The 57,671-nt window shown below is 51.2% G+C and carries 52 protein-coding genes, 1 other RNA gene and 1 riboswitch (1 of these 54 running past the window's edge); of the genes, 12 read left to right on the top strand and 41 right to left on the bottom strand.

The window, feature by feature from the left end; genetic code table 11:
- Window positions 1-172 precede the first annotated feature (172 nt).
- Window positions 173-445: an acylphosphatase gene (locus tag EVJ24_RS11715; RefSeq protein WP_071397910.1), complete on the bottom strand. Its 273-nt coding sequence runs from the start codon at window positions 443-445 to the stop codon at window positions 173-175.
- Window positions 446-538: 93 nt separating this feature from the next.
- Here EVJ24_RS11715 and EVJ24_RS11710 point away from each other — a divergent pair, with 93 nt between their 5' ends.
- Window positions 539-1,921, top strand: a complete 1,383-nt coding sequence (locus EVJ24_RS11710; RefSeq protein WP_071397911.1) for an alanine/glycine:cation symporter family protein — start codon at window positions 539-541, stop codon at window positions 1,919-1,921.
- A gap of 35 nt (window positions 1,922-1,956) precedes the next feature.
- On the opposite strand, the gene EVJ24_RS11705 is transcribed toward EVJ24_RS11710, so the two are convergent.
- From EVJ24_RS11705 to EVJ24_RS11645, 14 genes are all read right to left on the bottom strand, one after another.
- A complete protein-coding gene (locus EVJ24_RS11705) occupies window positions 1,957-2,922 on the bottom strand; it encodes an L-lactate dehydrogenase (protein WP_131441431.1) in 966 nt (321 codons plus the stop codon).
- A gap of 108 nt (window positions 2,923-3,030) precedes the next feature.
- A complete protein-coding gene (locus EVJ24_RS11700; RefSeq protein WP_131441430.1) occupies window positions 3,031-3,456 on the bottom strand; it encodes a DUF6678 family protein in 426 nt (141 codons plus the stop codon).
- A 6-nt stretch (window positions 3,457-3,462) separates the two neighbouring features.
- Window positions 3,463-3,615: a hypothetical protein gene (locus tag EVJ24_RS15375; RefSeq protein WP_161566946.1), complete on the bottom strand. Its 153-nt coding sequence runs from the start codon at window positions 3,613-3,615 to the stop codon at window positions 3,463-3,465.
- A gap of 384 nt (window positions 3,616-3,999) precedes the next feature.
- On the bottom strand, window positions 4,000-4,374 hold the full coding sequence (locus EVJ24_RS11695) for a YciI family protein (RefSeq protein ID WP_131441429.1): 375 nt from the start codon (window positions 4,372-4,374) through the stop codon (window positions 4,000-4,002).
- Window positions 4,375-4,523: 149 nt separating this feature from the next.
- Window positions 4,524-5,921 carry a Fe-S cluster assembly protein SufB gene (gene sufB / locus EVJ24_RS11690; protein ID WP_070328746.1) on the bottom strand — a complete coding sequence of 466 codons (1,398 nt, stop codon included), beginning with the start codon at window positions 5,919-5,921 and terminating at the stop codon, window positions 4,524-4,526.
- A 19-nt stretch (window positions 5,922-5,940) separates the two neighbouring features.
- Entirely contained in the window at window positions 5,941-6,375 is a 435-nt protein-coding gene (gene sufU, locus EVJ24_RS11685) for a Fe-S cluster assembly sulfur transfer protein SufU (RefSeq protein WP_070328745.1), read from the bottom strand.
- Window positions 6,365-7,585, bottom strand: coding sequence for a cysteine desulfurase (locus EVJ24_RS11680; RefSeq protein ID WP_131441428.1), 1,221 nt, complete (start codon window positions 7,583-7,585; stop codon window positions 6,365-6,367). The genes sufU and EVJ24_RS11680 overlap by 11 nt, the downstream gene beginning before the upstream one ends.
- A gap of 1 nt (window position 7,586) precedes the next feature.
- Entirely contained in the window at window positions 7,587-8,855 is a 1,269-nt protein-coding gene (gene sufD / locus EVJ24_RS11675; RefSeq protein WP_071397919.1) for a Fe-S cluster assembly protein SufD, read from the bottom strand.
- A 12-nt stretch (window positions 8,856-8,867) separates the two neighbouring features.
- Entirely contained in the window at window positions 8,868-9,629 is a 762-nt protein-coding gene (sufC, locus tag EVJ24_RS11670; protein WP_131441427.1) for a Fe-S cluster assembly ATPase SufC, read from the bottom strand.
- Between the two features lie 172 nt (window positions 9,630-9,801).
- Complete coding sequence (locus EVJ24_RS11665; RefSeq protein ID WP_131441426.1) at window positions 9,802-11,016, bottom strand: MDR family MFS transporter; 1,215 nt, start codon at window positions 11,014-11,016, stop codon at window positions 9,802-9,804.
- 104 nt (window positions 11,017-11,120) lie between these two features.
- Entirely contained in the window at window positions 11,121-11,951 is an 831-nt protein-coding gene (locus tag EVJ24_RS11660) for a MetQ/NlpA family ABC transporter substrate-binding protein (protein ID WP_070328740.1), read from the bottom strand.
- Between the two features lie 29 nt (window positions 11,952-11,980).
- A complete protein-coding gene (locus EVJ24_RS11655; protein ID WP_071397922.1) occupies window positions 11,981-12,643 on the bottom strand; it encodes a methionine ABC transporter permease in 663 nt (220 codons plus the stop codon).
- Window positions 12,633-13,661, bottom strand: coding sequence for a methionine ABC transporter ATP-binding protein (locus tag EVJ24_RS11650; RefSeq protein ID WP_071397923.1), 1,029 nt, complete (start codon window positions 13,659-13,661; stop codon window positions 12,633-12,635). The genes EVJ24_RS11655 and EVJ24_RS11650 overlap by 11 nt, the downstream gene beginning before the upstream one ends.
- A gap of 78 nt (window positions 13,662-13,739) precedes the next feature.
- Window positions 13,740-13,845: riboswitch (SAM riboswitch) on the bottom strand.
- A gap of 452 nt (window positions 13,846-14,297) precedes the next feature.
- A complete protein-coding gene (locus EVJ24_RS11645) occupies window positions 14,298-14,555 on the bottom strand; it encodes a thioredoxin family protein (RefSeq protein ID WP_131441425.1) in 258 nt (85 codons plus the stop codon).
- Between the two features lie 190 nt (window positions 14,556-14,745).
- On the opposite strand from EVJ24_RS11645, the gene EVJ24_RS11640 reads away from it, so the two are divergent.
- A complete protein-coding gene (locus EVJ24_RS11640; RefSeq protein ID WP_071397924.1) occupies window positions 14,746-15,801 on the top strand; it encodes a PTS transporter subunit IIC in 1,056 nt (351 codons plus the stop codon).
- A gap of 43 nt (window positions 15,802-15,844) precedes the next feature.
- Here EVJ24_RS11640 and gcvH read toward each other — a convergent pair whose 3' ends face one another.
- Genes gcvH through EVJ24_RS11625 form a run of 3 tightly spaced genes read right to left on the bottom strand, consistent with a single transcriptional unit; the run spans window position 15,845 to window position 17,404 of the window.
- Entirely contained in the window at window positions 15,845-16,228 is a 384-nt protein-coding gene (gene gcvH / locus EVJ24_RS11635) for a glycine cleavage system protein GcvH (protein ID WP_071397925.1), read from the bottom strand.
- Between the two features lie 48 nt (window positions 16,229-16,276).
- Window positions 16,277-16,630 carry an arsenate reductase family protein gene (locus EVJ24_RS11630; protein WP_070328735.1) on the bottom strand — a complete coding sequence of 118 codons (354 nt, stop codon included), beginning with the start codon at window positions 16,628-16,630 and terminating at the stop codon, window positions 16,277-16,279.
- Between the two features lie 45 nt (window positions 16,631-16,675).
- A complete protein-coding gene (locus EVJ24_RS11625; RefSeq protein WP_236637644.1) occupies window positions 16,676-17,404 on the bottom strand; it encodes a hypothetical protein in 729 nt (242 codons plus the stop codon).
- A gap of 253 nt (window positions 17,405-17,657) precedes the next feature.
- Between EVJ24_RS11625 and tnpA the strand changes: the two genes are divergently transcribed.
- Window positions 17,658-18,056, top strand: coding sequence for an IS200/IS605 family transposase (gene tnpA, locus EVJ24_RS11620; protein WP_084812923.1), 399 nt, complete (start codon window positions 17,658-17,660; stop codon window positions 18,054-18,056).
- A 4-nt stretch (window positions 18,057-18,060) separates the two neighbouring features.
- Window positions 18,061-19,137, top strand: coding sequence for an RNA-guided endonuclease InsQ/TnpB family protein (locus EVJ24_RS11615; protein WP_131441423.1), 1,077 nt, complete (start codon window positions 18,061-18,063; stop codon window positions 19,135-19,137).
- Window positions 19,138-19,283: 146 nt separating this feature from the next.
- Here EVJ24_RS11615 and EVJ24_RS11610 read toward each other — a convergent pair whose 3' ends face one another.
- From EVJ24_RS11610 to EVJ24_RS11600, 3 genes are read right to left on the bottom strand one after another with little or no spacing between them, the layout of a single operon-like run.
- Window positions 19,284-21,068: an acyl-CoA dehydrogenase family protein gene (locus EVJ24_RS11610; protein WP_070328732.1), complete on the bottom strand. Its 1,785-nt coding sequence runs from the start codon at window positions 21,066-21,068 to the stop codon at window positions 19,284-19,286.
- A 13-nt stretch (window positions 21,069-21,081) separates the two neighbouring features.
- Complete coding sequence (locus tag EVJ24_RS11605; RefSeq protein WP_016510281.1) at window positions 21,082-22,254, bottom strand: acetyl-CoA C-acetyltransferase; 1,173 nt, start codon at window positions 22,252-22,254, stop codon at window positions 21,082-21,084.
- A 19-nt stretch (window positions 22,255-22,273) separates the two neighbouring features.
- The gene (locus EVJ24_RS11600) at window positions 22,274-24,685 is read right to left on the bottom strand and encodes a 3-hydroxyacyl-CoA dehydrogenase/enoyl-CoA hydratase family protein (RefSeq protein ID WP_131441422.1); all 2,412 of its coding nucleotides are present in this window, start codon (window positions 24,683-24,685) and stop codon (window positions 22,274-22,276) included.
- Between the two features lie 214 nt (window positions 24,686-24,899).
- Here EVJ24_RS11600 and EVJ24_RS11595 point away from each other — a divergent pair, with 214 nt between their 5' ends.
- The 5 genes from EVJ24_RS11595 (at window position 24,900) to EVJ24_RS11575 (ending at window position 27,931) form a co-directional block, all read left to right on the top strand.
- Complete coding sequence (locus tag EVJ24_RS11595; RefSeq protein ID WP_131441421.1) at window positions 24,900-25,802, top strand: SDR family oxidoreductase; 903 nt, start codon at window positions 24,900-24,902, stop codon at window positions 25,800-25,802.
- A gap of 240 nt (window positions 25,803-26,042) precedes the next feature.
- Window positions 26,043-26,489 carry a hypothetical protein gene (locus EVJ24_RS11590; RefSeq protein ID WP_131441420.1) on the top strand — a complete coding sequence of 149 codons (447 nt, stop codon included), beginning with the start codon at window positions 26,043-26,045 and terminating at the stop codon, window positions 26,487-26,489.
- Between the two features lie 95 nt (window positions 26,490-26,584).
- Window positions 26,585-27,148 (top strand): YcxB family protein, encoded by a 564-nt coding sequence (locus EVJ24_RS11585; RefSeq protein WP_161568752.1) that lies wholly within the window; start codon window positions 26,585-26,587, stop codon window positions 27,146-27,148.
- A gap of 33 nt (window positions 27,149-27,181) precedes the next feature.
- Entirely contained in the window at window positions 27,182-27,451 is a 270-nt protein-coding gene (locus tag EVJ24_RS11580; RefSeq protein ID WP_131441418.1) for a hypothetical protein, read from the top strand.
- Window positions 27,452-27,505: 54 nt separating this feature from the next.
- A complete protein-coding gene (locus tag EVJ24_RS11575) occupies window positions 27,506-27,931 on the top strand; it encodes a hypothetical protein (protein ID WP_070328725.1) in 426 nt (141 codons plus the stop codon).
- A gap of 59 nt (window positions 27,932-27,990) precedes the next feature.
- On the opposite strand, the gene EVJ24_RS11570 is transcribed toward EVJ24_RS11575, so the two are convergent.
- The 6 genes from EVJ24_RS11570 to secA2 all read right to left on the bottom strand — a co-directional run bounded on the left by EVJ24_RS11570 (window position 27,991) and on the right by secA2 (window position 37,804).
- Window positions 27,991-28,908 (bottom strand): proline dehydrogenase family protein, encoded by a 918-nt coding sequence (locus EVJ24_RS11570; RefSeq protein WP_071397934.1) that lies wholly within the window; start codon window positions 28,906-28,908, stop codon window positions 27,991-27,993.
- A 157-nt stretch (window positions 28,909-29,065) separates the two neighbouring features.
- Complete coding sequence (gene trhA, locus EVJ24_RS11565; RefSeq protein ID WP_131441417.1) at window positions 29,066-29,737, bottom strand: PAQR family membrane homeostasis protein TrhA; 672 nt, start codon at window positions 29,735-29,737, stop codon at window positions 29,066-29,068.
- A 94-nt stretch (window positions 29,738-29,831) separates the two neighbouring features.
- A complete protein-coding gene (locus tag EVJ24_RS11560; RefSeq protein ID WP_131441416.1) occupies window positions 29,832-31,274 on the bottom strand; it encodes a carbon starvation CstA family protein in 1,443 nt (480 codons plus the stop codon).
- A 208-nt stretch (window positions 31,275-31,482) separates the two neighbouring features.
- Window positions 31,483-34,236 carry a bifunctional 2',3'-cyclic-nucleotide 2'-phosphodiesterase/3'-nucleotidase gene (locus EVJ24_RS11555; RefSeq protein ID WP_131441415.1) on the bottom strand — a complete coding sequence of 918 codons (2,754 nt, stop codon included), beginning with the start codon at window positions 34,234-34,236 and terminating at the stop codon, window positions 31,483-31,485.
- Between the two features lie 393 nt (window positions 34,237-34,629).
- Entirely contained in the window at window positions 34,630-35,439 is an 810-nt protein-coding gene (locus EVJ24_RS11550) for an SLAP domain-containing protein (RefSeq protein ID WP_131441414.1), read from the bottom strand.
- Window position 35,440: 1 nt separating this feature from the next.
- A complete protein-coding gene (gene secA2, locus EVJ24_RS11545; protein ID WP_131441413.1) occupies window positions 35,441-37,804 on the bottom strand; it encodes an accessory Sec system translocase SecA2 in 2,364 nt (787 codons plus the stop codon).
- Between the two features lie 253 nt (window positions 37,805-38,057).
- Here secA2 and EVJ24_RS11540 point away from each other — a divergent pair, with 253 nt between their 5' ends.
- Complete coding sequence (locus EVJ24_RS11540) at window positions 38,058-39,353, top strand: Y-family DNA polymerase (RefSeq protein WP_131441412.1); 1,296 nt, start codon at window positions 38,058-38,060, stop codon at window positions 39,351-39,353.
- Window positions 39,350-39,679: a YolD-like family protein gene (locus EVJ24_RS11535; RefSeq protein WP_131441411.1), complete on the top strand. Its 330-nt coding sequence runs from the start codon at window positions 39,350-39,352 to the stop codon at window positions 39,677-39,679. Before EVJ24_RS11540 ends, EVJ24_RS11535 begins: the two co-directional genes overlap by 4 nt.
- Here the strand turns inward: EVJ24_RS11535 and EVJ24_RS11530 are convergent.
- A complete protein-coding gene (locus EVJ24_RS11530) occupies window positions 39,676-41,232 on the bottom strand; it encodes a SulP family inorganic anion transporter (protein WP_131441410.1) in 1,557 nt (518 codons plus the stop codon). The genes EVJ24_RS11535 and EVJ24_RS11530 overlap by 4 nt on opposite strands.
- Before the next feature lie 139 nt (window positions 41,233-41,371).
- The gene (locus EVJ24_RS11525) at window positions 41,372-42,784 is read right to left on the bottom strand and encodes an NAD-dependent epimerase/dehydratase family protein (RefSeq protein WP_131441409.1); all 1,413 of its coding nucleotides are present in this window, start codon (window positions 42,782-42,784) and stop codon (window positions 41,372-41,374) included.
- 140 nt (window positions 42,785-42,924) lie between these two features.
- Here EVJ24_RS11525 and EVJ24_RS11520 point away from each other — a divergent pair, with 140 nt between their 5' ends.
- A complete protein-coding gene (locus tag EVJ24_RS11520) occupies window positions 42,925-43,116 on the top strand; it encodes a hypothetical protein (protein ID WP_131441408.1) in 192 nt (63 codons plus the stop codon).
- Between the two features lie 247 nt (window positions 43,117-43,363).
- On the opposite strand, the gene EVJ24_RS11515 is transcribed toward EVJ24_RS11520, so the two are convergent.
- From EVJ24_RS11515 to eno, 12 genes are all read right to left on the bottom strand, one after another.
- Window positions 43,364-47,170 carry a YobI family P-loop NTPase gene (locus EVJ24_RS11515; protein ID WP_131441407.1) on the bottom strand — a complete coding sequence of 1,269 codons (3,807 nt, stop codon included), beginning with the start codon at window positions 47,168-47,170 and terminating at the stop codon, window positions 43,364-43,366.
- 489 nt (window positions 47,171-47,659) lie between these two features.
- On the bottom strand, window positions 47,660-47,806 hold the full coding sequence (locus tag EVJ24_RS11510) for an alcohol dehydrogenase (RefSeq protein ID WP_131441406.1): 147 nt from the start codon (window positions 47,804-47,806) through the stop codon (window positions 47,660-47,662).
- A gap of 115 nt (window positions 47,807-47,921) precedes the next feature.
- Window positions 47,922-48,277, bottom strand: a transfer-messenger RNA (tmRNA) gene (gene ssrA / locus EVJ24_RS11505).
- 49 nt (window positions 48,278-48,326) lie between these two features.
- On the bottom strand, window positions 48,327-48,797 hold the full coding sequence (gene smpB, locus EVJ24_RS11500) for an SsrA-binding protein SmpB (protein WP_070328710.1): 471 nt from the start codon (window positions 48,795-48,797) through the stop codon (window positions 48,327-48,329).
- A 48-nt stretch (window positions 48,798-48,845) separates the two neighbouring features.
- Window positions 48,846-51,251 carry a ribonuclease R gene (gene rnr, locus EVJ24_RS11495; protein WP_131441405.1) on the bottom strand — a complete coding sequence of 802 codons (2,406 nt, stop codon included), beginning with the start codon at window positions 51,249-51,251 and terminating at the stop codon, window positions 48,846-48,848.
- Window positions 51,252-51,267: 16 nt separating this feature from the next.
- Window positions 51,268-52,008, bottom strand: coding sequence for an alpha/beta hydrolase (locus EVJ24_RS11490; protein WP_131441404.1), 741 nt, complete (start codon window positions 52,006-52,008; stop codon window positions 51,268-51,270).
- Between the two features lie 102 nt (window positions 52,009-52,110).
- Complete coding sequence (gene secG / locus EVJ24_RS11485) at window positions 52,111-52,335, bottom strand: preprotein translocase subunit SecG (RefSeq protein WP_012726902.1); 225 nt, start codon at window positions 52,333-52,335, stop codon at window positions 52,111-52,113.
- 73 nt (window positions 52,336-52,408) lie between these two features.
- Window positions 52,409-53,296, bottom strand: coding sequence for a YitT family protein (locus EVJ24_RS11480; protein WP_233589577.1), 888 nt, complete (start codon window positions 53,294-53,296; stop codon window positions 52,409-52,411).
- A 55-nt stretch (window positions 53,297-53,351) separates the two neighbouring features.
- On the bottom strand, window positions 53,352-54,689 hold the full coding sequence (locus tag EVJ24_RS11475) for a glycosyltransferase (RefSeq protein ID WP_201740374.1): 1,338 nt from the start codon (window positions 54,687-54,689) through the stop codon (window positions 53,352-53,354).
- Window positions 54,686-55,894 carry a glycosyltransferase family 4 protein gene (locus tag EVJ24_RS11470; protein WP_236637648.1) on the bottom strand — a complete coding sequence of 403 codons (1,209 nt, stop codon included), beginning with the start codon at window positions 55,892-55,894 and terminating at the stop codon, window positions 54,686-54,688. Before EVJ24_RS11470 ends, EVJ24_RS11475 begins: the two co-directional genes overlap by 4 nt.
- Before the next feature lie 21 nt (window positions 55,895-55,915).
- Window positions 55,916-56,797, bottom strand: a complete 882-nt coding sequence (galU, locus tag EVJ24_RS11465; RefSeq protein ID WP_131441402.1) for a UTP--glucose-1-phosphate uridylyltransferase GalU — start codon at window positions 56,795-56,797, stop codon at window positions 55,916-55,918.
- A gap of 534 nt (window positions 56,798-57,331) precedes the next feature.
- Window positions 57,332-57,671, bottom strand: the 3' portion of a protein-coding gene (eno, locus tag EVJ24_RS11460; RefSeq protein WP_070328705.1) for a phosphopyruvate hydratase. The gene runs 962 nt beyond the window's last position; the window shows 340 of its 1,302 coding nt (coding positions 963-1,302); its start codon lies off the right edge, out of view; its stop codon occupies window positions 57,332-57,334.

The following is a 57,671-nucleotide window of genomic DNA, read 5'->3' as shown; positions in this document are numbered from 1 at the left end:
ATGAAGCGCTTGGTCTATTCCATTATACACACTATCTTTTTTTTGACCACCCTATCTTTAAAAAAGATGTTTATTTTTCCGCGAAGTAGATTTCCATAAAAAAAAGCCCCCTCTTTTTTACAACAGGAGCCTACTTGTCAACCGAATTCATATCATCTTTTCAAAAAAATAGTCAATAGCGGATATCGAATTCACGATACGATGCTTCCGCGATATCCGTTTCTTCGATCTGTTCGACGCCGACGAACCGATTCCCATCGTAGAGCGCGCGTTTGAACAAGGCATAGTCCGTCTCTTCCCCTTCGACGTGGAGCTCGACCGTACCATCACTCAAGTTTCGGACCCACCCTTTTAGGTTCGATTCAATCGCGGTCGCTTGACAAAAATAGCGAAAGCCGACCCCTTGGACGCGTCCTGAGACGATCAATTGTTTAGCAAGTTTCATGAGTATTCTCCTCCTTCATATGAAATAACAGGTTTAGCGAGACGCTGCTTAGGTAACACTATATAAGTAAAATACTGGATTAGGAGTGGTGATGTGGATCAGATTGTGAATATCGTGACGTCGTTTTCAGATTGGTTATGGGGAGTCCCAATCATCTCCCTACTCGTGTTATCAGGTGTATACTTGACCATCAAATTAGGATTCTTTCAATTCCGATACCCGCTTTATATAGTTCAACAAACGCTAGGAAGCGTCTTTAAAAAACCGAAAGGCGAAGGCGACATCAGTCCTCGTCAGGCGTTGACGTCGGCGTTATCGTCGACGATCGGTGCCGCCAACATCATCGGCGTCCCGGCTGCGATCATGTTCGGGGGACCGGGCGCCATCTTCTGGATGTGGGTCATCGCCGTCGTCGGGATGGCCATCAAGTTCTCGGAAAGTGTCCTCGCCGTCCGTTACCGCGAGAAAAATGAAGCCGGCGAATTTGTCGGCGGCCCGGTCTACTATATGGCCAAAGGGCTGAAGTGGAAATGGCTCGCCTCATGGTTCGCGTTCGCCCTCATGATCGAGCTCATCCCGAGCATCATGGTCCAAGGCAACGCCGTCAGCTCGGCCGTCCGTGAGACGTTCAACGGCGACACGCTCATTACCGGGATTATCGTCGCCGGACTCGTCGCACTCGTCGTCTTCGGTGGCATGAAACGAATCGCTAAAGTGACGGAGATCATTGTTCCGGCGATGGCACTCGTGTACGTCGGAGCCGGGTTCATCATCGTCTTGATGAACTTCTCGCAAATCCCTGACGTTCTCGGTCTCATCTTCTCGTACGCGTTCCAACCGATGGCCGCGCTCGGCGGATTTGCCGGGGCCGCCATTGCTGAGACGATCCGTTGGGGCTTCGCCCGCGGACTCTATTCGAACGAGGCCGGTCTTGGGACGGCACCGATCGCGCACGCGGCCGCCCAGACCGATCACCCGGTCCGCCAAGGTTTCTGGGCCGTCATCGGGATCGTCATCGATACGCTCATTATCTGCAGCACGACCGCGTTCGTCGTCTTATCGTCTGGTGTTTGGACACGTGAAGGCGCGATGAGCGACCCGGCCGCCCTCACGACCATCGCTTTCCGTGAATATTTCGGTTATACGGGCAGCTTGCTCGTGACGATCTCACTCATCTTCTTCGTCTTGTCGACGATCATCGTCATCATCTTTTATGGATCACGCCAAGCCGAGTACTTGTTCGGTTTAACGGCAGGTAAAGTGATGAAAGTCGTCTATATCGCATCAATCGTCATCGGTTCAATCGGTGGCGCCCAGATGATTTGGAACTTCCTCGACTTCATGCTCGCGATGATTCTCATCCCGAACATGATCGCCGTCTTGATGCTAAGCGGTGAAGTGAAGCGACTGACGACCGAATTCTTCTCGTCTGAAAAGTATTACAAGAAAGACGTCGCCGAGAAAAAGGCGTCGTAACAACGAACCCGGCTGCAACGGCAGCCGGGTTTTTGTTATGAACTTGTCTCGATTTTGTCAATCGCCTGGCGAATCCGTCCGACCGATGCGTCGAACTGTTGTTGCTCCTCAGCCGTCAAGTCGATCTCGATGATTTGACTGATACCGCTCCGGTCGATCAAGGCAGGTACCCCGATATGGAGGTCGGAGGCGCCGTATTCCCCGTCGAGATGGGCACCAATCGTCACGACCGTGTTCTCGTTCCGGACGATAGCCCGGACGATGCGCAGCAGGCCGAGACCGATCGCATAGTAGGCCGCACTCTTATAGCCGATGATTTGGTTCGCCGCATCGCGTACTTCTTGATAGATCGCGTCTAAATCCTCTTGGCGATACGATTCATTGTCTGCGAGCAATTGCTTCATCGACTTGCCATAAATCCGGGCGTTGTCCCAGGCGACGAAACCACCGGCACCATGTTCGCCCATATAGTAGACGTGACAGTTGCGCGACGACAAGTCGAAGTACTCGCCGAGCTTATAGCGCAGACGCGCCGTATCGAGCACCGTCCCTGAGCCGATGACACGGTGTTTCGGCAAGCCGGACGCTTTCCAGGCGACGTGGGCCATCACATTGACCGGGTTCGTCGCGACGACGATGATCCCGTCAAAGCCGCTCGCCATGATTTGTTCTGTGACGTCACGGATGACGACCGCATTTTGCCCGGCGAGGTCCATCTGTGTCTGCCCGAGCTTTTGGGCGGCTCCAGCCGTGATGATGACGATGTCGGCGTCACGACAATCCGTGTAATCCCCTGCCCAAATCCGAACCGGGCTCGGTGCGAACGAGATGCCGTGGTTCAAGTCCATAGCCTCACCTTCCGCTTTCGCGTGGTTCGAGTCGATCAAGACGAGCTCTTCACAGAGTGCCGCCATCGATAATTGGTAAGCAAAACTGATGCCGACCCAGCCGGCGCCAACGACGGCGATGCGGGTAATGTCTTTTGGATCAATTGTTTCCATTCAATCATTCCTCCCTAAAAACAGTCTCTCTTTTAGCATACCCGACTCTTAGCTGTTTCACGACAATAACTAAACAATCAGTATATACGAAATAAATACAGAATTACGCTATGCATCAAGTTTCGGTTCAAATATTCCCGTATCTCGAACATAGCCAAAAATTTGAATCATTTCATTGTCCTGTATGAACGGGATTCGTTCTTTCGTTAAAATAGATATAAGTTCATCGGTCATATCACATATGTCTGGTTCGACGATAGCTCCCTTATAGACCAACACCTTTGGTCGCAATCGAATCCATTCGATTGAAGAGGTAGGATAAGGAAATCCATCATCCCAATCACCTGATTCATAAGCCGTCTTCGATAAAAACTCAGGATCAGGTGTGTCCTCTAATACATATTTGATTTGATAAGGAGGTTCAAATAGGAATGTATTTGCTACCGCTCGCCTCAGTTCCCCCCACTTTGTCTTGTTCATCACCGATGTCAATTGCCGCTCTTCTATTTCTTGTAACTCTTTTTGTCGGTCCATCGCTGTTCATCCTTTCTCACATGCGAGTTCTAAGCGCTTGATTGCCCGCAACACATCTTCACGGTTGTGCTTTTGCTTCATCCACTTGGGCAAGCGACTCTCAATACTGCGGTTCGCGCCGTCGCTTGTCCGAACACTCGCTTCCACGTACTGTCTCATATACGCGAGGTGCTCCTGATTATAAGCCCATAGGACATGACCACAACAACCAGTTTGCAGATAGAGCGGCAATCTGAAATGTACATCGAAAGCTCCGCCGATGTATTTCGTACCGCTCTGCTTCATTTGTAGATAACCGCACTGAAAACAGCTCAAGCGTACCTCATTAGCCTTCTCCATAACGTCCGCTCGTCCCCCACAACGTGGACAAATCACGACCATCTGACCCATGAATGTCTCAAGTTCTCTGCTCTCTAGTGAAAATCGATTTGTCACGTCATCGCCTCCTCATTTCATTATACAAATAACCAGCGAAACTAAGCTCGCTGGTCAAGGTAGTGGACTATTAAATCAATTGTTACATCTCAAACTTGACGAGACCGTTCACTCTCTTTCCCAATAATAGTGAACCGGCCGAATTTCAATCCTCCAGCCTAACGATTCCGCTTCGGGCACTTGGGTCGTCGGATGGATGGAAGCAATTCTGACCGCGTCCTCTATGTCCGCCGCTTCAATCAAAAAAGTACTTCCTACTACTTCCTTTGACCCCAAGACTGGTCCATCCGTTATCTTGATCTGATCAGCATGACGCTTGACTTCTTTCACACTCGCTTCAAGCTCAATATCTAATACAACCTGCTCACTTGCATAAAACTGATGTAAGTATGGTTCACAAGTAGCCATGATTCGGTCTATTTCATGGTCCGTCTTTTCATTCATTTTTTCAGCATTGAAATAGCCTGTTACCAAAAACATCATGTTCGCTTCTCCTCTCGGGTCGAGTATATGTTTCACTACTTTATTCCCTAGTTCAGGTCGAAATAGCTCCTATGAAACGAGAGGGGTTCAATCCAAAAAAGACGGTCGACATGATTTCATGTCAACCGTCTTCCTCAATCTATTCAGGATTATCCGATCGAACCTTCCATCTCAAACTTGATGAGACGGTTCATTTCGACCGCATATTCCATTGGCAATTCTTTCGTGAACGGCTCGATGAAGCCCATGACGATCATCTCGGTCGCTTCTTCTTCCGAGATACCACGGCTCATGAGGTAGAAGAGTTGCTCTTCTGACACTTTCGAGACTTTCGCTTCGTGCTCGAGTGAGACTTGGTCGTTCAAGATCTCGTTGTACGGGATCGTGTCCGACGTCGACTCGTTGTCCATGATGAGCGTGTCACATTCGATGTTCGAACGGGCACCTTTCGCCTTACGGCCGAAGTGGACGATTCCGCGATACGAGACTTTTCCGCCTTGTTTCGAGATCGACTTCGAGACGATCGACGACGACGTGTTCGGTGCGAGGTGAATCATCTTCGCCCCAGCGTCTTGGTGCTGCCCTTTACCGCCGAGTGCGATCGAGAGCGTCATCCCACGTGAGCCTTCACCTTTTAAGATGACGGCCGGGTACTTCATCGTGAGTTTCGATCCGATGTTACCATCGATCCACTCCATCGACGCGCCGGCTTCACAGACGGCACGCTTCGTGACCAAGTTATAGACGTTGTTCGCCCAGTTTTGGATCGTCGTATAGCGGCAGTATGCGTCTTTGTTGACGAAGATCTCGACGACAGCTGAGTGAAGCGAGTTCGTCGTGTAGACTGGTGCCGTACATCCTTCGACGTAATGGACCGAAGCGCCCTCGTCGACGATGATGAGCGTCCGCTCGAATTGACCCATGTTTTCCGAGTTGATCCGGAAGTAGGCTTGGAGCGGTTGCTCGAGTTTCACACCTTTTGGTACATAGATGAACGAGCCACCTGACCAGACGGCCGAGTTGAGTGCCGAGAACTTGTTGTCCGTCGGCGGGATCAATTTCCCGAAATACTCACGGAACAAGTCTTCGTTTTCTTTCAAAGCAGTGTCCGTATCTTTGAAGATGACACCTCTTTCTTCGAAGTCTTCTTGCATACTATGGTAGACGACCTCTGACTCGTACTGAGCCGAGACACCCGCCAAGTATTTTTGTTCCGCTTCCGGGATTCCGAGCTTATCAAACGTCCGTTTGATTTCTTCAGGAACCTCGTCCCACGAGTGTTCCGTCTTCTCAGACGGTTTGACGTAGTACGTGATCTCGTCAAAATCAAGTGACGTGAGATCGCCGCCCCATGTCGGCATCGGCATCTTGCGGAACTGTTCGAGTGATTTCAAACGGAACTCGAGCATCCATGCCGGTTCTTCTTTCATGTTCGAGATCGTTTCAACGATTTCTTTCGTCAAGCCGCGGCCTGAACGGAAAATCGAGATGTCTCGATCATGGAAGCCATATTTATAATCGCCAACGTCTGGCATGTTTTTCGCCATATCGGTCTCCTCCTTCTACTTACGCTTCCTCGTCGACTCCCTTTTCAAGCGCTTTCCACGCGAGCGTGGCGCACTTGATGCGAGCCGGAAACTTTGAGACACCAGACAACGCTTCGATGTCGCCTAGGTCGAACGTGTCTGTATCGTAGTCTTTCCCTTGGACCATCTGTGAAAAGATGTTCGCCAATTGGAGCGCTTCGTCTACAGACTTGCCTTTTACGATTTGGGTCATCATCGACGCCGAGGCGAGACTGATCGAACAGCCTTCCCCTTCGAACTTGGCATCTTTCACGATTCCGTCTTCGACTTGAAGTTGGAGTCGGAGTGAATCCCCGCACGTCGGGTTGTTCAAGTCGATCGTCACGCCATCTTCGATGACGCCACGGTTTCTTGGGTTTTTATAATGATCCATGATGACTTGTCGGTACAACATGTCGAGATTGTTAAAACTCATAATTGAAATACTCCTTCGTTTGACGTAACCCTTCGATGAAGCGATCGACTTCATCTCGTGTGTTATACAAGTAGAAGCTCGCTCGGGCAGTCGATGATTGCTTCAGGAGGCGCATGAGCGGCTGGGCACAGTGATGACCGGCCCGTACCGCGACCCCTTGCATATCCAAGACGGTCGCAAGGTCGTGGGCGTGGACGTCGTTCAAGTTGAACGTGACGAGCCCGACGCGCTCCTCAGGACCGAAGATCTCGATCCCTTCGATCGTACGCATCTGTTCGATGGCGTACGTCACGAGCTCCCGTTCGTGCGCCTCGACATTCTCGAGACCAAGGTCTTCTAAAAAGTCGATGGCGGCAGCCAAACCGACCGCACCGGCGATGATCGGCGTTCCCGCTTCAAAGCGGTACGGGATGTCTTTCCACGTCGACTCATACAAGTCGACGTAATCGATCATCTCACCGCCGAACTCGACCGGCTCCATGTTTTTAAGCAGCTGTTTCTTCCCGTATAAGACACCGATCCCGGTCGGACCGAGCATCTTATGGCCAGAGAAGGCAAGGAAGTCACAATCGAGCGCTTGGACGTCAAGCCTCCGGTGCGGCGCGCTTTGCGCCGCATCGACGACCATGACCGCGCCTTTTTCGTGGGCGAGTTGCGCCACTTCCGCGATCGGATTAATCGTGCCGAGCACGTTCGAGACGTGGCTCATGGCAACGATCTTCGTCCGGTCCGACAACACTTCCCGCACCGCGTCGAGCGTGATCCGGCCGTCTGGCGTCATTTCGACGTAACGGAGTTTCGCACCTGTGCGTTTGGCGAGCTGTTGCCATGGAATCAAGTTCGCGTGGTGTTCCATCGGTGTGAGAACGATCTCATCTCCCGCGCTGACGTTGGCGTCCCCGTAACTTGAAGCGACAAGGTTGATCGCCGTCGTCGTCCCACGCGTGAAGATGATCTCTTCCGGTACTGAGGCGTTGATGAATGAACGGACACGCTCCCGCGCCCCTTCATACGCATCCGTCGCGTGCGTGCCGAGCGTATGGACGCCACGGTGCACGTTCGAATGGATGCGGCGATAGTAATCCTCGATCGCCTCGATGACAGCAAGCGGTTTTTGGGAGCTCGCCGCGCTGTCGAGATAGACGAGCGGATGGCCGTTGATTTCCTGATCTAAAATCGGGAACTGTTTACGAATCGAGGCATCAATCATCTTAACGCACTTTCCCTTCGATGACTTCACGGAGACGGTCTTTGACCGACTCGATCGCGAGTTGCTCGACGACCGGGTTTAAGAATCCGTGAATGATTAAACGTTCTGCTTCTTTACGTGACAGACCGCGGCTCATCAAGTAGTACAACTGAATGTCGTCGACGCGTCCGACTGAAGCGGCGTGGCCGGCCATAACGTCATCCTCATCGATGAGGAGGATCGGGTTGGCGTCACCCCGTGCTTTTTCAGACAACATGAGAACGCGTTCCGTTTGGACACCGTTTGACTTCGAGGCACCGTGATGGATCATCGATGTCCCGCTGAAGATCGCTGTTGCCGAGTCTTTTTGAACACCGTGGATCAAGATGAACCCTTCCGAAGACTTCCCGAAGTGGTCGGTCCGGATGTTAAAGTTTTGCTTCTGCGCGCCACGACCGATCGTGACTGCTTTCGTGTTCGAGTACGTGTTGTCTCCGACGAGATGCGTCTTCGTCTCGACGAGCGTGTTGCCGTCGTTCATATGTCCGAGCGCCCAATCTAGGTGAGCGTTCTCGTAGACGACACCGCGGCGGTTCATGAACGTGAGTGCTGACTCAGCGAGCTGGTCGACCCCACCGAATACGACTTTCGCGTTCGCTCCGACGAACACTTCCGTCACGGCGTTGACCGTGTGCGGCTCATTCGTGTTCGACAAGAAACTTTCGACATACGTCACTTCACTGCCTTCATCGGCGACGACGATCGTATGGTGGTACAACGAACCGTTCGCTTGTTCCATCGTGAAGATAGCTTGAAGCGGGTCTTTCAATTGCATGTTTTTCGGGACGTACAAGAAAGCCCCACCGTTCGTGAGCGCTGCGTTCAAGGCAGACAAGCGATCTTCGTCAATACGAACGCCTTCTGTCATGAAGTATTTCTCGACGAGGTCTGGATGTTGTTCCATTGCTTGTTGGATTCCCATAAACAAGACGCCTTCTGGCATCGTAAGTTCGTTATAGACGACATGACCGTTGCGTTCAACGAGCACGTTTGTCCGGTGGTCTCCGAGCAATGCTTCGATTTCAGGCGTCAACCCGTCAAGCTTCGCGAGCTCGACGTCTCCGCTTACGAAATCCCATTTATCAATCTTGATCTTTTCAACTTTAGGCAAGGCGAGAGTCGGCGCAAGTTCTGCTGCTTCTTTACGTCGGTTGACCATCCATGCTGGTCCACCGAGCGCCTCTGCACGTGCCGCTACTGCTTGTGCATCTAATTCAAATTGTACGGTCATCGTACAGCCCCCTTACGCTTCTGTGTCTACTGTCATCCCAAGATCTTGCTTCACCCAGTCGTAACCTTCTGCTTCGAGTCGTTGTGCGAGCTCTTTGCCGCCCGACATGACGATTTTACCGTCGATCATGATATGGACGAAATCTGGCTCGATGTAGTTGAGGAGACGCTGATAGTGCGTGATGATCAAGCAGCCGAACTCTTCGCTGCGCATTTCGTTGACGCCTTTAGCGACGACTTTGAGCGCATCGATATCAAGACCTGAATCAATCTCATCAAGAATCGCGATGTTTGGTTTGATCATCATCATTTGAAGGATCTCGTTACGTTTTTTCTCTCCGCCCGAGAAGCCTTCGTTCAAATAGCGGTGTGCCATTTCTGAAGGGATTTCAAGAACGCCCATCTTCGAATCAAGTTCGCGGATGAATTTCATAAGTGAGATTTCTTCGCCTTCTTCGCGGCGCGAGTTGATCGCTGAGCGCAAGAAGTCGGCGTTTGTGACTCCGCTGATTTCAGCTGGATACTGCATCGCGAGGAACATGCCTGCTTGCGCACGTTCATTTACTTCCATCTCGAGGACGTCTTCTCCGTTCAAGTCGACGCTTCCTCCTGTCACTTCGTACAATGGATGACCCATGAGGGCAGATGCGAGTGTTGATTTACCAGTCCCGTTAGGACCCATGATGGCGTGAATTTCGCCACCTTTAATTTCAAGATTAAGACCTTTGACGATCTCTTTTCCTTCGATTGAGACGCGGAGGTCATCAATTTTCATGTGTGGTACGTTAGACATTCGGATACCCCTTCCGTTTTCTCGCCATTTTTGGCGTAGATTAGATATATTCTAATCTTAATCTAGGCAATTTTTTATTTCAAGCGACTCACCTTATATTTCATTCTCAATAAAACATAAATGTTGAGAATGAGAATATCGGGAAATCAAGACATTATCCAACATTTTCCTCGACTTGAACCGAATTCGCTTGTTTTTCCCGTAGCGCGCCGGTGAAGAAGAAGGCGCCACACGCGGTCAGAACGGCTAGGCTCCCAAATACAGGGAGTGACTCGTTGTCGAAGCCGTCGAGCAGCAGTCCGCCGATGACCGGCCCGATCGATTGACCGAGTGCCGTCAACCCCATCGCCCCGAAATACGTGCCGCGCAAATGTTCCGGTGCCAAATCGTCTGTCAACACGTCCGTCATCGTGAACGTGAGCACTTCTCCGACCGTGAAGATGACCATCGCGACGAACAATACCCACACCTCGGCAGCAAAGCCGATTAACAACAGCCCAATCGAGAGCGTCGCGATCCCAAAGAACAGCGACTTGATCGGCGAGACGCGAATGCCGAACCGCATGATCGGATACTGCACGACGAGAACGGTGATCGCGTTGACCGTCAACAGATAAGCGAACAGGCGCGACCCGTCACTGAATCCGTCGTGAAACGCGATGAACTGCGGCAACGTCGAATTGAATTGACTGTATCCGATGATGGCGAAGATCATGCCGATGATGACGAAGCGGAACGTCTTGTCTTCTTTTAACACGCGGAACGTCTCCGTCAGGCGCGGCCTAGCTTTAACGCCGTCCCCTTCTTCAAACGGATATTTCCGGAACAACGTCGAGATGACGAGGCCGTAAAGGACATAGACGGCGGTCACGACGAAGAATGCACTCTTCGCTCCCGTAAGTGACAAGACGACCGCAAGCAGCGGTCCGATCGCCGCAGCGATGTTGATCATGAAGTAGCGCACGTTATAGACGATGACACGCTGGTCGGGTTGCGTCGTGTCGCTGATCAAGGCCCGAGACGCCGGTTCAAGGAATGAACGTGAAACGCCCATCAATACCGAAAATATGTAAAACCAAACGAGCTCCGTTGCGAGTGCGAAACCGGTAAACGTCAAGGCGTTCAAACCGATACCGATCAACATCAGCTGTTTGCGCCCGTAGCGGTCAGACAGCGTCCCCCCGAAAAAGCTCATAAATAGACCGGATAATGCCGACGTCGCGAACACCGTCCCGATCACGCTCGCCGAGAAACCGAGCGTCGCGAGATAAATCGCAAAAAACGGCATGACAAAAAACGTCGACAGCCGTGCAAAAAATGTACCGAACAAGACGCCTAGCGTCAGCGGATGAATGTGTCGTATGCTCACCCGGATCCCCCCTTTTTCTACATATAAATAGTTTACTTCTATTATTGAAGCAAAACCACTGCAAACAAAAAAGGCCCGGGATGTCCCGAGCCTAAAATCAATCATTATTTAACCGGTACGACCGCACCTTTGTACTCATCCAAGATCCACTGTTGTGTCTCTTCTGATGTCAATACTTCAAGGAGTGCCTTGACGCGCTCATCGTCTTCGTCGCCTTCACGCGTGACGATCAAGTTGACGTACGGTGAATCTTCGCCTTCAAGAGCGATTGCGTCTTCGAGCGGGTTGAGTCCGGCATCGATCGCGTAGTTCGTGTTGATGAGGACGGCATCGCCTTCACCGTTGTTGAACGCTTGTGGGAGAAGTGCCGCTTCGACGTCCGTCTTGAACTCCAAGTTTTTCGGGTTGTCGACGATGTCAGCGACTGTCGCGTCTGTCGTCTTGCCGTCAGCGAGCGTGAGCAAGCCTTCTGTTTGAAGCATCGTCAAGATTCGTCCGTGGTCAGCGACCGACGAGCTCATGATGATTTCAGCGCCGTCTGGAAGCTCATCGAGTGATTTGTAGTCTTGTGAGTAGACACCGATCGGCTCGATGTGGACGCCGCCGGCTGAAGCGAATTTATAGTCTTTGTTCTCAGCCATTTGTGACTCGAGGTACGGCTCGTGTTGGAAGTAGTTAGCGTCGAGCTCACCAGCTGCGAGCGTCTTGTTCGGGAGCACGTAGTCTTGGAACTTCTTGATTTCAAGCGTGTAGCCTTTTTCTTCATATTCGTCTTGGACGTGCTCTAAAATCTCGGCGTGTGGTACGTTCGACGCGCCGATGATGAGCGTCTTGTCGTCGCCCGAGCCTGATTCTGAGTCCCCGCCGCCACATGCCGCGAGAATTGTGAGTGCTGATGCTGCTGTCAATCCGAGTACTGTTTTCCATGATTTCATTATAAAACCCTCCATATGATTGTATTTGATTAAGCTGATCGCTTATCGATTTTTGAGACGAGTCGATCGCCGATGAACTGAACGACGAAGACGATGACTAAGATCAATACGGTCGCGACGAACGTGACGTCGCTTTGTGAACGCTGGAACCCTTCAAGGAACGCCAAGTTCCCAAGGCCACCACCACCGACGACACCGGCCATGGCCGTGTAACCGACGATGGCGACGATCGTCACCGTGATGCCTGACACGATGGCCGGGAGTGCTTCCGGGAACAACACTTTATAGACGATCTGCCATTTCGTCGCGCCCATCGACTCGGCCGCCTCGATGACACCGCGATCGACTTCGCGGAGTGCGAGCTCGACCATACGTGCATAAAACGGGGCCGCACCGATGATGAGCGCCGGGAGCGCCGCCGTCGAGCCGAGCATCGTTCCAACAAGAAGGAGCGTGAACGGAATGAGCAAGATAATTAAAATAATGAACGGGATCGAGCGGAACACGTTGACGACCGCGCTGATGATCGTGTAAATCGGACGATTCTTCATCATGAGCGGTTCGTTCGTGACATATAAGAGCATGCCGAGGGCGAGACCGATGACGAATGTCGCGGCTCCTGCGACGAGCGTCATATAGAGCGTCTCCCACGTCTGTTCGAGCATGACTTGCCAATCTACATTAGGAAACATCGCTTTCTACCTCCACTTCCACTGCCTGCGATCGGATTGAGGCGATGGCCCGCTCGACTTCAGCCGGCTCTCCGATCAATTGGATGAATAGCGTTCCGAGCGCGCCGACTTGGGACTGCGTCACGTTACCGCCGATGATGTTGAAGCCGATGTCGTGCTGTTTCAACACTTCCGATAAAATCGGCTGTTCGGCCGTCTCGTTCAAGAACTTAAGTTTGACGATTTGGCCACTCGGATAACGTGCTTTCAAATGCTCGAACGTGAGCGACATGTCGTCGACGGCACCGATCTGTTTGACGAACTCTTTCGTGATCGGCTGTTCCGGATGTTGGAACACGTCCGCGACTTGGCCGGTCTCGACGACTTTCCCTGCCTCCATGACGGCGACGCGATGACAGATTTTTTGGATGACGTGCATCTCATGGGTGATGAGGACGATCGTCAGTCCGAGCTTCTTATTGATGCTGACGAGCAGCTCGAGAATCGAATCGGTCGTCTTCGGGTCGAGTGCGCTCGTCGCTTCATCGCAGAGGAGCACGTCTGGATTTGTAGCGAGCGCGCGGGCAATCCCGACTCGCTGCTTTTGACCGCCCGATAGTTGCGACGGATAGCTGTCTTCACGTCCGGCGAGACCGACGAGATCGACGAGCTCTTGGACGCGGCGTTTACGTTCACTGGCCGGTACCCCGATCAGTTCGAGCGGGAAGCTGATGTTCTCAGCGACCGTGCGCGACCATAATAAGTTGAAGTGTTGGAATACCATCGAGACGTTTTTGCGCACCCCGCGCAGTTCTTTCGGAGTGAGCTTCGTCAGCTCGCTCCCTGCGACGACGATCTCACCGCTTGACGGTGACTCGAGTCGGTTGAGCAGACGGATGAGCGTCGACTTCCCCGCCCCTGAATATCCGATTATTCCAAAAATTTCGCCGCTCTCGATTGTGAGCGACACATCATCGACCGCCTGGACTCGACCGTTCTTCGTGTCGAACCATTTGGCCACATTACGTAATTGAATCAATACCTTTCCCTCCTGACAACAAAAAAAGTACACACGTTTGAGCAAACGTGCGTACTTTATCGGTACGGACAACGATTGCTCTCATCTTCCAAGGTTCTCACCTTGCTGGAATTAGCACCATTTCGGATTGCTCCGCGGTTGCTGGGCGTCATAGGGCCAGTCCCTCAGCCTCTCTTGATAAGAGTGTTGTTTATTCGATTAGCTTTATAATAGCGACACATTATTTTCATGTCAAACTATTTTGTGCGAAAAATCAAAAAAAGGTGCCATCCGAGGATGACACAGAACGTAGCACCTTGAGTCACGGAAGGACAACCCATAGATGAAACTCTTTTGCCCGATCAGAGTGTTCATCCTTATATGGGGGATTCAAGCCATCCATCACTCGGCCTTAGAACGTACCATGCGGTTACGCGGTAGGTGTCCCTGCGCTTGATTTTTTTGGGGGACAATCGAAGGGAAGGTCCACCTAAAAGTCGCGTAAAGTGATGCACCGGCTGTTCTAAAACGTCTTGATGGCTGGAGAATCTCGTCCTATATTGTGTTCAAGTAAGATGTTGTAATGAATATACCATTCGTGAACTTTCTGTGTCAACTGATTATTTAAAATTTTCTGATTATTCTAATCATCCTATCTCATTTAACGAAAGATAGGACGTGCTGCACGTTTTGGAACGCATATAATCGGTCTTCGACTTGGCCGTCTTTAAGCTTTAACAGCGCCGGGACGCTCATGACTTGATACGCTTCTAACTCTTGCGGGATAAAGTTGGCGTCCTGCTTGTCAATCGCGAGTGTCGGGTCGACCGCTTCGACGACGGCGAGCATCCGCTCGGCCACAGCGCATGTTCCACACATCGGGGCGTATATATATAACAATCCGTCTGTAATCATTGTTCTCACCTCTTTTATAAGTATATGAATGTGAGCCGATCTGTTCAAAAGTTGTGCTCACCCCACGAATTTTCTGAATCGTTCAACATTTCCTGTTGACGCTTCACGAAAAGAGGCATAGTATGGTCATTAACTTTAACGCTTTCGTACATAACAGCGTATACGTAGAAAAGGACAGGTGAATCGACTTATGACGGAACAAACGAAACTGACAGGCAAACAATTTTTGATGAACGTATTGAACGGACTCAGTCTCGCTATTTTAATCGCCCTCATCCCGAGCGCGTTGCTCGGTGAATTAACGAAAGCCATCTTACCGTATTTTCCGTCTTTGCAGTTCATCTTAGACGCGACGACGATCGCGATGCGCCTACTCCCGGTCATCATCGGTGTCACCGTCGCGATGCAATTCGGACGCTCGGCGCTCGAGGCCGGGACGATCGGTATCGCGACCCAGGTCGGGAGCGGCGCTATCCGTATCGAGGAAGGCGCGTTCCTCATGGCGGGAATCGGCGACGTCATCACGGCCGGTGTGACCGCCGCCCTCGCGACATATATGGTCATGCAGCTGTCGCCACGCTTAAAGACGTACACCGTCCTGGTCTTACCAATGACGGTCATCGTCATCGCCGGCGGAATCGGCATGTTCTTACTCACGTACATCTCACAGATCACGACGTACATCGGCACAGTCATCATGACGATGACTGAACTCCAACCGATCGTGATGGGCATGTTGATCGCGATGGCGTTCTCGCTCATCATCGTCTCCCCGATCTCGACGGTCGGGATCGCGACGGCGATCAGTCTGTCCGGTGTTGCCGCCGGGGCCGCTAACCTCGGCGTCGTCGCAGCCGGTTTTGGTCTCGCTATCGCCGGGTGGCAGATGAACGCGACCGGGACGTCGCTCGCTCACTTCCTCGGCTCACCGAAAATTCAAATGGCGAACTTCGTCCGTCGTCCGATCATGATGCTCCCTGTGCTCGCGAACGCGGCCATTCTCGGGGCGCTCGCCGGTATCCTTCGTATCGAAGGAACACCGATCAGTGCCGGATTCGGTGTCTCTGGACTGATTGGACCTGTCAACGCCCTGCACTTGATGCCAGGCGGATTCGCGCTCTGGAACGTCATGCTCGTCATCGTCTTGTTCGGCCTCATTCCGGTGACGCTCGGGATTGTCTTCTATCGCCTGTTCAACCGGACATCACTCATCCAGCCTGAACATTACCGCCTCGACTTCGACTAAATCAAAAATCCCGGGTTCTCATAAAGAGAAACCGGGATTTTTGTTAGCCTTGAATCATCGTTTCATATTCTTCTGCCGACATGAGTTTGTCGACGTCCGTTGAATCGTTTAACTCGACTTCGATCATCCATGCGCCTTCGAACGGTGCTTCGTTGACGAGTTCCGGCGAATCCGCGAGTGATTCGTTTACCGCCGTGATTTTGCCAGAAATCGGTGCGTACAGTTCAGACACCGTCTTGACCGATTCGACCGAACCGAACGGCTCGTCGAGCAAAATCGTGCCGCCGACTTCAGGAAGTTCCACAAACACGATGTCCCCTAGTTCGCTTTGTGCGAAATCCGTGATCCCGATGCGGGCAACGCTTCCGTTCACTTCAACCCATTCGTGTTCTTTTGAATAACGTAGATTTGCAGGTACTTTGCTCATCATGACTTCCCCCTCAAATAAATTAGACTCACATGTGTATTATAGCACTTAGCCCCAAACGTCTGTAAATGACTTTTCTGAAAAACCGACCGTCGATTTTTGACCGTCCGTGACGATTGGACGCTTTAAAAGCATACCATTGCTGACTAAAAGCTCGATTTGTTCGTCTTCTGACAAATTCGGGAGCTTATCTTTAATGCCTTCGTTGCGGTACACTTGCCCGCTCGTATTGAAAAACTTTTTGAGCGGCAGCCCTGACTGTTGCCAGATCGACGCGAGTTCATCTTTTGACGGTGTCGCCTCGACGATATGAACGTATGTATACGCGACGTCGTTCTCCTTCAACCATTTCTCTGCCTTCTTACACGTACTGCATGGCGGATAGCCATATAGTGTCACCATATTTATCACCTCTTGTTTTACTGTAGCATACTCCATTCCCGCAAATCACGCTTCGAGCAAGCGTGCGATTTCTCGCTTCAGCGTCGCGTTGAACGGGTGACGCGCTTCGATATAGCTCAGCATCGCCGCGGCCGCTTCGACCGACTTGCCGTAACCTGGAAGCCATTCGCTGAGCCCGGCGACGAGCTCCGGGTGCCGTATCTCGACCCGGCGCGTCGGATTGAACGGGTCGCCCGTCTCTCCATGTGCTTTCAACACGTTGTTGACGGCCGCGACTTGGATGAGTTCGAAGCCGGCGAGCTTCTCTCCGCGTCGTTCACGGAGCAGACCGACGTACAGGTTCGTCAGCGCCTCTTCGTAGCAATACGCTGCGTCTCGGACGTCCGTGACGAGCTTAGGCGTCGCAAACGATTCGAGCGCTTCATCCCGTTTCCAGACGATCCGTCCCGGGGTATAGGCGATGTGTGGCATCTCGAACAGTTCGAACACGGCGAACTCCCCGTAAATACCGTCCGCGTACATGATCTTGTGGCCGTCTTTCGTGTTTTGGAATTGGTAAGCGATCGGTTCAACCTCGAGCCAGTCCAAGTTGTCGATGAAGCGGGTTTTTCGTCCGTCCTCGACGATCAAAAAGAAATCGAGGTCGGAGTAGTCGTCGAGCCGCTCGGTCTCGAGGCCAATCGAACCGAGGGCGAGCAGCATCAGCGCCCCTTCTTGTTTCGCGACCAAACGCCCGATTCGTTCCATTCGTTCCAACAGTTGATCTCGTCTCATAAACATTCCTCCTTTTCCTCATTGTACGTTCTGATCAAACGAAAAAGAAAGGGCTGACCGCGTCCGGCCACCCCTCCCTGTTCGAGAAATTTTTATTACAGAATTTGCGAACGAGAAAGCCCACTCCTTTAGTGGTGGGATGAACGTGAGCTTGATTTCGGAGTCCCGTTAGTCGGAACTTCAGAAATCAACAAGCAGAATCTTATCCCGATAAAATGTATCACTCTAATAAATCTAATGATACAATGGACGTATGAACAACTACAGAAGAACCAAAACCACCGTATCGATGATCCATTATCATTTCGTGTTCTGCCCGAGGTATCGCCGAAAACTATTTGATGACGATACGTTCGAGCAACGATTCAAAGAGATCGTCCGTGATGTCTGCGAAGAGCTCGACATTCGACTCATCTCCATCGCGTGTGATCGGGACCACACACATCTATTCTTGTCGGCGTTGCCATCCCTCAGCCCGTCTGACATCATGGCGCGCATCAAAGGCGTCTCGTCGAAGCGACTACGAGAGGAATTTCCCCATCTCACACATCTCACAAGCCTTTGGACGAGATCCTTCTTCGTCTCGACGGCCGGAAATGTTTCCAGCGAGACCATCAAGCGTTATGTCGAGGAACAAAAGACAAGGAGGTGACACCGTGTCGCAGACATTGACGGTGAACATCAAACTTCATCCGACAAAAGAGCAACAATCGATCTTAGAGCGGATGATGCGCACCTACATCGGCACGACGAACCAGCTCGTCTCGGACATGGTGCAGGCTCGAGAAAACTTAAAGCTGACGAGCAAAAACGTGAGTTCCGATCTGCCGAGCGCCGTCAAGAATCAGGCCATCCAGGATGCGAAGAGCATGTTCAAAAAGGCGAAGAAGAAGGGCTTCCATGTCGTCCCTGTCCTCAAGAAGCCGTACTGCACCTGGAACAACCAAAACTACTCGTTCGACTTCGAGTCGATCTCTCTTCCAATCATGATCGACGGCAACGTCAAGAAGACGGCGATCCGCGCCGAGATGGTCGACCCGGACAACCGGAACGCCACGCTCCTCGCCAACAAGCTCGGGACGCTCCGCATCATCAAGAAGTCGAACAAGTGGATCGCCCAGATCGCCGTCACGATCCCCACGACGGAGAAGGGGGGCACCAACGTGCTCGGGGTCGACCTCGGCCTGAAAGTCCCCGCCGTCGCATCGACAGATCGTGACAAGGCGCGGTTCTTCGGGAACGGGCGTGAGAACAAGTATATGAAGCGCAAGTTTCGTGCGAAACGGAAAGAGCTCGGTCAACAGAAGAAACTGGATGCGATCAAGAAGCTGAACAACAAAGAACAGCGCTGGATGAAAGACAAAGATCACAAGGTGAGCCGTGAGATCGTCGACTTCGCGAAAGAGAACAAGATTTCTGTCATCCGCCTCGAAAGATTGGCGAACATCCGACAGACGGCAAGAACAAGCCGTAAACACAACAAGAACCTGCACACCTGGTCGTTCTATCGCTTGGCACTATTCATCACGTACAAGGCAAAGCTCGAAGGCATCAAGGTCGAATCTGTCAATCCGGCCTACACCTCCCAGACATGCCCTTCTTGTGGAGCAAAAAATAAAGCGAAAGACCGAACATATTCCTGTCCGTGCGGATTCAAAAAACACAGAGATCTAGTCGGTGCGATGAATATCCGATACGCACCTGTGGTCGATGGTAACAGTCGACCAGCCTGAGAACCTATACGGTCTGTCTCAGGAGGGGTGATGGCACACCCTCATCTGAAGGCTTGAACAAAACAGAAATGGACTGCGTTCGCACAAGCACTTCAGAATCCCACTCATACCGAAGGGGTGAGCTTGCGGCTTTAGCCGTGGGAGTGTCAAACGATGAACTTGTTCGCTTTGATGAGGCTCGCTGCGACTTCGCGCTTCGTGCCGATGACGTTGATTGGCTGATAGCGGCTGAACTTCTTCATCGCCGAGAGCAACATCCGTTGCTCGTCGCCTGACGCTGCCGCGTACAACACTTCTTTCGCCATGAGCTCGACTTGCTTGAACACTTGCTCGGCGAAGATTTCCGTGTAACGTACTTTTTGTTGGTTCTTATCGATACCAGTCCGAGCAATCGCTTTATCCGTCCGCGCAATCGCCGCTTCAAGCGCATAGATAGCGCTGATGATGTCGGCGAGCTTGGCGAGGATCTCTTGCTCGTTTTGGAGGTTCTGCTGGTATTTCTGGACGGCTGTCCCTGCGATCATCAAGTTGATCTTCTTCATGTTCGATAGAAGCATCTTCTCGCGCGCGAGCGGTGAACCGTCGAGCTCTTGCGGCATATAGCTCATGAGCTCTTTTTGGAGCTTCTGTGCTTCGGCGAGGAGTGGCAAGTCGCCTTTCATCGCTTTCTTGAGGAGCGTGCTCGGGACGATCAAGCGGTTGATTTCGTTCGTTCCTTCGAAGATCCGGTTGATCCGTGAGTCACGGTACAAGTTTTCGACCTCGTACTCGGTCATGAAGCCGTAGCCGCCGTGAATTTGAACGGCTTCGTCGACGACGTAGTCGAACGTCTCAGACGCGAACACTTTGTTGAGCGAGCATTCGATCGCATACTCCGCGATCGATTGGGCGACTTTCGAGCCGTCGCGCATGTTCTCGTCACCAAGCGCGTCGAGGCTGTCTTGGAACAAGCCGCCTGTGCGGTAGACCGAGCTCTCCATCGCGTAAATGTTCGCCGCCATCGTCGCTAATTTTTCTTGGATGAGCGGGAACTGGCTGATCGGCGTCTTGAACTGCTTGCGCTCGTTCGCGTATTGGACCGAGAGATCGAATGCACGTTTTGATGAACCGACCGCTCCGACCGCGAGTTTGTAACGACCGACGTTCAAGATGTTGAAGGCGATGACGTGCCCTTTACCGACTTCACCTAACAGGTTATCGACCGGGACTTCGACGTCTTGTAAAATGAGCGTCCGCGTCGACGATCCTTTAATGCCCATCTTCTGCTCTTCAGCACCTGTCGAGACGCCGTTGTAGTCGCGTTCGACGATGAAGGCGCTGAACTTGTCGCCGTCAATTTTCGCGTAGACGACGAACACGTTAGCGAAGCCTGCGTTCGTGATCCATTGTTTCTCACCGTTCAAGACGTAGTGCGTTCCAGCCTCGTTCAAGACAGCTGTCGACTTCGCGCCGAGCGCGTCCGACCCTGAGCCTGGCTCTGTGAGCGCGTACGCTGCGATCCATTCGCCCGTTGCGAGCTTCGGCAAGTACTTATGCTTTTGCTCTTCTGTTCCGAAGAAGACGATCGGAAGCGTCCCGATCCCGACGTGAGCGCCGTAACTGAGGGCGAACGAACGGGCTTTGGCGAACCGTTCCGTGATGATCGATGACGAGATCTTGTCGAGCTGATAACCGCCGTACTCTTCAGGTACATCGGCACCGAGCAAACCGAGTTCGCCCGCTTCTTTCAACAGTTCGACCGAGAGATCGAACTCATGTTTTTCGATGCGTCCAAGTACCGGCATGACACGGTCGTCGACGAAACTCGACGTCGTGTCCCCGATCATCTTATGCTCGTCTGAAAAGTCTTCCGGTGTGAAGAGACGATCCGCGTCGAGTGCGTCAATGACAAAGCTACCGCCTTTAATCAATTCGTGTTCTGTACGTTCCATAGTCATTTCCCCCTTATAGTAATTCGAAGACGCCAGCAGCGCCCATTCCGCCACCGATGCACATCGTGACAACCCCATATTTCTCATTGCGTCGTTTCATTTCATGCAGAATCGATACCGCTAGTTTCGCGCCCGTACAACCGAGTGGATGGCCGAGGGCGATCGCGCCGCCGTTGACGTTCACTTTGGACGGGTCGATGCCGAGTTCACGGATGACGCCGAGTGATTGGCTCGCGAACGCCTCGTTCAACTCGAACAATCCGACTTCTTCAAGCTTCACGCCAGCCATCTCTAACGCTTTCGGGATGGCGACGACCGGTCCGATCCCCATCACTTCCGGGCGGACCCCGCCGACTGCGAACGAGAGGAACTTCGCCATCGGCTTCAAGCCTTGGCGTTCCGCCTCTTCCCGCTCCATGACGAGCACGGCTGCAGCTCCGTCTGATACTTGTGACGCGTTACCGGCTGTGACCGATCCTTTGATTTTGAAAGCTGGACGCAATTTGCCGAGTGCTTCGACCGTCGAGTTAGCCCGGACGCCTTCGTCGTGCTTGACGACGAATTCACGCTCCGCGACTTTCCCATCTTCACCGAGGACGTGCTCGATGACCGTCACCGGCACGATCTCTTCTTCGAACTTGCCGCCCGCGATCGCAGCCGCCGCTTTTTGATGGCTGTCGATGGCGAACAAGTCCTGGTCAACTCGTGAGATGTTGTACTCGGCCGCTACGCGCTCAGCCGTGTGTCCCATGCTCATGTAATACTCAGGCGCCGTCTCCATGATCGTCGGGTTCGGACGGATGACGTGTCCACCCATCGGGACGAGACTCATCGATTCCATTCCGCCGGCAATGATTGCCGTCGCTTGACCGATCATGATCTTCGCTGCCGCGTCCGCGATTGCTTGAAGGCCTGACGAGCAGTAACGGTTGATCGTGACGGCGGGTACTTCGTGTGATAGTCCACCGCGTACGGCCGCATAACGGGCGATGTTCATCCCTTGCTCCGCTTCCGGCATGGCGCATCCCATGATGACGTCGTCAATCGGTCCCGTGTATCCCGACCGCTCGAGCGTCGCTTTGATGGCGTGACCTGCGAGCTCGTCCGAACGAACGTTTCGGAACGACCCGCGTTTTGCTTTTCCGACCGGTGTTCGTGCACCGGCCACGATGACTGCTTCTCTCATCTGTTAAGTCCCCCTTTTGTCAGTTCCGAAGTGGTTTGCCTTTGACGAGCATATGTTGCATCCGTTGTTGCGATTTCGGTTCTCCGATGAGGCTCAAGAACGCCTCACGCTCGATGTCGAGGAAGTATTGCTCGTCGACCATCGTGCCGTATGCCAAATCGCCGCCGCTGATGACGTGGGCAAGTTTTTTGGCGATCTTCAAGTCGTGCTCTGAAATATAACCACCGTAGAACATCTCGTACGCTGCGAGTTCGAGCGTCGCTTTCCCGGTTCGACCGACGACCGGCAACTTCTCGCGCATCGGCGCGACGTATCCGTCTGTAAGTCCAAGGACGGTTTGTTTCGCGTCGAACGTCAAGTGGTCACGGTTCATCGAGATGCCGTCGACCGGACGATGATAGCCGAGCGCTTTCGCGTCGTACGCCGACTTCGATACTTTCGCCATCGCGATGTTCTCGAACGTCTGCTGTGCCGCCTTCTCGATGTTTTGCATCGATTTTGGCGTCTGTTCAAGTAGACGACGGTACGTGTTGACGTTGCCGCCGCCGCCAGGGATGAGGCCGACACCGACTTCGACGAGTCCCATGTACGTTTCGAGCGCCGCTTGCATGCGTGCTGCCGGCAAACTGATCTCCGTGCCGCCTCCGAGTGTCATGCCGTAAGGTGCGACGACGACCGGGCGACCTGCGTAACGGATTTTTTGAACGACTTGTTGGAACTTGTTGATGATCCAGTCGAGCTCATACCAGTTCTCGTCTTCCGCTTCCATGAGCATCATCGCGAGGTTGGCGCCGACGCAGAAGTTTTTACCATCGTTGGCGAGGACGAGTCCTTTGAAGTCTTGCTCGACGAGGTCGATCGATTGCTCGATCATCTGCATGATGTCGACCCCGATCGCGTTGTTCGGTGACGTGAACTCGAGGGCGACGACGTCGTCACCGATATCGATGAGGCGAGCCCCGCCGTTCTCGAGGATGATCCCGTTCGACTTGGCGAGCGGTGCAAGTTTCAATTCTTTCGGGTTGACGGTCTTCTCGACGTACGTCCCAGACGCTTGATCGTAATACTGGTCCCCTTTATTGAAGGAAGTGTGTCCGGCAGCGAGCATCTCATCGATCCACGCCGGGACGGCATATCCTTCCGCTTTCATGCGTGCGACCGATTTTTCGACACCGAGTGCGTCCCATGTCTCGAACGGTCCGAACTTCCAACCGAATCCCCACTTCATCGCGTCATCGATGGCGACGATCGAGTCACTGATCTCACCTGTGAGTCGTGCCGAGTAGACGAGCGTCTTCGCCGTCACCGGCCAGAGCAACTGTCCGACGCGTCCCTTGTTCAAGATCGCGCCTTTCAGTTTCGCTTTCGAGCCTGGGAGCGACTTGATTTGGTCGAGCTCAGGTCCTGTAATCGCTTTCAATTGTTCGTACTCAAACGTGCTCAAGTTGAGTTCCTGGATGACTTTCCCGTCTTTCTTATAGAACCCTTGACCAGACTTTTGTCCGATCCAACCTTTTTCGACGAGCGTCTTCATTTCAGCAGGGACATCGAACGTATCTTTCTCCTCGCCCGCTTCGAGCGCCTCATAGACGTTCCCGGCGACGTGGACGAACGTGTCGATACCGACGACGTCGAGTGTACGGAATGTCGCTGATTTCGGACGACCGATGAGCGGTCCTGTGATCGAGTCCATCTCGCCGATCGTCGCGTTCTGTTTCAACATCTCCTCGAACGTGACGAGCAGGCCGTACGTGCCGATGCGGTTACCGATGAAGTTCGGCGTGTCTTTCGCCTCGACGACGCCTTTACCGAGACGGTCCTCAGCAAAGCGGGCCATGAAATCGATGACCGGGCGCGCCGTCTTCTCCGTCGGGATGAGTTCGAGCAGCTTCAAGTAGCGCGGCGGGTTGAAGAAGTGCGTCCCGAGGAAGCGTGACTTCAAACCTTCCGGCAAGGCGCTCGCCATCGCTTCGATCGAGATCCCAGACGTGTTCGAGCTGAGTATCGCGTCTTCGCGGATGTAAGGTGCGATTTTGTCGAATAATTGTTGTTTCACGTCGAGCCGTTCGACGATGACTTCGATGACCCAGTCGGCTTCTTTCAATCGTTCGAGATCATCTTCTAAGTTCCCGACCTCGATGAAGTTCAAGTGTTCCGCCGTCGCGAGCGGTGCCGGATTTTGTTTCAACAACTTGTGACGGTTCTCGGACGCGATCCGATTCCGTACTTCCGGTGATTCGAGCGTGAGCCCTTTCGCTTCTTCTTGCGCCGTCAATTCACGTGGTACGATGTCGAGCATGAGCGAACGAACCCCCGCGTTCGCCAAATGGGCCGCAATCCCCGCCCCCATTACTCCTGAACCGATGACGACCGCAAAACGGATATTGCTCGTCAAACGGAGGTCGGCTGATTGTTCGATGTGACTCGTCATATTGTTCCCCCCTCAATGAGAATGAATAGTGATTCATTTCACACGTAAAAAAAATCGCAATCACCATCGTGTTTACTCTTCTATCATAAATGAATGACAATTCATTCGCAAGCGTTCATTTTTCAAATTCATTCCATTTTTCTGATTTACGATTATTTTTTGATGTGTGTGGTATAGACACATTGAGTCAATTTTTGAAAGGGGACTAAACAATATGAGTGACAATCGTTTAAATACAGTCGGAAGCCGCAAGGATTTTGAATCGTTCAAGAAGGACGGACAAGCGCAAGCCCATCAACCGGGAATCGATTCGAAGATGGAGCCGTTCCCGATCTATGAGCGCGAAGGATACAAAGGAAGCGACAAATTGAAAGACAAAGTCGCCATCATCACGGGCGGTGACTCAGGGATCGGGAAATCGGTCGCTATTTTCTTCGCCCATGAAGGCGCAAACTCGGTCATCGTCTACAAAGACCAAAACGAGCTCGAGGACGCTGAAGCGACGAAAGAACGGATCGAAGAACTCGGTCAAGCGTGCCTGTTGCTGCAAGGTGACCTCGGTGATTCGGCGTTCTGCCAAGACGTCGTCAAACAGACGCTCGAGACGTTCGGCCACTTGGACGTGCTCGTCAACAACGCCGCCGAGCAACATCCGCAAGAGTCGCTCCTCGACATCTCGGACGACCAGCTCGAGCGGACGTTCCGGACGAACATCTTCAGCATGTTCTATTTGACGAAAGCGGCGCTCCCGTACTTGAACGAAGGCGCGAGCATCATCAATACGACGTCGATCACGGCGTATGAAGGCAACGACCAATTGATCGACTACGCGTCGACGAAAGGTGCGATCACATCGTTCACACGCTCGCTCGCCAAAAACTTGGCCGAGAAGAAGATCCGCGTCAACGGTGTCGCGCCAGGCCCGATTTGGACACCGCTCATCCCGGCGACTTTCCCGGCCGAGAAAGTCGCCACGTTCGGTGACTCTTCTGAGATGAAGCGTGCGGGCCAGCCGGCAGAGCTCGCCCCTGCTTACGTCTATCTCGCAAGCGACGATTCGACGTACGTCAGCGGACAGGTCATGCACGTCAACGGTGGTACGGTCATCAACGGATAATTTTGTAAGGCGGCCCAGTGTTCAGTCACTGGGTCTTTTTGTTGGAAAATTAACCCATCCTATGTTAGCGTTGTCTGTAGGAATTCGTCCGGTCATTTAGACGATTATACGGAAGAAAGGAGCCAACGCTTGATGATTCATTTTCAATTGACAAAAGATGATTTTTTCGCCTTACAAAAAAACTTCATCGAAAATTCCGATTACCATAAAAGAAGAGCTAGACACGTCACGATTGTATTGATGTTGCTTACAGTATTATGGGGATTCTTGCTCGCAATTTTTTTGTTACCTCAAACGATTTCTGTCCCCCTACTCCTCGGACTCGCCATCGGTTCAAGTTTGTTCCTAGCGCTTCTATTGTTCCCCTTCTTAAAAAAAGCGTATGTAAACATCACACTTTGGCAATTCCGCTATCTACTGAAACAAGAGACGAAATGGCCACGTGACATCACGTTGTACATCAACGAAAACGGGATTGAGCGCAATTCACTCCACAACAACGTCAATAAACGCCTTCAAGTCGCATGGGACGCGATTGAACGAGTGAGTGGGGACGAGACAAATCATTACCTGTACGTTGAGGCAAGAGAAACGATTGTTGTACCGAAGCAAAACCAAATGCTGAGCGAGACGGAGCAAAATACAATCAGTCATCTGTTACAAAAAAACGTAAATATCACACTCTAATCGCCTCAATCATCAAAGGACAGACATAATCTAACGTCTTCATGCAAGTCGATGGACGTACACGTATATTACCTGATCAGAAAGGAGTAGTTGAAATGGTCACCACGTATCAATTGACGCTTGAAGATTTTTTATCATTTCAAAACGACTTGCTTCTCCGTACAGATCAACATAATAGGAGCCGCAATCTGTGGGTAATTTGGATGCAAGTCATTGCATTTGCTCTCGGATTTGTATCAGTAATCTTTTTTGCACCTCGACCCGAGTCGACTAGCTTGTTTTTATTAATCGCGGTAGGTATGGGGATGTTGTTCGCGCTTTTGCTGAGACCGCTCCTAAAGGATCTGCACGCCCCAATCGCCCTCTGGCAAACTAGGCGTCTACTCAAAAAAAATGGTGCTTGGCCAAAAGACATCACGCTTCAACTTCATGATACTCACGTCGAGATGCATGCCGTTCGTGGCAAAGTCTATCGAACGACTCAAGTCCCTTGGAAATCTATTTTCAAAGTGAACGAGGATGAGACACATCGCTTTTTATATTATGAAGAAGACGAGGCCTTGATTATTCCAAAATCGAAAGCTAGAATCACTGAAGTCGAGCAAAGTGAAATTGACCGCTTATTAGAAAAACATCTTTTGACTAAAAGATCGATTTAATAGAGTGATATATTACTTTAGGAGGTACTGTACATGTTATCTTGGTTGGGCATAACGAACGAAAAGGAAACGGGGCGCAAGTTTTTCGGGAACGTACATAAGAAAACAATCACGTTCGTCTTGCTTTCGTCCCTTGTGATACTCTTCGGGGTGAAATCATTGTTGACTTATCTACTCCCAAAAGCAGCTCTCGCTGACCCCTTGGTTGCTGTACTGCCAGGTACAGTAGGCGCTCTTGTTGCTCTAGTGTATGTTCTAGTTATTGAACGACTCTTACAAGACAAGGCCGAACGTGGAAAGTAATATGTCATCTGACGAGTATACTAATGACTAATAGGTAAAACTGGAGGCCAATCGATGACAAACCAGCACAGCGATGATGAGTATGAAGCGTACGATGAAGACAGGTTAGAGTTCGATCCTTACTTTTCTCATGAGGCTAAAATGGAAGTCAGTCTGAATGCAGCTGGGGTCAATTTCGTCGGCAACGCAGAAGGCTATCTCGCCCTCGCGAGAATGTTTACGTTTTTAGCCGAAACACATATGTCCATTCGCATGGAAGAAAATCCTTCGCCTGATATAAATACTTCCTATGGGTATGGCCCGTATCATATGACCGATTACATCCGAGACAAGTTCATTCAAAATAAACAGTATGTATTTGACCCGGGTGCCTTGCATGATTCACATCCAGAACATGAAAAAGAGCTTTTCTTCTGGCTATCTGATCAAATCGGTCCAGATTTCTGGGTCGAAAATCGAGAAGATGACGAGCAGGAATAACGCCTCATAAGAACTCCATAAAAAAGCACACAAGTTCGATATGAACTTGTGTGCTTTTCTCATTTTTTGACCATTCCTTTTAACACGAACGCGACGTTCGCCGGACGTTCTGCGAGACGGCGCATGAAGTAACCATACCAGTCACGGCCGTATGGCACGTAGACACGGACTTTATAGCCTTGGCGGACGAGCTCGAGTTGACGCTCGACCCGGATGCCGTACAGCATTTGGAACTCGAACTGGTCGAGTGGGATGTTGTTCAATTTCACATGCTCGATGATGGCATCGATCATGTGGTCGTCATGGGTCGCGATAGAGGCGTAGTTCCCGTTCGCAAGATGGAGTTTGACGAGCTTCAAGTAGTTGTGGTCGACGTCTTCTTTCTCCGGGAAAGCGACCGTCGCCGGCTCTTTGTAAGCCCCTTTGACGATACGGAGGTTCGGCTTGAGCGGCGCGAGATGATTGATGTCGTCTTCCGAGCGGTACAAGTAAGATTGGATGACCGTCCCGAGTCCGTCAAAGTCCGCTTTCAACTTCTTGAACAAGTCGAGCGTCTTCTCGCAGCGCGACTCGTCTTCCATGTCGATGGCGACGAAAACGCCGACCGACTTGGCCGTCGTCAAGATTTGACGCATGTTGTCCTCGATCAACTCGTCCGAAATATCGAATCCGAGTGACGTCAGCTTGAGCGACATGTAGGCGTCGAGCTTCTCTTCGGCCATAATCTCGATGGCACGGATGATCTCGTCACGGTTCTGGTTCGCTTCGTGAACCGTCGTAATAAATTCCCCTAGATGGTCGACCGTGACCGATAACCCTTTCGCGTTCAGTTCGCGAATCGTCGGCACCGACGTCTTGAAATCTTCTCCCGCCACAAATCGTGACGCCCCGAACCGAAGCCCGTACTTTTTAGCCAAACTGTTGAGTGCTTTGTTTTGAGACATGTAAATAAATCCATCGCGTAACACTTTTTCCATCAGATTTTCCCCCTTGCGTATACACCCATCTATCTCTATGACGATGTCTGAAATTATTATGACATACAAACGGCAATCCGTCTGCTTTTTTGTAACCGTTTCCACCACGTCATTCGCCAACTTTACAAAAAAGCAGACGCCCTCACGGACGTCTGGTTCACAGGCCTGTATTCGGTGCGACGTAGAGCAAAATACTAAGGAAGACGAACACGCTCCCGGCGAGCACGAACAAGTGCCAAATCGCATGATTGAACGGCAGTTTCTGCCAGACGTAAAACACGATCCCGACCGAATAAGCGAGCCCACCAGCAAGCAGCAACATGAACCCTTGATGGCCGAGCGACTCGTAGAGCGGACGGATCACGATGATACAAATCCACCCGAGCCCAAGGTACGTCACGTTCGATACCCACATGTACTTCCCGGTCGAATACATTTTCCAGACGATGCCTAAGATGGCCACGCCCCAAACGATGCCGAATAACACCCATCCGAGCGTTCCCTGAAGCGACACGAGTGCGAACGGCGTGTAGCTCCCGGCAATCAATAAGTAAATCCCAGCGTGGTCGAACACTTGGAGCACCCGCTTCGCCCGTGGATGTGGGATCGCATGCATGAGCGTCGAGAACAAGTACAACAAGATCATCGATACCCCGAACACGCTCACCGCGATGACGTTGCCTGTGCTACCGGTCTCAGTCGCGGTCGTGACGAGTAGGACGAGAGCGACGATGCTGAAGATGACCCCTAGTCCGTGCGTGAAGGCGCTCGCGATTTCTTCTCCGAGCGTATCGGCATGGAGCATGTCTTTTAGTTTCTCTTGATCCATTCGGGTCCCACCTTTCTTTCCTTGCCTCTATTATGGATATTCCCCAATTTTGTTGCAAACAAAAACACGGGTCTGTAAAAACCCGTGTCCTCGATTAAGCGACTTCTTTCACCGGAACGTCACATTCCATATTTTGTGCCCGCATCGCCCGTGCGCGCATGTGGAACAAGACGAGCAGCGTCACTGTACCGATTGTCGAAATGACGTACGGGATCACCCCATCCATCTTGAAGCCGATCGGTGCTGTGAGAATGTAGAACCAAACCGCATATAGCATGAACGTCCCTGGAATAAGTGCGATCCAATGGTTGCGTCCTTTAATGTACAAGTACATCGCCCCGACGAACAAGGCGATGACCGCCGTCGTCTGGTTCGCCCAGTTGAAATACTGCCAAAGCATCTGGAAGTCCATATTCGTCAAAACATATGAGATCGCGAAGAGCGGAAGCGCAATCCAAAGACGTGATGCGAACTTTTTCTGTGCGATTTTCAAGTAGTCGGCGATAATCATCCGGGCACTGCGGAACGCCGTGTCGCCTGACGTGATCGGCAAGACGATGACGCCGAGAATGGCGAGCGTGCCGCCGATGCTGCCGAGCATGAGTGTCGCCACTTCCTGGACGACGAGTGCCGGAGTACCTGCGCTGATGAGTCCGAGCAACTCGCCTGGCTCAAAGATGGCCATCGCCGCTCCGGCCCAAATCATCGCGATGACGGCTTCGACGATCATCATGCCGTAGAAAATCGAACGGCCGTTGCTCTCTTTCATCGTCGTCCGCGAGATGATCGGCGACTGCGTCGCGTGGAAGCCTGAGAGTGCGCCGCACGAGATCGTGAAGAACAAGAGAGGCCAGATTGGCAAGCCGTCCGGGTGCATGTTCGTCAATGTCATCTCTGGGATTTGATAGCCTTGGACGAACAAGCTGACCCCGATCCCGATTGCGCTGATCATGAGGAGCGCCCCGAAGAACGGATAGATGCGGCCGATGATTTTGTCGACCGGGAGGAGCGTCGCTAAGATGTAATAAGCGAAAATCGCAAAGACGACGAACACGAGCGTCGACGCGTTGCCGTCGAACAAGTTGTTGATCATGTTACTCGGCGACGTGACGAACACTGTCCCGACAAGGAGCAGCAGTAACAGGGCGAACCCGTTGACGATATGGCGGAGCGAGCGACCGAGGAACTTCTCGGCGAGCTGCGGCAAGTGTGCCCCGTTGTTACGGAGCGAGATCATCCCCGTCAAATAGTCGTGCACGGCACCTGCGAAGATCGATCCGAAGACGATCCACAGGAATGCGACCGGACCGTAGAGCGCCCCCATGATTGGCCCAAAAATCGGACCGACGCCGGCGATGTTCAACAGTTGGATCATCGAGTTCCGCTTTTTCCCCATCGGCACGTAGTCGATGCCATCCTGCGACGCATAGGCGGGCGTCGTCCGCTCTTCCTTGATGCCGAACGTCTTTTCGACGTAACGGCCGTAGACGATGTACCCGACAATTAAAATAGCTAAGGCAATAAAGAATGTAATCATGTGTGATGTCCCCTTTTAAACTGTGTAGCCGATCCCCATCGGCCCCGAAAAATGAATCCTGATGTTTTACGCATATAATGTAAACGCTTTCGTGATTGATTATACAGCAATTCCCAACGTTTCGTAAGGGGTTTTGTTCACTTTTTCGACACTTCTTTAACACGAGAAAAGACGGCGTCCGCTTGGGACACCGTCTCGGCTGAATCGCTTATTTCAAAACAAATTTCGCTTGTTTAGCACCTGCGCCTTTATAGTCACTCGCAATGACCGCATAGTTCCCTTTAGCGAGACCTTTCTTGAATGTGAACGTATACGTGCCGGCCCAGCTCGCCGTCACTTTAGCAACTTGCTTGCCTTTCGCATCTTTCAAGACCACAACTGCACCCGGTGTCGTCTTACCGATGAGCGCTCTTGTACCGTCCTTCACACCTTTCGTGTTCTTAGGTGTCTCGATGGCCGCTTTCTTGAGCGTGAACGTCTTCGCTTTGACGACTTTTCCGGTCACATCTTTAGCGATGACCTCGTAATCACCATAGATGAAACCGGCCCGTTTCGTGAACTCGAATGAACCGTTCTTGTCTGCTGTCGCGTAGGCGATTGTCTTGCCGTCACGTTTCAACGTCACTTTTGATTCCGGTGTTGTTTTCCCAGGAATAACGTTCGTGTTTGCGTACGTCAACTTCGTCGATAAGGCGGGCGTCGCCACAAATCCGGCACCGACGATTTTTGTTTCAGTGAACGTTTTACCAGCTGATTCACTGACAACAGTGAGTTGTTGACGTAATTTTAACGGTTTGACTGTGAAAGCATAGGTGCCATCTGCTTTGGCAGTGGTCGTCGCAAGGACTTTGCTTCCTTCTTTAAGTGTCACGTTTGCGTTCGGAATCGTCGTACCTGTGACTTGCTTCGCTCCTGGCTTGATGACATCGATTGTGAGCGTCACATCCACGGCCGCCGCTTCAAGCTCAGCCGTATACGTCCGGAAGAGGCGGTTTGCCGCGTCAGCTCGTGTCGCATCTGTCGCTTCAATCCCCTCATACAAGTCGACGTACTGCTTGCCGGCGTCTGCCGTCTCAAACTTCACGGTCCGTTTCGCGTCCGCGACGATCTTCCAGTTGTCGTCAGCTTTATAGTCGACGGCACCACGACTAGCGATAATATAGTCCGAGATGACGTTACGTGTCTCATATGCCGAGCGATAGACGATATTCTTTCCGCCGCCAAGACCTGGGAACGAGCTCGACCCAGCCCGGTAGTTGTTCGTCGCGACCAAGAACTCTTGGTCCATCGTAATCGCTTTTCCGTCATACTCGACGTTTTTGACCCGGTTCGCTGACGCGTCGAGCAGTTTCCCGCCACCGTCATACTTCGCCGGTCCCGTCACGTCGATCTCATACGTCAAGCCGTCCAAAATATCAAAGTTGTAGCTGCGGAATTGAAGGTTCAATAGTTCGTCCCCGTCCGCATCGATCTCGTTATACACCCCAGCCGACATCTCGAGCCAGTCCATCACGTCCGCTCCCGTCACTTTGACGACTTCGAGCGTGTTCGGATAGACGTACAAGTCAGCAACGTTCTTCAAGGCGATTTGGCCTTTCGGGATGTTCGTGTAGTATCCGGCATCTGTCAATTCACGGCCACCCGCTTTGAACGGGGCTCCCGCTGACAGGAGTGGCAGCCCTTTGTACGGGGCGAGGTCTGGATTCGTCTCGAGCTCTTTCTCGACGTACCATTGTTGTGCGTTCGTCACGAACTGGACCGACGCGTCGTCGCGGACAAGCGCGAAGTAGCTTTGAATGTCGTCTTGAATCTCACCGACGGAACGATTGATGTAGTCGATCGTCGCCCGGTGCTCCGTGTCGATCAGTGCGTGTGTTTCGGCATCGACCGGCGTGCTCGCCGTGACCGTGTCGAGTTTCGCCGACGCGTCGAGAATTTGCCACTTGCCGTCGACTTTCTCGAGCTCGAAGTCGATGACGCCGAGGTCTTTCCCTTGGTTGTTCGCCATGACGACCGGTTTGCCGTTGATGAGCCCCTTCTCATTGTCTACGTTCGGGAACGAGGCGAACATGCCTTTCGCATCCGGGAAGCGACCGTGTTGATGCCCCGTCATGACTATGTCGAGCCCGTCGATTTTCGTGAGCGCGTAGCCGACGTTCTCTTCGCTGTCGAGTTGGGCGTCGGCGAGCGCCGCACTCTCCCCGATACCTGAGTGCGCGAGCGCGACGACGACGTCCGCCCCTCGGTCTTTCAACTTGCTGACCGCTTCACGCGCCGACGGGATGATATCATCCGCCGTCACACGGCCTTGGAGGTTCCCCGAATCCCACGACATGATTTTCGGTGGTACGACACCGAACACGCCGACTTTGATCGTATGCGTCTCCCCGTCCGTGTCCGTGACCGTTCGTTCGATGATTTGGACCTCTTGTCCGTCAACGTTGAACTTCGATACGATCGGATTCCCCTCTAAATCCTTGACGTTCGAGTTCACGAAACGAAGTTTGCCTTTCGACCCTTCCATCGCGTCATATAAAAATTCAAGCCCGAAGTTGAACTCGTGGTTACCGAGCGTGACCGCGTCATAGTCGAGCGAAGCCATCGCCTTGTACATCGGGTGCTCGAACGTGCCCGGATTTTGTTGATGCAATTCGCGGATGTAGTCTCCGAACGGTGTCCCTTGAATCGTATCCCCGTTATCGAACAAGAACGTGTTCGCCGCCCCCGCCTGTGCCCGGTGCGCTTTGATCAGCGTCGCTGTCTTCGTGAGCCCGATCGTCTCATCTGCCTTGTCTTGGAAATAGTCATAATTCGTAATGTTTGTATGTAGGTCGGTCGTCTCTAAAAATCGAAGTTTGACGAGGTCTTCGTCCGACGCCGCCAAGACGTTCGGTGCTTGTAGCGGTAACGTCGAAGGCAATACGAGTGCGGTCGCGATTGTCCATTTCAGAGCAGTTTTCATGTTTGTTTCCCCTTTTGAATCAAATTGGTCTCACCATTTTCAATATACCACCCGCTTGTAAGCGCTACCATATTTTTTTTTGTAAGATAACTTATAAAATTAAATACAGCACACGAAAGTGAACATGAAAGCTTGTTTTATCATATCAGAACACCTAAAATCTTGAATTCAGGATGGCCATCCTGTCCATTGCGAGCCGAATCGGGTGAACGCCTTCGACCGTCTCGCAGGAGATTTGGCGCAATTTCGGAAATGAGTCTTTTGCGGAGGAAGTGGTGGGCTGAGATGGATGTCGTAATCTTTTTACTAGTCTATGGTGAATAGGCCGACCGGATCTTGATGTCCATGACAAAAGCCCAGAATCTCCGTGTTTTAGAGAACCTGGGCTTTTCCTTATTGTTTGATGCGGACCGTGAACGGACCGTCCGCTGTGACGTCTTCAAAGACGACCGAGACCGGATAGGCGTGTTTGCCTTGGACCGGCTCGCTCAAGCGAATCGTCGTGTTCGCGATCGCTTCGTCCCTGCTCACTAGTTCGAGCGGTAACTGTTCAACGTTCAGTTCATGCTCATAGCCGTTACGGAGAAGCAACGTCGCCGTGACGTTCGTCTCACTTGTTTCGACCGAGACGAGCATTAAATTGAACTCATTCTCGCCGACGGGCGGTGTCGACACGTTCGTGCGACGAAGCTGTTGCCACGCCGTGTTCGAAAATTGTTCGACTTCCTCATCTAGAAGCATCTGTAACGGATCGATCGGATTCATTTGGAAGACGAGTCGCATCGACGTCAGTTCTTCCGCTTCAAACTCGCCGAACAGTTCATCTGCAAAAAAGTCCAAATAGACCGGTTTGCTCGTCCACGGCTCGAAGCTCGGAAGGTCGACACGGCTCAATACTTTCCGTCCGAGCGGGACATTGTCTTTGTTCAAGAGGAGAACCGGCAATTCATTGACTTCGAACGAGCTCGGGAGCGTGTTCCGGAACAAGGCGACGAGTGACAGGCCGTCCATTAAGTTTTCTGCGTGCAACAGCTCGATCGACAGTTGGTTGTCGAGGAGCGCGGGCAGCCGCTTCGCATGATAGCGGAACATGTACTCGTCTTCTTTCGGAATCCCCATGTCGCTGTCGATCACGAGCGTCAGTTGACGCCCTGTCTCAGTCTTCCCTGTATCGATCTGTTTACGTTTACGAAATCCTAACATATTACTCCTCCTCCGATTGCGTGACGAAATAGCGGTCGAGCTGACATACTTCCGTCGTCACTTCACGGGCAATATTGACATACGTCTGTTCGAAGATCTCAAATCCTTCTTTACCGAACTGACGACTCGGGTCTTCCTGCCCATAACTGCGGAGTCCGATGCCTTCTTTTAATCCGCTCATCGTCGTGAGGTGGTCCGTCCATTTCCCGTCCAACGCCCGTAACAGTGATTCTTTGACGAACGTGACGACTTCCTCGGCTTGAAGACGAGCCTCGGCCGTCTCGACAAGATCGTCAATCCACGGCGCAAGCTCTGCCTTCAATTCCAACGAATCGGCGATCTCATCTGACCAGACCGGCTCGCGCGTCGTCAAGTAGACAAGGTCTGTCTTTAACTCGTCGAGCGGCCATTCTTCTGGGACGAGTTCGTCCGAGACGTGCATGTCGATACTGTTCGCTAAAGCGAGACGCATCATACCGAGCACGTTGTTCGTGATCGCCGCAGCGTCGGCGTTGACCGCCTGATCGCGGATCGTGTAGATGATTTTCCGTTGTTCGTTCAAGACGTCGTCGAGCTTAAACAAGTAGTCCCGAATCGAGACGCCGAGTCCTTCGATCGTCGTCTGCGCGTACTCGATGACGTCAGCCGCGTCTTTCGATAACACTTCGCCATGCTCGTTCGGCTTCAGTTTCTTCTCGATGCGCTCAAGTTTTTGGATTGCGTACCGTTTGACGATCTCATCTTCGAGCGAGACGAAGAACTGCGTCGCGCCGGGATCGCCTTGACGTCCTGAACGGCCACGGAGCTGGTTGTCGACACGTTGCGACTCATGGCGTTCCGTCCCGATGACGAACAAGCCCCCCGCTTCTTTCGATTTCGCGTCAAGCATGATATCGGTCCCGCGACCGGCCATGTTCGTCGCGATCGTCACTTTGCCGAAGCGTCCGGCGTCGGCGATGATGCCCGCTTCTTGCGTGACCGTCTTCGCGTTCAACACCTCGTGCTCGATCCGCTTGTTCGACAAGTGTTTACTGATGGCCTCGGACTGGGCGATCGACGTCGTGCCGATCAACACCGGGCGTCCCGTCTCATGCAGTTCGACGACTTTGTCGGTCACGGCCGCATATTTTTGGTCGACCGTCATAAAGATGCGGTCCGGGTGGTCTTCGCGCAACCGCGGCCGGTTCGTCGGCACTTGGACGACGTCCATGTTGTACGTCTTCAAAAACTCTTGGCGAGACGTCTGGGCCGTCCCGGTCATACCGCCGATGAGCGGATACATCCGGAAATAATGCTGAATCGTAATCTCGGCCGTCGTCTTGTTCTCCTCGGTGATCGTGACGCCTTCTTTCGCCTCGAGCGCCTGATGGAGCCCTTCCGACAGACTGCGCCCTTCCATGATCCGTCCCGTGAACAAGTCGATGAGCTCGATCTTGTCTTCTTTGACGATATAGTCGACGTCGAGTTCGAACAAGACGTTCGCCCGGAGCGCTTGGACGAGGTAGTGATAGAGCACTTGATGCTCGGCGCTGAACAAGTTGTCGACCGCGAACATGTCTTCGATTTTCAAGATTCCGGAGTCAGTGAGCGCCGTCGATTTCGATTCGAGGTCGACTTCGTAGTCCGCCTCGTCGAGCTCGGTGACGACACGTTGCGCCAACTCCTTCAAGCGGATGTGCGAGCGGTCTTTTTGCGCGATGATGAGCGGCGTCTTCGCCTCGTCGATCAAGATGCTGTCGACTTCGTCGATGATGGCGAAGTGGAACGGGCGCTGGACGCGCTCTTCCGGTGACCCGACCAAGTGATCGCGCAAGTAGTCGAACCCGAACTCGGTCCCGACGCCGTATGTAATGTCGGCCTGGTACGCAGCGTGCTTGTCGCTCTGTTCCATCTCAGGAACGTTCAACCCGACCGAGAGACCAAGGAAATCGTGGATCTGCCCGATTTGGTTCGCGTCACGCGTCGCGAGATATTCGTTGACGGTGATGACGTGGACGCCTTTGCCTTCGAGTGCTATGACGTAACTCGGGAGCGCGGCGACGAGCGTTTTCCCTTCCCCGGTCGGCATCTCGGAAATGTTCCCTTCGAGGAGGGCGAACCCGCCGATGAGCTGGACGTCATAGTGACGCATGCCCAAGACACGCACCGCCGCCTCACGGACGAGGGCGAACGCTTCCTCGGCGATGTCATCGACTTTGGCGCCGTCGGCGATTTTTGCTTTCAATGTTTCGGTATATGTGCGCATCTCATCGTCAGAGAGCGCCTGCATCGTTGTCTCTAATTGATTGATCCGGTCGACGCGGCGTTGATAGCCTTTCAAGCGTCGGCTCTGGTCGTTCGTCAATTGCTTTACAAACTGAATCACGTTGTAGCCTCCATTTAGTTCACAGTCATTGTCAAATCCATACCCGTCTATTATAGCGAAAATCTACTCGTTTCGGAGACTTTTTTACGAAATCTTCCTAAAAGATGGTTTTTAAATTGTGAAATTCCTATAAAATTTGGGTAAATTTCAAAATACATTCACAAGTTTATTTTCATTTTGCTATTTGAGACGGTTTGAGACCGTGATACGATAAGAAAAACAGAACGTTTGTTCGTTAAAAGGGGATAGAATCATGCGCCGGCGAATCTTCTGTGTCGATAGCGTCTCATTTTATGCCAGCTGCGAGTGTGCAGCCCGTCACTTGAACCCGTACAAGACGAAGCTCGTCGTCTTGTCGAACTTACAGGACAGCGGCGCCCTCGTCCTCGCCGCGACCCCGCCGCTGAAACGACTCGGCATCAAGACTGGCTCCCGGCGCTTTCACATCGACCGTCTGCCGTGGCATGAACGACGGCATGTCCTCTACGCCGAGGCCCGGATGAGCCATTACTTGAACGTATCGGTGCAAATCGTCCACATCCTGCACCAGTTCGCACCGCCTGAGGCGATCCGCGTCTACTCGGTCGATGAAACGCTCGTCGACTTGACGGGGACGGAGCGCTTGTTCGGGAACGATGACCACGTCGCCCGCCTCATTCGCTCGACTGTCTTCCGCTACACCGGCGTCCCGGTCACGATTGGGATCGGACCGAACAACGTCCTCGCCAAACTCGTCCTCGACTTGCATGGCAAAAAGACCGGTGTCGCCAGTTGTGCCCTCCACGACGTCGAACGATTGATCCATCCGGCGCCGATCGAGAAGATGTGGGGCGTCGGGGCGAAGATGGCGGTCCATCTCCATCGGCTCGGCATCGACACGATCGGCGACCTGGCCCGTTATCCGCTCGACGTGTTGCACGATAAGTTCGGTGTCATCGGCGCCGAGCTGTGGCATCACGCCTGGGGCATCGACGAGTCGCCGACGATCTTGCCGGCGAGTTCGCTGTTCGGGGCGAAACGCCAACGGCCCCGGACGATTGGCCACGGCATCACGCTCATGAAAGACTATACGACGGAAAGTTCGATCCGACTCGTCTTGCAGGCAATCGCCGTCGAGGTCGGGATGCGGACGCGGCAGTCGGGACTCGTCGGCGGCAGCATCCATCTCGGTGTCCGCTACACTCGGACGAGCGAGCGGCGCGGCTTCAGCAAACAAAAAAAGCTCGCCCGCTTCACGGCGGACGAGCGTGAGTTTTTACCAATGTTGTTCCAGCTGTTTCTCGAGGCGTGGGACGAGACGGAGGCGGTCCGTTACGTCTCGGTCGCACTCGGCAAGCTCGAGCCGCGGAGCGATCACGTCCAGCTGTCGTTGTTCGAGGACGAGTGGGCCCGGGCGCGCCGGTTCGACTTCCTCGACCTCGTCGATCAATTGAACGTCCGGTTCGGCCGCGGCACGATCCGTCCGGCCTCGAGTCTACTGAAAGACAGCCCGCTCCGTACGCGGCAACGCCTGATCGGCGGACATAAACAAGGAGGTGAACCGTCATGAGCCAAACCCGCTACAAAGACCGCGGTGAATTGAAATGGATCCCGTTCCTCATGCCCGAGCACGTGGCACTCCTGAAGAAATATTACGCCCACGTCCAAAAGATTGAATTACCCGATATCGATGAGCAATTGCTCTACATGTGGCAGACCGAGCTCGAACGCGCCATCCGGGAAGGTGATCAAGTCGAGCTGACGTTGTTTGAGGATGGCATTGCCCGCTCCGTACGTGGTTACGTCCATGCCATTTATTACGCCGAACGCGAAGTCGAGCTGTTCGATACGGACGTGCGCCGCATCCCGTTCAGTCACATCTTGTCGGTCCGTTAAGACGCGTCAATCGCGTCTTGCGTCGTCTCGAACGTCGCAATCCCGTCGAGGACGCCGTAGTGGTCGAGCGTCTGTCGCACGGGTTCTGACAGATGGGCGAAAACGACACGACGGTCGGCCGCTTTTAGTTCCCGGACGACGCGGCGAACTTCTTCGACCGCCGTCACATCGATGACCGGGCAGCGGTGGAAGTTGAAGATGAACACGTCGGGCTCGTTATGGATCTGTTGCAGGACGTGCTCGAACATCTCGATCGCCCCGAAGAAGAGCGGCCCTTCGACGCTGAAGACGACTTGGCCGTCGCGCGTCACGTAACGTTCCGTCTGTTCGCGGACGTCGATCGTATCGGCCATCCGTTTCGCGAACAAGGCGAGCGCACAGATGACCCCGACCTCGACGGCAACGACGAGGTCGACGAAGACGGTCAGGCCGAGCGTGACGAGCAAGACGAGTGACTCGGCGGAGCGATGTTTGAGCATCTCGAAGACGTGGTGCCGCTCCGACATGTTCCAAGCGACGCGCATCAAGATCGGCGCGAGTGCGGCGAGCGGGACATAGCTCGCGAGTGGTGCCAAGACGAGCACGGCGAGGAGCACCGTCAACCCGTGGATGACACCGGAGCGGCGGCTGACGGCCCCTGCTTGGATGTTCGTCGCCGTCCGGGCGATCGCACCCGTCGCCGGGATGCCGCCGAAGAACGGGACGACGACGTTGGCGAGCCCTTGCCCGAACAGTTCCTTGTCCGGGTTCATCTTCGTGCCGGCCATGCCGTCCGCGACCGCACCTGACAATAGCGACTCGAGCGCCCCGAGGAAGGCGATGGCGAACGCCGATGGGAGCAGTGTCGCGATCAAGTCGAGGTCGATCGTGAGCCAGTTGAAGTCAGGCAGTCCGCTCGGGATACCTCCGTAGGCGCTGCCGATCGTCGCGACTTCGCCAGGGATGACGAGACTGACGAATGTCGGCACGAGCATCGCCATCAAGAGGAGCGGTAACTTGACGGGCAGTTTCGGGACGAGCCAGAGCGTCAAGAAGCCGATGGCGGCGATGCCGATCGGCCAGAGACTCGCCTCCGGCAGTGACGTGACGAGCTGTAGGACGTTCTCATGGAAGTGCGGCGCCTTCTCGAACGTGATGCCGAACAGTTCATCGAGCTGGTCGACGAAGATGACGACGGCGATACCCGCTGTAAAGCCGATCGTGACGGCGCGCGGCATGAAGCGGATGAGCCGGCCGACGCGGAGCACGCTCATAAGGAACAGCAAAATCCCGGCGAGAAACGTCGTCACGAGCAACCCTTCGTAGCCATGCACCAGCATGACCCCTGAGACGATCGGGATGAAGGCGCCGGTCGGTCCAGCGATTTGGAACGTCGAGCCGCCGAACAGGCTGACGAGGATGCCGGCGATGATGGCGGTATAGAGTCCATACACCGGTCCGACGCCCGAGGCGATCGCGAACGCCATCGCGAGCGGAACGGCGACGACCCCGACGGTGATCCCGGCCGAGATGTCTTTTTGCCACGCCTCGCGCTTACTCATTAAATTGTCCATCTTGCATTCCTTCTTTCCATTCGTTCGAAAACAAGTTCAGTGTACGCCTGTCACCGCTTCTTGTAAACGTCACAGAAGAAACGTTTACATAATCGACAAAACAAAAAGACGTATCCATCACGCGATGGACACGTCTTTGTTAATTGGTCGGTGCTTCGACGACTTGGTCGCCCTCGTCCGCATCTTCCCCAAGCAGACGGACGTGACGGCCGAACAGCCACATGACGACGAGGTGGGCTTTCGCCTGCGTCTTCGTATAGAACCACCACGGCAGCGCCGGTACGAACTCATGAATGGCGATGAGTCCCTCGTCCGAGTCCGGGAGCCGCCTGAATTCGAGGCGACCGGTCTTATCTTCCTCGGTCAGCTTCGCGAACAGTCCCCCGTCGATCTCGAACGATGCCATGTCGTCCGTCGCCGCATCTTCAAGCGACAGATGGAGTGCGACGAGTGACGGGCGCAAAAGCGCGATCTCCCAATCATCCTGTTCTTTCGTCGTCTGGATGAGCGGATACGCGACCCGCCCGAGCCATTCGAAATATTCGTCGGCCATCCAAGCCGCTGATTTATCGTCTGGCAGACCGAAACGTTGAATCGAACGGACCGTATACTGTTGCGGCGCTTTTTTCTTCTTGCCGCCGCCCGACATCTGTTTCTCTTCTTCCTCGAGCGCGTGCTCGACCGCTTCCTTGAACGGGATCTCGCCTTGTTTGACGCCGTCCGTGTCTTTGGCGACCATGGCGTGATCCATGCTCTCGACGAGCGGATAGACGGTGTCTTTCGGCTCACCGGTGACAGCCATGACCCAAAGCCGTGACAGCTTGATCGTCGGGAACGGGAAGTCGATCATGACGCGACGCTTGCCCATGACGTCAGCCGTATCTTCGATCATCTTCCGATACGTCATCACTTCCGGACCACCGATGTCGATATGATGGTCGTACAACGATTCGGCCCCGACGACCGAGATGAGCGCTTGGACCGCTTCACGCAGGTCGATCGGATGTGTCTCCGTCTTCGTCCAGTTCGGGAGGATCATGACCGGGAGTCGTTTGACGAGTTTCGCGAGAATCGGAAACGACGACCCTTCCGGACCGATGATGAGCCCAGCCCGGATCGTCGTCACCGGGACACCTTGCCCGCCGAGGATGCGTTCGACCTCGAGCCGGCTCTTCAAGTGCCGTGACAACGTCTTCGACTCTTTTGGAATGATGCCGCTCAAATAGACAATCTGCTCGATATCGTTCGCGCTCACTGCCCGGGCGAAGTTATCAGCGATGAGCGCGTCCATGTCCTCGAACGTCGCCTGCGTCAGCCCGCCGTCCGGGATCATCGAGTGGACGAGGAACATCGCATAGTCCGCTCCCTCGCACGCTTCACGCGTCTGTTCATACGAGAACAAATCGCACGACCGCCACGTGATATGGGCCTCGTCTTCCTTGTTCTTCGTCGAGCGCGACAAAGCGATGATGTCATATTCTTCTTTTAAATGATTCATCACGTTCGAGCCGATATAGCCGCTCGCGCCCGCGATGACGATAGTTTTCCGCATAGTGGTCACACTCCCTTTAATTTTGCACATAGAAGTTATGTACCCGTCTTGGACTGAGGTTAAATCAGTCGCGCGCCCTACAGTATGCATTGGAAAATATATGTAAACTAAAGCCAACTACATTCGGAGGAGGAATGGCTATGGGATTTTGGTATTTCTTGATGCTGTTGATCGGTGGCTGGCTCGTGATTCGCGGCCTATTCAAAAAGAACACGAACGGACTGATGCGGTTCGGGACACTCGTCATCGGAGGTTTGTTGATTGCACTCGGCTTGTTCATGTTCCAAGATGGCAGTGATGCAATTGTTGCGGATTTATTTAACTTGTGGTGAGGATTCAATAACTGAAAACGAGTCGAACCTGATCAGTGAGGTTCGACTCGTTTTATGTCTTTGTAGTCCATTTTGAATTTCAACTTTTTTCATCAAGTCGAATAAAATGATGATGTCATTTTTTCTTTTAAGTAGCTTCAAATGTTCAAACCATACAGCTACTCTTAAAGTGACGACAAAAGTTTTCCGGGCAAATTAAACTGTTTCTTAATTTTTTAGTATAGAGATAATGCAACAGTCACAAAAATTAGGAAAACTTATTTTTGCTATTTACTACTATATCTGAATCCAAAACTTTGAAACTAGCAATTAACTTTCTCTCAGATAACATATTCATTAAGTTCAATACTATCTCATTATTTTTAAATACAATATTTCTATTGCGAATAATGGTTAGTTCAGAAAAAGGCTTTGGCATTGCTTTTAAAGCTTCTATTAAAGATTCTTTCTCGAAGATATTAGACTCTAATATTGCCATAAATATTAGTGCTCTATCCTCTTGAGATAATTCCGACACAGTGAGAAGATTTTCAATATCGGTATATTGCAAATTGAAATCTTCAAAAGAAAAATCAGTTTTTCTGAATTCATTCAAATACCAGAAAATAATAGTAGAGTTCAAAACCCTTCCATTTTCCAAAGAGGTAAATAATAGTTCTAATTTAATCTTTAAATCAATGTCTGAAGATTCAATGATCTTAGCAAATAAATTTAAATCTTCTTCTAATGATATGACTTTATCAACAAAATTGTCATCAACAAAATTAATTAGATATCGTTCGCCTACAGTAGGCTCATCATTTGTTTTGAAGAAGTTATAGTAATCCACATTCCAAGGAAGTAAATTACTCTTTACTAACAAATTAAAAGTTGATTTAACTGTTTCATTCTGAAGATTATGCAATAAATCATTTAAAAATGTTGTTAATTGATAAATAGAAAAAATATTAGAGTTAGCAATAGCAATTAACAAATTGTTTAGGCCGTTTTCTTCAGAAGGTTTCAATTTCTTTTGTCCTAAGTCTTGAATAAAGAGATTAAATGTATCTGAGAGTCTATCTGGATTATCAAGAGAATCGATAAACTCATCCATATAATACTGATATTTATGGTCGCCTACATTCGTATAAAAGTGAAAAAAATTTTCCCATGAGTTCTTAATTCTTTTCAACTCGATAATTTTTAAGTATATCTCTAAATCGACCTCGAGCGAGTCTAATAGAGTAATCTGTCCGTTCCATTTTTCTAAAATATTAATTTTTAACCCATTAAATATTTTATCGTTGTTTAGAAGTTTAATGACTTGTTCCTCTTCTTCTACGTACGTTTCATGAATTAAAAGTACATCTTCTACAAATTGATTTATATTTTCTTCAATTCGTTCTCGAAGATTCTCCGAGGGATGAAAAATTATACTCTTATAATCAATATTTGAACTAGAATTTTCAGCATGGGTGACAAAAGTTTGAATAATACTACTAGTTATTTCATAGGCATTTGCTTCTATAAGGGACTCAATCAATAGTTCAGAATTGTTACGAGAATTAAGCGTCGTAAACTTTACATTTAAACCGCTTAACAGTTCACTCAATTTAATTTTATTTTCATTACTAAAACTTTCAGACCCTTCCCACCAAAATAAAAAGTCTGCATCTTCTTCTATAAAGTTTTTAATATTATCATTATAATCCATCTTAACAATCAAATCGGTAGGAATATTATCAAACAGTTTCAAGAAAAATTGTTTTGTTTTTGTTTTAGATTGTAATTCACTTTCAATTGAAGTCCATAATTTATAGTTTAAAGATGCCAATTCATTTAAAAATATCTTTTCTTCATTTAATAAATCTTCAGTATCACAGTAATCTATGAAACCTATTATAAATTCTCTAACCACTTTGTTTGTTACCAAATTATTTGATAAAAACTCTAAAAAGAATTGTTTTTTCATTAACACTTCTTCGTTGATATTTCTTTTCAAAAGATAAGAAAACAAATGGAAATTTAAAATAGTTTCTGTTTCAAAATGCTCTTTTTCTAATTTCTTTTGAACTTCGTTAACATACTTTAACCCGAAATTGAAATTAGCTTTCTGGTTAAGTCTCACTTTCTTTAAAAACTCTAAATCTTCCAGACTCATCGCACCTTCATAAAAATAAGTAACATATTCCTCATAGTTCTCATCAATCCACCCTTGAAGAAGTAATACATTGAGAAGTTCCATATCTTTGAGGATCATTTCGATTTCTTTTACTTCATCAATTGGAGTATGTCTTAAAAACTCAGAAAAAGAGTAAGAATAGATTTCTTTCATTTCTCGTTGAAGTTTATCGATAGAGGCATTCAACTCATCAACTACGGAATCATTTTTAGACTTAATAAATTCTATTCTCTTTTGGATACTAATTGCTTTTCCATTTGCAGTTAGGAATTTTTTTAAAGGTAAATTCATACCATTTTGTCTATTTCTTATATTCTGCTCAGAGAGAGGATCTAATTGTTGAACTAAGTTCATAAATTCTATCATTTCACTTTTAGAAGACATTTTAAATATTTTATTATTTAGCTGTATCTCATTAGATGTATTTAAAAATTCTACTTTTCTTAGATAAACCATTGCTAACTCGTCTAATTCATCTAAAAATTCATTTTCAATCTCATAAAGTAATTTAGTTTTCTTTTGTACCTCTGCCTTTTTTATTTCTAAGATTTTTTTTGAAATTATATTTTTGGATTTGAAAACATTTACTAAATTCCCTTTAGTATATAGTAATTCTGAGTAATCCTTAGGATAAATATTTTTATATACAATTATGGCAAACAGTTTGTTTTGTACTATACCAGAATTGTTGAGTGCGCTCCTAAATATCAAATATTCGTTACAAATATTTTTGAGCACTCTCATATCACTAATAAAAAACGAGACATCTGTAATTAGTTTTTTTGAAATTCCATCTGAATCAGATTCCTCGTGTTTAAGAAAATTATCAAGCTTGTTAAGAAGAATACTTTCTGAATTTGATGAATGCATTATTTTCACCATAGGAATTATAAAGTCAAAAAATTTAGTTCTATTTTGAATTTCTTCAATGCGATCGTTTGATGAAAAAATATCATCTTTTAAAGCATATATAAACACTATCGATTTTTCGTTTAATTCTTCCGATTGGTTTAAAAGTTGGTTCAATCCCCTTAGTCTTTCAAAAATATTTAGATTATCAAACCTATCTAAATCTTCAAATACGACAATACTGTAATCATTTTTTTTGAAAAAATATATTATTTCATCTAAGTATTTATTAAAAACAGTATTGGTCCCTTCAGTGTTCAATTCTATACTTGATTTTCCTACTCCTAACGATTTAATTTTAAAACTCTTTGTAACTGTTATTATTCGATAGATTGTAAACAATGTAAAAAGTAAAAATAATATTAAATAGAGAGTCTGTGTAGTATTTAATCCGAAATTAGTAATATTTTTGTACAAATCAATGTAAAGTTCATATTTAAGAGACAAAAAAGTAACAAATAAGGCAATAAATATAATTATAAAATCAATGATAGTTTGAAAGACACTCTTAGACTGTATTCTATTAAATCTAGAGTCTGGGATTCTTTGAGGTTTTACTTTATAAAACATCTGCTGCATAATATTGTGTTCCAACATGTTAACTACTTTATTTTGAGTGATGGTATTATTTAGACTACCTTCTTTTAAATCAAGTTCTTCCATATCAATGAATGTCGCAGCTGAAATTTCTAGCACTTTCTTCTTCCCATTGAAATTACTCCAAAAAGACTTTAAAACACTACTTTTACCTGACCCATAAGTTCCTGTTATTGCTAGATTTTTTATATCTTTATTATTCAAAGCCCAGTCTAATGTATGCATATAAATTGTATTGTTAGAAGAAGTATCAGGGAGAAGGGTTTCAAAATGAAATAATATTTTTTGATCCTCATCATTAATGTAAAACTTATCCTTAACAGGACTTTCATTTATATTGTCTGGATTATTATTTTGATTCCCTATTAATTCACTTTTTTCAAACAATCAATCTCACTCCTTAAAATCAATTAAATTCATATTCATAAAATTTACAATTGTCACCTTTACATTATAGTATGCTTGGTTATTTTCCAATATATAATTAAAAAATACTCACCATAAAAAAAGAAAGACTGCATAAAGGTCTTTCCTTAAAGAATGAAGATGGCGAAAGTCGAACCCGCGTCCTGAAGCATCGTTAACGCATGCTTCTTCGTGTGTAGTTTATCGATCAAGTCTAAATATGATACTGTCGTGGATGACTCATGCGGTTGAGCACACTCATCATCTGAGAGCTTATAACCGCACTCAGAATATTCATATTCTAAGCCAGAAGTGATTCTATTGATGCCGATTTGTTTAACTTGTGGTGAGAATCAAATCGAATCTGATTAGCAAATGGAGAAATAAGAAGAGGGCCACCCATGCATAAAATACGCACGGATGACCCTCTTAATGTATTTCAACTTCTTACGGTAGAACACTTGAAGTCAGTTAAGCTTTCTTGTCGTTTTTCTTCTGCAAATATGCTTCTCGAATCTGATTAAGCTTCTCTTTTTTATTCGAAACAGCTGGTTTTTTACCGTCTTGATACTTGGCAGCAGCCACTTTACTTTTATGATCTAATTGATATTTTCCCATTCTTTTCACCTGCTTTAATTTAATAGCTCCATTAAAATCAAAGACCTTCTAATCTCAATGAAATTAGAAGGTCTTCATTAAAAGTCATTGATTCCAGTCATTGTAGACTGCTTAAAAATGGAGACGGCGGGAGTCGAACCCGCGTCCGAAGGCATCGTAACGCATGCTTCTACGTGTGTAGTTTATCTATTGGATCTCGATGTGACACTGCCGATAAACAGGCGTTGTCGCATCCAGTCTGATTCATCTCTTCTTCGCGCCCTCAGACGGCGAGGTTGAAGCGTAGCTTGCTTAGTTTGAGACCCTGATAATCATCCACACAAGCGATGGATGTCAGGATCCGCAGGGCACTTAGGCTGCTGCGAGTTGTGTGTTAGTTTTGCCAGTTATAGGCGTTTGCGTTTTAACGAGGCCGACCCCTCGACACGCCACATACGACCGACCTACCCCCGTCGAATCCATAACGTCCCCGAGGTGGTAATTGGTACTATCACTACTATACCACAATCAGGTCTCGCTGTCAGTATTTTTGCCGGTCCCGGAGTGCCCGGTCGACGTCACGCTTCGCGTCTTTCTTCTTCAAGTCATCGCGCTTGTCATACTTCTTCTTCCCGCGCCCGATGCCGAGGAGACATTTAGCGAAGCCGTTCTTGAGATACACTTTGAGCGGGATGATCGTATACCCGTCCCGGCCTTGTGCGCCGATGAGCTGGTTGATTTGTTTTTTATGCAACAATAGCTTTCGGATACGGAGCGGCTCGTGATTGAACCGGTTCCCTTGCTCGAACGGGCTGATATGACAGTTGTGAAGCGTTGCCTCGCCACCGTCAAAGCGGACATACGCGTCGGCGATGTTGATTTTCGACTGGCGCACCGATTTAATCTCGGTCCCGGTCAACACCATGCCGGCTTCAATCGTATCTTCGATCGCATAATCGAAAGACGCTTTTCGGTTTTGCGCGAGCGCGTTCGAATCTTTCTTCTTGGCCATATTACTCAGTCCTTTATATCAAATTACGGAAGGGGTCTCCCCCTCCCGTCAGCGACGTTTCTTCGCTCCGCGTTTCGCGTCGCCTGTTCGTTTTTGACCGTCTTGTTTCTTCAGATCGAGCGCCGAACGTCCTTGCGACGATTTCGGCTTCTCGCCCGGCTTACTCGGCTTGCCCGCTTGACCCGGTTTTCCCGGTTGTCCAGGCTTGCCGCGTTTCGGACGTTTGTCGTCACGGCCGCGTCCACCGCGCTTATCGTCTTTCTTCGGACGACCTTCCGTCGCTTTGATCGTCGTCGGTTGACGACGACGCGTCTGTTCCCGTTTCGGCATACCGACGACCGTGAAGTCGATCGTGCGCTCGTCTAGGTTGACGGCGTCGACTTTGACTCGGACCGAGTCACCAATCCGGAACTGACGTTTCGTCCGCTCACCGAGCAACATGAGCTGTGACTCGTCGAAGTGGTAGTAATCATCCATCGTTTGCAGACGGACGAGCCCTTCGATTGTGTTCGGGAGCTCGATGAACATCCCGAAGTTCGTGATGCCGCTGACGACACCGTCGAACTCTTCACCGAGACGTGACTCCATGTACTCGGCTTTCTTGAGCGCTTGCGTCTCCCGTTCAGCATCGACCGAGCGACGTTCGCGTCTCGACGTCTGTTCGGCGATCGAACTGAGACGTTCCTCGTACTTGGCGATCGTCTTGTCCGATAAGTCCTGGTTGAAGGCGTACGTCCGCATGAGACGGTGGACGATCAAGTCAGGGTAACGACGGATCGGCGACGTGAAGTGCGTATAGAAATCGGTCGCAAGACCGAAGTGACCGAGCGAGACATCGTCATACTTCGCCTGTTGCATCGAGCGCAACATGATCGTGCTGATGACCGGCTCTTCCGGCTGCCCTTCGATCGCTTTCAAGATCTTCTGAAGCGTCTTCGGTTCGACTTTTTGGCCTTTGAACCGTTCGATATGCACGCCGAAGTTGGCGACGAAGTCGAAGAAGAAATCGAGCTTGTCTGATTTCGGGTTATCGTGCACACGATAGATGAACGGGACGTCCATCTTGTGGAAGTGTTCGGCGACCGTCTCGTTGGCCGCGAGCATGAACTCTTCAATCAACTTCTCGGCGACCGAGCGTGGGCGCAAGACGATATCGGCTGCTTTCCCTTCCGTATCGACGATGACTTTCGCCTCGGCGAAGTCGAAGTTGATGGCACCGCGCGAGTTACGGCGCGACCGAAGAACTTCCGCGAGTTCGGCCATGAGGTCGAATTCACCGATGTACGGCTCGTAGCGCGCGAGCGTCTCCTCGTCGTCACGTTCGATGATTTCACGGACGTTCGTATACGTCATCCGCTCCGTCGTCTTGATGACACTCGGGAACAGCTCATGGCTGACGACTTTCCCGTTTTGCGGCGAGATCTCCATGACACAGCTGAGCGTCAGGCGGTTGACGTGCGGGTTGAGCGAACAGATCCCGTTCGACAAGCGGTGCGGCAACATCGGGATGACGCGGTCGACGAGATACACACTCGTCCCGCGCTCGAACGCCTCGACGTCGAGCGGTGAGCCTTCCTTCACGTAGTGTGACACGTCGGCGATGTGGACACCGAGCTCATAGTTGCCGTTGTTCAGTTTCTTGACGTGGACGGCATCGTCCAAGTCTTTGGCGTCTTCGCCGTCGATCGTGAAAATCGTCTCGTTACGCAGGTCGACACGGCCGATGAAGTCTTTCTCGTCCGCCTCTTCCGGCACGGCGTTCGCTTGGTCGATGACGTCTTCCGGGAACTCCGTCGGGATGCCGTGCTTGTAGACGATCGACAAGATGTCGACGCCAGGGTCGTTCTTATGTCCGATGATACGGACGACGTCACACGCTCCGGCGAAACGTCCATCCGGATACTTCGTGATGCGGACGACGACTTTGTGTCCTTCGACGGCACCGAGCGATTTATCCGTGTTGACGATTGGCCAGAAGTTGATGCGTTTGTCGTCCGGTTCAATGAAGGCGAACTGGTCGAGGCGGCCGCTCGGAAGCGTGTACGTCCCGACAAATTCAGATAGGCCGCGCTTCAATACTTTGAGCAACACGCCTTCTGTCTTGCCGCGGTTGTCCTCGCGTTTTTTGACGAGGATCGTATCGCCGTGATAGACGTCTTTCAATTGGTCCGGTGGCAAGAACACGTCTTCTGTCTCGCCTTCGACCGACAAGAAGCCGAAGCCGCGTTGGTGGATCGAGATGATCCCGGCCGCTTGGCCGAGCACGGCGAGCGTGCCGTAACGGTTCGTCCGCGTCCGGCCGATCAAGCCTTCCGCTTCAAGTTCGTTCAAGGTGCGGATGAGCTCTTTAAAGGCATCCGTCGACTCGAGCGCGAGACGCTCGGTCAATTGGTCTACAGTCAGCGCTTTGTCGCTTGACTGGATGATCTCTAGTAGTTGGTCACGTAAATTCAACGTGACACCTCCTTTTTCACACTGACCAGTCTAACGTTTCGAGAAAATCGAGCACGTCCTGGTGCAGTTTCTCTTTTTCTTTGTCGAGGGTGATCACGTGTCCCGAATGCTCGTACATGAGCAGTTCTTTTTGGAACGCGTTGATCGCCTCGTAGATTTCGTGTGCAGATTGAGGATCGACCATGCGGTCTTTCGCTCCTTGGATGACGAGCGCCGGGACGAAGATATCTTCGAGCCGAGACGTCGTCTCCTCGACGAACGCACGTAAATCGGTGAGTGTCGGCATCGGTTTGAAGTCCGCCATCTCCCGTTCGATTTGTTCGGTCGATTTGTCTTCCCTTGATTTATATTCTCGGGCGTACGCCTGGACTCCTTTATACAATCGGTCCTCGGCATCGATTTCAGTCGGTGCGCACATCGGCACGACACCTTTGACGCTCGCTTCTGAAGCGAGACGGAGCGACATGACGCCACCGAGCGATAGGCCGCAGACGGCGATCTCGGCGTAACCTTTGTCTTTCAACGCGTGGTAGGCGTCTTGGACGTCCTGCCACCAGTCGTTCGGTCCAAATTCGAGCAACTCTTCTGGTGGGACGCCATGTCCCCGGTACTGGGGTCCCATGCACGTGTAGCCTTCTTTTTGTAGGAAACGACCGAGCATGCGGACGTCCGCGCTCGATCCTGTAAAGCCATGCAACATTAACACGGCACGTGGTCCGCCTTCGAAGAAGAACGGTTTCGGTGCACTCACTTTCATCGTCCAAGTCAACTCCTCATACATTCCATTATTCCCAAAAAATAATGCAAAAAAACAAAAGCTGACCGCCTCACGTAAAAACCGAGAACGATCAGCCTTTCATCATAGTGATGCGACTAGTAATCCTAAAATGAAAAACAATGTGCCTAGTACAGCTGCAGTTCGGTTCAAAACAGCGTCAAAGCCGCGTGCTTTCTGGCGGCCGAACAACTGCTCCGCGCCACCTGCAATCGCCCCAAGACCTTGCGACCGACCTGACATGAGCAGTACGACGACAATCAATAAAACAGCCACGACGAGCAGGCTGATTGTAGCGATCGTTTGCATAATAGTCAGTTCCTCCTTCTTTTTACACGCTTCTTATTATATAGAAGTTGTGATAAAAACGCCAGCTTTCAAATTAACGGGATGGGTAGCTGAACCCTTCCCCGATCACTTCTTTCACTTGGTGGATGACGACGAACGCACGCGGGTCGGTCACTTCGACGATTTTCTTGAGCGGACCGACTTGGCGCTTGTCGACGATCATGTACAACATGTTCTTATCTTGCTTCGAATAATGGCCGTGACCGTGGATGATCGTCGCCGAGCGGCCGAGCGTCTCCGTCAAGACGGCGGCGAGCTCTTCGTGCTTGTCGCTAATGATCGTGACGGCTTTCCGGATGTTCAACCCTTCGGCGACGAGGTCGATGACCCACGAGCCGATGATGATGGCGATGAGCGTATAGAGCACGACTTGTTCCCCGAGGAAGAAGCCCGACGCCCCGACGACGATCGCATCGATAATGAACATCGACACGGCGACGCTCAAGTGCAGATAGCGTTCCATGAGCCGGGCGATGATGACACCGCCCCCGGTCGTCCCACCGACACGGAGCACCATGCCGATGCCGACACCGATCAAGATCCCGGCATAAACCGCCGCGAGCAGTTTATCCTCGGCCGGACTGCCCCAGTTATGGGTCAAGCTGAGGAAGAGCGACGTCGAGACGACGGCGACGACGGAATAGATCATCGTTCGGCGGTCGAGCAACTTATAGCCGACGATAAACAATAGACCGTTCCCGATGATTGACGTGAAGCCGAGGTCCCAACCGAACACGTAATACAAGATGATCGTGACCCCGAGCAGGCCACCTTCAGAGAAGTCGTTCGGGACGGTGAAATAGTTGACCCCGAAAGCGAGGATGAACGACCCGGCGATGATCCAGGCGATGTCCTTTAACGAGATCGATTGAAGTTTTTGCCAAACTTGTTGACGCAAAAGATGTTGTTGCTGACGTTTCATAAAAAATCCCCTTTCCATTTTGCATATAAAAAAGACCGCGGCAAAAGCCGCAGTCTTAATGTTGTACTGGCTTTGGCGCACCGTCTTTCATAATCGGCAACTTGCGGTCTGCGACGTTTTCGTAGACGTTCAAGAGTGCCTCTTTTTCCAAATCCCAGTTATATTTCTCGCGCGCCGTCTTCGTGTTCTCTTTGACACGGGCGTAAAGTTCTTGATCTTCGAGCAGGCGGTTGACGCCTTCCGCAATCGATTTCGGGTCATGCGAGTCGACGACGACACCGACGTCGTTGCCGGCGACGACACGTTCGATCTCAGGGAAGTCACACGACACGACCGGCACTTCGGCCATCAAGTATTCGAACAGCTTGTTCGATGACGCCGAGTAGTGGTTGAAGCAGACGTTGTTCAAGACCTGGAAACCGAGATATGCGTTCATCGTGTAGTACGGTAACGCCTCGACCGGTACTTTATCAATCATCTTGACGCGGTCACTGACGCCTTCGTCCTCGATCATCTGTTTGATGACCGGCTTCAATTTCCCGTCGCCGATCATGACGAGCGTGCCTTCTTTAAAGTCTTTCGCCGCCAAGACGAGTTGTTCGAGACCGCGTCCCGCTTGGACGCCGCCTTGATAGAGCAAGATCTTCTCGTCTTGCGGCAAGTCGAGCAAGGCGTGCAAGTCCTTCCGGAGCGAGAAGTCGAGCGGACGGTAGAACGGATAGTTATGGAGCACGTACGGATAGAAACCGTACAACTCTTCGTTGTGCGCCGCACGAGTATGGTTCTCGACCATCATCGAGTCGACGTATGGCAACAACCAGCCCTCAAGGTTACTTTGGATGTAGCCGTAACCGGTCCGGTCGGTCTGAACCTCATGCGAGTCGTAGACGATCTTGCCTTTATTGACGAGTTTGCCGGCGATCAACGCCTGCGGGAGCGTGTTCAAGTCGTTCGCGTGATAGAAGTCGTACGACTTTTTCGTCGAGGCGAACACCATCTCGAGCATCGCGCTCGCGTTGACGATGTTTTTACGGACCGGCGGGAGCAAAATCGCACCCGCTGCCGCGCCGAGACCGAGCATCGTCAGTGGCGCGAGGATGACTAATCCCGCCCCGACGAGTCCAGCCCCGAGTTGGCGCGTCTTCTTCTTCGACACCCACGTCCGGACTGATTTCAACGCCTTCATCCCGTTGACGAGAATCGACGGCTGACGTTTCACACGGATGACACGGAAACCTTCGGGGCGCATCTCTTCGGCCGGAAGCTCTTTGTTTTTAGGGTCTTGCAAGGCGATCAAATCGACCTCGTACCCCGCCTCGGCGAGCGCCGAGCATTCGCGAAGGACACGGGCGTCATTCGTAAAGTGGTTCCAAACAAACATACATACCTTCATCGTTGTTCCTCCATCATTAACTTGTCGATCACGTCATCGAGGACGTGTATATTGTTTTCCCAGCACAGGTTGTCTTTCACGTAACGGATGCCGTTCGCCCCGAACTTATCGCGCAGGTCCGGACGATCAAGCAATGTCCGGAGTGACTGTTCAATCTCGTCGATGTCACGCTTCCGTGACACGTAGCCGACTTCCGCCGCTTCGATGACATTCGCCGCATGGCCTGACACCGCAGCGACGATCGGTTTACCGACCGCCATATAATCGATTAATTTACCCGGGATGACCGTGTCGAACACGTCTTGGTCGATCAAGCTGACGAACGCGACGTCGGCATTTTTGATCGCTTGGAACGCCTCCGTCCGTGGCATCGCCTCGAGGAAGAGGAAGTTCTTGAATCCGCGGGCTTTAATCGTTGCTTTCAATTCGTTCTTCCGGTAACCGTAGCCGATCAGCTTGAAGTGGACGCGTGGCTCGTCGCGGAACCGCTCCGCGAGTTCAAGCAACAGCGACACGTCTTGGGCAAGCCCCATGTTGCCGGCGTATAAAATCTCCATCCGGTCGTCTTCGGGAACGGTCCGCTCCAAGTTGCGCTCGCTCACACGGATCGAGTTCGGCATATAGTGGATCATGCCGTTGTCGACACCACGTTGGCGCAAATAGCTGCGGAAGCCTTCCGAGTTGATGATGATCGCATCGGCCGACTTGTAGAGACGTTTCTCGAACCAAAACGCGGGCGTGAGCATCCAGTCGTACTTGAACACACCGACACCTTTGACCGACTCCGGCCACAGGTCACGGACGTCGAGTACGAACGGGACGCCATGTTTTCGCTTCGCATACACCCCGACGAACGCCATAAAAAAAGACGGGGTCGTCGCGAAGACGACATCCGGTTTCGTATCGAGTGCTCTGACGGCGGCGACACCTTTGATCATCTGTTCGAGGAACAAGGCGAGCCGGCTCAACATGTTCGACGTATGCTTCCGCTGTTTTGTGATCAACCGCTTGATGAACGGTTGGTTGTTCAGCTCCACGTCGTTCCAGAACCGGTCGTCTTTATACAAGTTGAAGTTCGGATACGACGGCGCGGCCGTGATGACCTCGACCTCGTAGCCGCGTTCTTTCATGAGATGCGTAATATTTTGCATCCGGTTGCCGGCGCTGCCGATCTCCGGATAATAGTTTTGACACACCATTAACATTGTTTTCAAAAATAACACACCTTACTGTTGTTCGAGTTCGTCCACGAACCGTTTCAAGAGCTGATGGACGTTGGTTTTTAAATCTGGGTCGCATAACGCATAGGCAATCGTCGCCTCGATAAAGCCGATCGGTTCCCCGACATCAAAGCGACGGCCGTCAAATTCGTAGGCGAACACCGTCTGCGCCTCGTTCAAGCGCGCGATGGCGTCCGTCAATTGGATCTCGCCCCCGGTACCGACCTCTTGGGCCGATAACGCCTCAAAGACGTCAGGCGTCAAAATGTAGCGGCCGAGGATGGCGAGGTTCGAGGGCGCTTCCCCGGCGGGCGGTTTCTCAACGAACGTCCGCACCGGGATGAGCTTCCCTTCGACGGCAAGCGGGTCAATTATACCATATCGATTCGTCATTTCATACGGGACACGTTGGACCCCGATGATCGAGCGTTCATGTATCTCGTACTGCTCGATGAGCTGGCGTGTCGCCGGCACTTCCGCCTCGATGATATCATCGCCCAAAAGGACGGCGAACGGTTCGTCACCGATGAACTTGCGGGCACACCAAATCGCGTGGCCAAGTCCTTTCGGCTCCTGTTGGCGTATGTAATGGATGTTGGCGAGGTTTGACGAGTGGCGGACCGACTCAAGCAGCTCCGTCTTCCCTTTCGACTCGAGGTTTTGTTCGAGCTCGATGGCCCGGTCGAAATGGTCCTCGATGGCACGTTTGTTCTTCCCGGTCACGATGATGATGTCCTCGATGCCTGAGGCGACCGCCTCCTCGACGATGAACTGGATCGTCGGCTTGTTGACGATCGGGAGCATCTCTTTTGGCATCGCCTTCGTCGCCGGCAAGAAGCGCGTGCCGAGCCCGGCGGCTGGGATGATGGCTTTGCGTACACGTTTCATGAACGTATCTCCTTTTTTCATTATGTAGATGATTATACCCAAAAATTCGACTTTCACGCACGTAAAAAACGGCCGTGACATGCGTCACGACCATTTCCGATCGTCCATATACTTATACAGGAACCACCCGCCGACACCGAGCGCAATGAGAAGAAGGAGAAAGCCGCTGATCATCATGACGAACGCCTCCTTTTACCTACACTAGTCTATTCCCGGAAATGCGAAGGGATATGCGCTCCGTCTTGGCGGCACCGATGCTTTCTGCAGGCAATCCACGGAGCCTCCTCGCGCTTACGCGCTTGCGGGGTCTCCGCGCGATTGCTTTCCTGCAAGAGTCACGGTGCCGCTCGGACGGAAATCAGACGGTGGGCGACTCCTTGGGGAGAGTGATGCAAGGATGACCCCGTAAAGCGCGAAGGCGCTGCGGAGGCATCCGCATCACCCCAGGAAAGCGTCCCGCCGTCTGATGAACGCCTTCTCCCCCCTCCACAAAAAAACAGGCCCGCCATAAGGCGGACCTGAAACAATCATCAATTATTTTTTGAGGTTTTTGAGGTTGTAGAACGACTTGATGCCGTCGTATTTCGCTACATCGCCGAGCATGTCTTCGATGCGGAGAAGTTGGTTGTACTTCGCGATACGGTCTGTACGTGAAAGTGAACCTGTTTTGATTTGACCAGCGTTTGTCGCAACTGCGATATCAGCGATTGTCGCATCTTCTGTTTCACCAGAACGGTGCGAGATAACTGCTGTGTAGCCAGCTTTTTTAGCCATTTCGATCGCGTCGAATGTTTCTGTGAGCGTACCGATTTGGTTAACTTTGATGAGGATCGAGTTCGAGATGCCTTTTTCGATACCTTCAGCAAGTTTCTCA

This window comes from Exiguobacterium sp. SH1S21 (assembly GCF_004337175.1).
In the GTDB taxonomy this organism is placed as follows: Bacteria; Bacillota; Bacilli; order Exiguobacteriales; family Exiguobacteriaceae; genus Exiguobacterium; species Exiguobacterium aurantiacum_A.
This window is presented reverse-complemented; position numbering and strand designations above follow the sequence as displayed.

Excerpts from the sequence above, each read along its gene's own strand:
- EVJ24_RS11715 (WP_071397910.1), bottom strand. The coding sequence starts at position 445 with ATGAAACTTGCTAAACAATTGATCGTCTCAGGACGCGTCCAAGGGGTC.
- secG (WP_012726902.1), bottom strand. The coding sequence starts at position 52,335 with ATGCAAACGATCGCTACAATCAGCCTGCTCGTCGTGGCTGTTTTATTG.
- sufU (WP_070328745.1), bottom strand. The coding sequence starts at position 6,375 with ATGAGTTTTAACAATCTCGACATGTTGTACCGACAAGTCATCATGGAT.
- EVJ24_RS11520 (WP_131441408.1), top strand. The coding sequence starts at position 42,925 with ATGGGATTTTGGTATTTCTTGATGCTGTTGATCGGTGGCTGGCTCGTG.
- sufB (WP_070328746.1), bottom strand. The coding sequence starts at position 5,921 with ATGGCGAAAAACATGCCAGACGTTGGCGATTATAAATATGGCTTCCAT.
- EVJ24_RS11655 (WP_071397922.1), bottom strand. The coding sequence starts at position 12,643 with ATGTTTCCTAATGTAGATTGGCAAGTCATGCTCGAACAGACGTGGGAG.
- EVJ24_RS11610 (WP_070328732.1), bottom strand. The coding sequence starts at position 21,068 with ATGGAACGTACAGAACACGAATTGATTAAAGGCGGTAGCTTTGTCATT.
- EVJ24_RS11595 (WP_131441421.1), top strand. The coding sequence starts at position 24,900 with ATGAGTGACAATCGTTTAAATACAGTCGGAAGCCGCAAGGATTTTGAA.
- EVJ24_RS11530 (WP_131441410.1), bottom strand. The coding sequence starts at position 41,232 with ATGGACAATTTAATGAGTAAGCGCGAGGCGTGGCAAAAAGACATCTCG.
- tnpA (WP_084812923.1), top strand. The coding sequence starts at position 17,658 with ATGAACAACTACAGAAGAACCAAAACCACCGTATCGATGATCCATTAT.
- EVJ24_RS11475 (WP_201740374.1), bottom strand. The coding sequence starts at position 54,689 with ATGAAGGTATGTATGTTTGTTTGGAACCACTTTACGAATGACGCCCGT.
- EVJ24_RS15375 (WP_161566946.1), bottom strand. The coding sequence starts at position 3,615 with ATGAGACAGTACGTGGAAGCGAGTGTTCGGACAAGCGACGGCGCGAAC.
- EVJ24_RS11605 (WP_016510281.1), bottom strand. The coding sequence starts at position 22,254 with ATGAGAGAAGCAGTCATCGTGGCCGGTGCACGAACACCGGTCGGAAAA.
- EVJ24_RS11680 (WP_131441428.1), bottom strand. The coding sequence starts at position 7,585 with ATGATTGATGCCTCGATTCGTAAACAGTTCCCGATTTTAGATCAGGAA.
- EVJ24_RS11570 (WP_071397934.1), bottom strand. The coding sequence starts at position 28,908 with ATGGAAAAAGTGTTACGCGATGGATTTATTTACATGTCTCAAAACAAA.
- EVJ24_RS11555 (WP_131441415.1), bottom strand. The coding sequence starts at position 34,236 with ATGAAAACTGCTCTGAAATGGACAATCGCGACCGCACTCGTATTGCCT.
- galU (WP_131441402.1), bottom strand. The coding sequence starts at position 56,797 with ATGAAACGTGTACGCAAAGCCATCATCCCAGCCGCCGGGCTCGGCACG.
- sufD (WP_071397919.1), bottom strand. The coding sequence starts at position 8,855 with ATGACCGTACAATTTGAATTAGATGCACAAGCAGTAGCGGCACGTGCA.
- EVJ24_RS11470 (WP_236637648.1), bottom strand. The coding sequence starts at position 55,894 with ATGTTAATGGTGTGTCAAAACTATTATCCGGAGATCGGCAGCGCCGGC.
- trhA (WP_131441417.1), bottom strand. The coding sequence starts at position 29,737 with ATGGATCAAGAGAAACTAAAAGACATGCTCCATGCCGATACGCTCGGA.
- EVJ24_RS11695 (WP_131441429.1), bottom strand. The coding sequence starts at position 4,374 with ATGATGTTTTTGGTAACAGGCTATTTCAATGCTGAAAAAATGAATGAA.
- EVJ24_RS11660 (WP_070328740.1), bottom strand. The coding sequence starts at position 11,951 with ATGAAATCATGGAAAACAGTACTCGGATTGACAGCAGCATCAGCACTC.
- EVJ24_RS11705 (WP_131441431.1), bottom strand. The coding sequence starts at position 2,922 with ATGGAAACAATTGATCCAAAAGACATTACCCGCATCGCCGTCGTTGGC.
- EVJ24_RS11550 (WP_131441414.1), bottom strand. The coding sequence starts at position 35,439 with ATGTTAGGATTTCGTAAACGTAAACAGATCGATACAGGGAAGACTGAG.
- EVJ24_RS11525 (WP_131441409.1), bottom strand. The coding sequence starts at position 42,784 with ATGCGGAAAACTATCGTCATCGCGGGCGCGAGCGGCTATATCGGCTCG.
- EVJ24_RS11540 (WP_131441412.1), top strand. The coding sequence starts at position 38,058 with ATGCGCCGGCGAATCTTCTGTGTCGATAGCGTCTCATTTTATGCCAGC.
- EVJ24_RS11600 (WP_131441422.1), bottom strand. The coding sequence starts at position 24,685 with ATGACGAGTCACATCGAACAATCAGCCGACCTCCGTTTGACGAGCAAT.
- EVJ24_RS11510 (WP_131441406.1), bottom strand. The coding sequence starts at position 47,806 with ATGGGAAAATATCAATTAGATCATAAAAGTAAAGTGGCTGCTGCCAAG.
- gcvH (WP_071397925.1), bottom strand. The coding sequence starts at position 16,228 with ATGAGCAAAGTACCTGCAAATCTACGTTATTCAAAAGAACACGAATGG.
- EVJ24_RS11535 (WP_131441411.1), top strand. The coding sequence starts at position 39,350 with ATGAGCCAAACCCGCTACAAAGACCGCGGTGAATTGAAATGGATCCCG.
- sufC (WP_131441427.1), bottom strand. The coding sequence starts at position 9,629 with ATGAAAATTGATGACCTCCGCGTCTCAATCGAAGGAAAAGAGATCGTC.
- EVJ24_RS11645 (WP_131441425.1), bottom strand. The coding sequence starts at position 14,555 with ATGATTACAGACGGATTGTTATATATATACGCCCCGATGTGTGGAACA.
- EVJ24_RS11630 (WP_070328735.1), bottom strand. The coding sequence starts at position 16,630 with ATGGTGACACTATATGGCTATCCGCCATGCAGTACGTGTAAGAAGGCA.
- EVJ24_RS11580 (WP_131441418.1), top strand. The coding sequence starts at position 27,182 with ATGTTATCTTGGTTGGGCATAACGAACGAAAAGGAAACGGGGCGCAAG.
- smpB (WP_070328710.1), bottom strand. The coding sequence starts at position 48,797 with ATGGCCAAGAAGAAAGATTCGAACGCGCTCGCGCAAAACCGAAAAGCG.
- EVJ24_RS11560 (WP_131441416.1), bottom strand. The coding sequence starts at position 31,274 with ATGATTACATTCTTTATTGCCTTAGCTATTTTAATTGTCGGGTACATC.
- EVJ24_RS11700 (WP_131441430.1), bottom strand. The coding sequence starts at position 3,456 with ATGGACCGACAAAAAGAGTTACAAGAAATAGAAGAGCGGCAATTGACA.
- EVJ24_RS11480 (WP_233589577.1), bottom strand. The coding sequence starts at position 53,296 with ATGAAACGTCAGCAACAACATCTTTTGCGTCAACAAGTTTGGCAAAAA.
- EVJ24_RS11585 (WP_161568752.1), top strand. The coding sequence starts at position 26,585 with ATGGTCACCACGTATCAATTGACGCTTGAAGATTTTTTATCATTTCAA.
- EVJ24_RS11575 (WP_070328725.1), top strand. The coding sequence starts at position 27,506 with ATGACAAACCAGCACAGCGATGATGAGTATGAAGCGTACGATGAAGAC.
- EVJ24_RS11590 (WP_131441420.1), top strand. The coding sequence starts at position 26,043 with ATGTTGCTTACAGTATTATGGGGATTCTTGCTCGCAATTTTTTTGTTA.
- EVJ24_RS11640 (WP_071397924.1), top strand. The coding sequence starts at position 14,746 with ATGACGGAACAAACGAAACTGACAGGCAAACAATTTTTGATGAACGTA.
- EVJ24_RS11625 (WP_236637644.1), bottom strand. The coding sequence starts at position 17,404 with ATGAGACGAGATCAACTGTTGGAACGAATGGAACGAATCGGGCGTTTG.
- EVJ24_RS11490 (WP_131441404.1), bottom strand. The coding sequence starts at position 52,008 with ATGAAAGTGAGTGCACCGAAACCGTTCTTCTTCGAAGGCGGACCACGT.